The 55,993-nt window shown below is 63.4% G+C and carries 57 protein-coding genes and 1 tRNA gene (1 of these 58 cut by a window edge); 37 read left to right on the top strand and 21 right to left on the bottom strand.

Going from position 1 to position 55,993, the window contains the following annotated elements:
* From FDP28_RS18945 to FDP28_RS18895, 11 genes are all read left to right on the top strand, one after another.
* Positions 1-544 carry the 3' portion of a D-2-hydroxyacid dehydrogenase gene (locus FDP28_RS18945; RefSeq protein ID WP_144663155.1) on the top strand. It extends 470 nt beyond the left edge of the window, so only the last 544 of its 1,014 coding nucleotides appear in the window; its start codon lies beyond the left edge, outside the window; its stop codon occupies positions 542-544.
* 32 nt (positions 545-576) lie between these two features.
* On the top strand, positions 577-2,037 hold the full coding sequence (locus FDP28_RS18940; protein WP_144663154.1) for an APC family permease: 1,461 nt from the start codon (positions 577-579) through the stop codon (positions 2,035-2,037).
* 26 nt (positions 2,038-2,063) lie between these two features.
* Positions 2,064-3,074, top strand: a complete 1,011-nt coding sequence (gene iolG, locus FDP28_RS18935) for an inositol 2-dehydrogenase (RefSeq protein ID WP_144663153.1) — start codon at positions 2,064-2,066, stop codon at positions 3,072-3,074.
* A gap of 322 nt (positions 3,075-3,396) precedes the next feature.
* Positions 3,397-4,281 carry an ATP-binding cassette domain-containing protein gene (locus FDP28_RS18930; protein WP_186313717.1) on the top strand — a complete coding sequence of 295 codons (885 nt, stop codon included), beginning with the start codon at positions 3,397-3,399 and terminating at the stop codon, positions 4,279-4,281.
* Entirely contained in the window at positions 4,278-5,276 is a 999-nt protein-coding gene (locus tag FDP28_RS18925) for an ABC transporter permease (RefSeq protein WP_260842539.1), read from the top strand. The genes FDP28_RS18930 and FDP28_RS18925 overlap by 4 nt, the downstream gene beginning before the upstream one ends.
* Positions 5,277-5,336: 60 nt before the next feature.
* The gene (locus tag FDP28_RS18920) at positions 5,337-6,305 is read left to right on the top strand and encodes a sugar ABC transporter substrate-binding protein (protein ID WP_144663151.1); all 969 of its coding nucleotides are present in this window, start codon (positions 5,337-5,339) and stop codon (positions 6,303-6,305) included.
* Positions 6,306-6,432: 127 nt separating this feature from the next.
* Positions 6,433-9,369 carry an FAD-binding and (Fe-S)-binding domain-containing protein gene (locus FDP28_RS18915; RefSeq protein ID WP_186313716.1) on the top strand — a complete coding sequence of 979 codons (2,937 nt, stop codon included), beginning with the start codon at positions 6,433-6,435 and terminating at the stop codon, positions 9,367-9,369.
* A gap of 3 nt (positions 9,370-9,372) precedes the next feature.
* Complete coding sequence (locus FDP28_RS18910; protein ID WP_260842538.1) at positions 9,373-9,567, top strand: hypothetical protein; 195 nt, start codon at positions 9,373-9,375, stop codon at positions 9,565-9,567.
* 127 nt (positions 9,568-9,694) lie between these two features.
* A complete protein-coding gene (locus FDP28_RS18905) occupies positions 9,695-9,892 on the top strand; it encodes a hypothetical protein (protein WP_144663148.1) in 198 nt (65 codons plus the stop codon).
* A gap of 579 nt (positions 9,893-10,471) precedes the next feature.
* Complete coding sequence (locus tag FDP28_RS18900; RefSeq protein ID WP_144663147.1) at positions 10,472-11,137, top strand: TetR/AcrR family transcriptional regulator; 666 nt, start codon at positions 10,472-10,474, stop codon at positions 11,135-11,137.
* 86 nt (positions 11,138-11,223) lie between these two features.
* Positions 11,224-12,687 (top strand): APC family permease, encoded by a 1,464-nt coding sequence (locus tag FDP28_RS18895; protein ID WP_144663146.1) that lies wholly within the window; start codon positions 11,224-11,226, stop codon positions 12,685-12,687.
* Between the two features lie 48 nt (positions 12,688-12,735).
* Here FDP28_RS18895 and FDP28_RS18890 read toward each other — a convergent pair whose 3' ends face one another.
* From FDP28_RS18890 to FDP28_RS18880, 3 genes are all read right to left on the bottom strand, one after another.
* A complete protein-coding gene (locus tag FDP28_RS18890; RefSeq protein ID WP_144663145.1) occupies positions 12,736-14,070 on the bottom strand; it encodes a cation:dicarboxylate symporter family transporter in 1,335 nt (444 codons plus the stop codon).
* A 140-nt stretch (positions 14,071-14,210) separates the two neighbouring features.
* Positions 14,211-14,693, bottom strand: coding sequence for a hypothetical protein (locus tag FDP28_RS18885; RefSeq protein WP_144663144.1), 483 nt, complete (start codon positions 14,691-14,693; stop codon positions 14,211-14,213).
* Positions 14,694-14,724: 31 nt separating this feature from the next.
* A complete protein-coding gene (locus FDP28_RS18880) occupies positions 14,725-15,675 on the bottom strand; it encodes an HhH-GPD family protein (RefSeq protein WP_144663143.1) in 951 nt (316 codons plus the stop codon).
* A 125-nt stretch (positions 15,676-15,800) separates the two neighbouring features.
* Here FDP28_RS18880 and FDP28_RS18875 point away from each other — a divergent pair, with 125 nt between their 5' ends.
* Positions 15,801-16,502: a hypothetical protein gene (locus FDP28_RS18875; RefSeq protein ID WP_144663142.1), complete on the top strand. Its 702-nt coding sequence runs from the start codon at positions 15,801-15,803 to the stop codon at positions 16,500-16,502.
* Between the two features lie 53 nt (positions 16,503-16,555).
* Here FDP28_RS18875 and disA read toward each other — a convergent pair whose 3' ends face one another.
* From disA to FDP28_RS18850, 5 genes are all read right to left on the bottom strand, one after another.
* Entirely contained in the window at positions 16,556-17,632 is a 1,077-nt protein-coding gene (gene disA, locus FDP28_RS18870) for a DNA integrity scanning diadenylate cyclase DisA (protein WP_144663141.1), read from the bottom strand.
* 181 nt (positions 17,633-17,813) lie between these two features.
* Positions 17,814-18,437, bottom strand: a complete 624-nt coding sequence (locus FDP28_RS18865) for a Pr6Pr family membrane protein (protein ID WP_144663140.1) — start codon at positions 18,435-18,437, stop codon at positions 17,814-17,816.
* Positions 18,438-18,490: 53 nt separating this feature from the next.
* Positions 18,491-19,864: a DNA repair protein RadA gene (radA, locus tag FDP28_RS18860; RefSeq protein WP_144663139.1), complete on the bottom strand. Its 1,374-nt coding sequence runs from the start codon at positions 19,862-19,864 to the stop codon at positions 18,491-18,493.
* Positions 19,865-19,874: 10 nt separating this feature from the next.
* A complete protein-coding gene (locus FDP28_RS18855) occupies positions 19,875-20,600 on the bottom strand; it encodes a phosphatase PAP2 family protein (RefSeq protein ID WP_144663138.1) in 726 nt (241 codons plus the stop codon).
* 113 nt (positions 20,601-20,713) lie between these two features.
* On the bottom strand, positions 20,714-21,841 hold the full coding sequence (locus tag FDP28_RS18850) for an FUSC family protein (protein ID WP_144663137.1): 1,128 nt from the start codon (positions 21,839-21,841) through the stop codon (positions 20,714-20,716).
* Positions 21,842-22,090: 249 nt separating this feature from the next.
* Between FDP28_RS18850 and pstS the strand changes: the two genes are divergently transcribed.
* The 4 genes from pstS (at position 22,091) to pstB (ending at position 26,227) form a co-directional block, all read left to right on the top strand.
* The gene (gene pstS, locus FDP28_RS18845) at positions 22,091-23,212 is read left to right on the top strand and encodes a phosphate ABC transporter substrate-binding protein PstS (RefSeq protein WP_144663136.1); all 1,122 of its coding nucleotides are present in this window, start codon (positions 22,091-22,093) and stop codon (positions 23,210-23,212) included.
* A 128-nt stretch (positions 23,213-23,340) separates the two neighbouring features.
* Positions 23,341-24,273, top strand: a complete 933-nt coding sequence (gene pstC / locus FDP28_RS18840; protein WP_144663135.1) for a phosphate ABC transporter permease subunit PstC — start codon at positions 23,341-23,343, stop codon at positions 24,271-24,273.
* Positions 24,274-25,377, top strand: coding sequence for a phosphate ABC transporter permease PstA (gene pstA / locus FDP28_RS18835; protein WP_144663134.1), 1,104 nt, complete (start codon positions 24,274-24,276; stop codon positions 25,375-25,377).
* 70 nt (positions 25,378-25,447) lie between these two features.
* The gene (pstB, locus tag FDP28_RS18830; RefSeq protein ID WP_144663133.1) at positions 25,448-26,227 is read left to right on the top strand and encodes a phosphate ABC transporter ATP-binding protein PstB; all 780 of its coding nucleotides are present in this window, start codon (positions 25,448-25,450) and stop codon (positions 26,225-26,227) included.
* Between the two features lie 158 nt (positions 26,228-26,385).
* Here the strand turns inward: pstB and FDP28_RS18825 are convergent, their stop codons facing one another.
* Together FDP28_RS18825 and FDP28_RS18820 are read right to left on the bottom strand one after the other, a co-directional pair.
* Entirely contained in the window at positions 26,386-27,402 is a 1,017-nt protein-coding gene (locus FDP28_RS18825) for an inorganic phosphate transporter (RefSeq protein WP_144663132.1), read from the bottom strand.
* Position 27,403: 1 nt separating this feature from the next.
* Positions 27,404-28,021: a DUF47 domain-containing protein gene (locus FDP28_RS18820; RefSeq protein ID WP_144663131.1), complete on the bottom strand. Its 618-nt coding sequence runs from the start codon at positions 28,019-28,021 to the stop codon at positions 27,404-27,406.
* A 175-nt stretch (positions 28,022-28,196) separates the two neighbouring features.
* Between FDP28_RS18820 and FDP28_RS18815 the strand changes: the two genes are divergently transcribed.
* Positions 28,197-28,922, top strand: coding sequence for a hypothetical protein (locus FDP28_RS18815; protein WP_144663130.1), 726 nt, complete (start codon positions 28,197-28,199; stop codon positions 28,920-28,922).
* Positions 28,923-29,156: 234 nt separating this feature from the next.
* Here FDP28_RS18815 and FDP28_RS18810 read toward each other — a convergent pair whose 3' ends face one another.
* Entirely contained in the window at positions 29,157-29,816 is a 660-nt protein-coding gene (locus tag FDP28_RS18810) for a hypothetical protein (protein WP_144663129.1), read from the bottom strand.
* 228 nt (positions 29,817-30,044) lie between these two features.
* Between FDP28_RS18810 and FDP28_RS18805 the strand changes: the two genes are divergently transcribed.
* A tRNA-Lys gene (locus FDP28_RS18805) sits at positions 30,045-30,117 on the top strand.
* Positions 30,118-30,283: 166 nt separating this feature from the next.
* Complete coding sequence (gene arfA / locus FDP28_RS18800) at positions 30,284-31,819, top strand: arabinosylfuranosidase ArfA (protein WP_144663128.1); 1,536 nt, start codon at positions 30,284-30,286, stop codon at positions 31,817-31,819.
* On the opposite strand, the gene FDP28_RS18795 is transcribed toward arfA, so the two are convergent.
* Together FDP28_RS18795 and FDP28_RS18790 are read right to left on the bottom strand one after the other, a co-directional pair.
* Positions 31,816-32,187, bottom strand: coding sequence for a hypothetical protein (locus tag FDP28_RS18795; protein ID WP_144663127.1), 372 nt, complete (start codon positions 32,185-32,187; stop codon positions 31,816-31,818). The genes arfA and FDP28_RS18795 overlap by 4 nt on opposite strands.
* A 118-nt stretch (positions 32,188-32,305) precedes the next feature.
* On the bottom strand, positions 32,306-32,989 hold the full coding sequence (locus FDP28_RS18790) for a GAF and ANTAR domain-containing protein (protein ID WP_260842537.1): 684 nt from the start codon (positions 32,987-32,989) through the stop codon (positions 32,306-32,308).
* 338 nt (positions 32,990-33,327) lie between these two features.
* Between FDP28_RS18790 and FDP28_RS18785 the strand changes: the two genes are divergently transcribed.
* Entirely contained in the window at positions 33,328-34,332 is a 1,005-nt protein-coding gene (locus FDP28_RS18785) for a LacI family DNA-binding transcriptional regulator (RefSeq protein ID WP_144663125.1), read from the top strand.
* A gap of 20 nt (positions 34,333-34,352) precedes the next feature.
* Positions 34,353-35,453, top strand: coding sequence for a D-TA family PLP-dependent enzyme (locus FDP28_RS18780; RefSeq protein ID WP_144663124.1), 1,101 nt, complete (start codon positions 34,353-34,355; stop codon positions 35,451-35,453).
* Here the strand turns inward: FDP28_RS18780 and FDP28_RS18775 are convergent.
* Positions 35,450-35,971 (bottom strand): flavin reductase family protein, encoded by a 522-nt coding sequence (locus tag FDP28_RS18775; RefSeq protein ID WP_144663123.1) that lies wholly within the window; start codon positions 35,969-35,971, stop codon positions 35,450-35,452. The genes FDP28_RS18780 and FDP28_RS18775 overlap by 4 nt on opposite strands.
* 197 nt (positions 35,972-36,168) lie before the next feature.
* Here FDP28_RS18775 and FDP28_RS18770 point away from each other — a divergent pair, with 197 nt between their 5' ends.
* From FDP28_RS18770 to FDP28_RS18705, 14 genes are all read left to right on the top strand, one after another.
* Positions 36,169-36,471, top strand: coding sequence for an urease subunit gamma (locus FDP28_RS18770; RefSeq protein WP_144663122.1), 303 nt, complete (start codon positions 36,169-36,171; stop codon positions 36,469-36,471).
* 8 nt (positions 36,472-36,479) lie between these two features.
* Complete coding sequence (locus tag FDP28_RS18765; RefSeq protein WP_144663121.1) at positions 36,480-36,848, top strand: urease subunit beta; 369 nt, start codon at positions 36,480-36,482, stop codon at positions 36,846-36,848.
* On the top strand, positions 36,845-38,575 hold the full coding sequence (gene ureC, locus FDP28_RS18760; protein WP_144663120.1) for an urease subunit alpha: 1,731 nt from the start codon (positions 36,845-36,847) through the stop codon (positions 38,573-38,575). Before FDP28_RS18765 ends, ureC begins: the two co-directional genes overlap by 4 nt.
* An 8-nt stretch (positions 38,576-38,583) precedes the next feature.
* The gene (ureE, locus tag FDP28_RS18755) at positions 38,584-39,057 is read left to right on the top strand and encodes an urease accessory protein UreE (protein WP_144663119.1); all 474 of its coding nucleotides are present in this window, start codon (positions 38,584-38,586) and stop codon (positions 39,055-39,057) included.
* A 177-nt stretch (positions 39,058-39,234) separates the two neighbouring features.
* Positions 39,235-39,903: an urease accessory protein UreF gene (locus FDP28_RS18750; protein WP_144663118.1), complete on the top strand. Its 669-nt coding sequence runs from the start codon at positions 39,235-39,237 to the stop codon at positions 39,901-39,903.
* A 13-nt stretch (positions 39,904-39,916) separates the two neighbouring features.
* The gene (ureG, locus tag FDP28_RS18745; protein WP_144663117.1) at positions 39,917-40,534 is read left to right on the top strand and encodes an urease accessory protein UreG; all 618 of its coding nucleotides are present in this window, start codon (positions 39,917-39,919) and stop codon (positions 40,532-40,534) included.
* On the top strand, positions 40,531-41,550 hold the full coding sequence (locus FDP28_RS18740) for an urease accessory protein UreD (protein ID WP_144663116.1): 1,020 nt from the start codon (positions 40,531-40,533) through the stop codon (positions 41,548-41,550). The genes ureG and FDP28_RS18740 overlap by 4 nt, the downstream gene beginning before the upstream one ends.
* Complete coding sequence (locus tag FDP28_RS18735) at positions 41,550-42,596, top strand: HoxN/HupN/NixA family nickel/cobalt transporter (protein WP_144663115.1); 1,047 nt, start codon at positions 41,550-41,552, stop codon at positions 42,594-42,596. Before FDP28_RS18740 ends, FDP28_RS18735 begins: the two co-directional genes overlap by 1 nt.
* Before the next feature lie 104 nt (positions 42,597-42,700).
* Positions 42,701-43,207, top strand: a complete 507-nt coding sequence (locus FDP28_RS18730) for an RNA polymerase sigma factor (RefSeq protein WP_144663114.1) — start codon at positions 42,701-42,703, stop codon at positions 43,205-43,207.
* Positions 43,208-43,212: 5 nt separating this feature from the next.
* Positions 43,213-44,271, top strand: coding sequence for a hypothetical protein (locus FDP28_RS18725; RefSeq protein ID WP_144663113.1), 1,059 nt, complete (start codon positions 43,213-43,215; stop codon positions 44,269-44,271).
* A gap of 173 nt (positions 44,272-44,444) precedes the next feature.
* A complete protein-coding gene (locus tag FDP28_RS18720) occupies positions 44,445-45,068 on the top strand; it encodes a hypothetical protein (RefSeq protein WP_144663112.1) in 624 nt (207 codons plus the stop codon).
* Between the two features lie 27 nt (positions 45,069-45,095).
* Entirely contained in the window at positions 45,096-47,570 is a 2,475-nt protein-coding gene (locus FDP28_RS18715; RefSeq protein WP_144663111.1) for a S26 family signal peptidase, read from the top strand.
* 136 nt (positions 47,571-47,706) lie between these two features.
* Entirely contained in the window at positions 47,707-47,904 is a 198-nt protein-coding gene (locus FDP28_RS18710) for a hypothetical protein (protein ID WP_144663110.1), read from the top strand.
* Positions 47,901-48,131: a hypothetical protein gene (locus FDP28_RS18705; protein WP_144663109.1), complete on the top strand. Its 231-nt coding sequence runs from the start codon at positions 47,901-47,903 to the stop codon at positions 48,129-48,131. Before FDP28_RS18710 ends, FDP28_RS18705 begins: the two co-directional genes overlap by 4 nt.
* Before the next feature lie 73 nt (positions 48,132-48,204).
* Here FDP28_RS18705 and FDP28_RS18700 read toward each other — a convergent pair whose 3' ends face one another.
* From FDP28_RS18700 to FDP28_RS18680, 5 genes are all read right to left on the bottom strand, one after another.
* Positions 48,205-49,239, bottom strand: a complete 1,035-nt coding sequence (locus FDP28_RS18700) for a lactonase family protein (RefSeq protein ID WP_186313715.1) — start codon at positions 49,237-49,239, stop codon at positions 48,205-48,207.
* An 11-nt stretch (positions 49,240-49,250) separates the two neighbouring features.
* Positions 49,251-50,081 (bottom strand): aldo/keto reductase, encoded by an 831-nt coding sequence (locus FDP28_RS18695; RefSeq protein ID WP_144663108.1) that lies wholly within the window; start codon positions 50,079-50,081, stop codon positions 49,251-49,253.
* 81 nt (positions 50,082-50,162) lie between these two features.
* A complete protein-coding gene (locus tag FDP28_RS18690; RefSeq protein WP_144663107.1) occupies positions 50,163-51,200 on the bottom strand; it encodes an NAD-dependent epimerase/dehydratase family protein in 1,038 nt (345 codons plus the stop codon).
* The gene (locus FDP28_RS18685) at positions 51,197-52,168 is read right to left on the bottom strand and encodes an aldo/keto reductase (RefSeq protein ID WP_144663106.1); all 972 of its coding nucleotides are present in this window, start codon (positions 52,166-52,168) and stop codon (positions 51,197-51,199) included. The genes FDP28_RS18690 and FDP28_RS18685 overlap by 4 nt, the downstream gene beginning before the upstream one ends.
* 24 nt (positions 52,169-52,192) lie before the next feature.
* A complete protein-coding gene (locus FDP28_RS18680; protein WP_144663105.1) occupies positions 52,193-53,014 on the bottom strand; it encodes an aldo/keto reductase in 822 nt (273 codons plus the stop codon).
* A gap of 217 nt (positions 53,015-53,231) precedes the next feature.
* Between FDP28_RS18680 and FDP28_RS18675 the strand changes: the two genes are divergently transcribed.
* On the top strand, positions 53,232-54,110 hold the full coding sequence (locus tag FDP28_RS18675; RefSeq protein ID WP_144663104.1) for a helix-turn-helix transcriptional regulator: 879 nt from the start codon (positions 53,232-53,234) through the stop codon (positions 54,108-54,110).
* A 53-nt stretch (positions 54,111-54,163) separates the two neighbouring features.
* On the opposite strand, the gene FDP28_RS18670 is transcribed toward FDP28_RS18675, so the two are convergent.
* A complete protein-coding gene (locus FDP28_RS18670) occupies positions 54,164-54,373 on the bottom strand; it encodes a dodecin (protein ID WP_011773002.1) in 210 nt (69 codons plus the stop codon).
* Between the two features lie 107 nt (positions 54,374-54,480).
* Positions 54,481-55,287, bottom strand: coding sequence for an SDR family oxidoreductase (locus tag FDP28_RS18665; RefSeq protein ID WP_144663103.1), 807 nt, complete (start codon positions 55,285-55,287; stop codon positions 54,481-54,483).
* A gap of 160 nt (positions 55,288-55,447) precedes the next feature.
* On the opposite strand from FDP28_RS18665, the gene FDP28_RS18660 reads away from it, so the two are divergent.
* On the top strand, positions 55,448-55,879 hold the full coding sequence (locus FDP28_RS18660) for a universal stress protein (RefSeq protein WP_144663102.1): 432 nt from the start codon (positions 55,448-55,450) through the stop codon (positions 55,877-55,879).
* Positions 55,880-55,993: the final 114 nt, after the last annotated feature.

The raw sequence follows: 55,993 nt of genomic DNA, 5'->3' as shown, positions 1-55,993 counted from the left end.
CCGCGCAGCGGGCATGGATGTATCAGTGGTGGGCCGAACCGCACGTGAGGATGCTGAGTTGGGCGCCATTGCCTCCTTCGACGATCTGGACGCGCTCCTTGGAGAGGCCCAGGAAGTGGTGCTCACGGTTCCGCTCACCGAGGAGACCCGAGGGCTGTTCAACGCGGCCCGCTTCGACAAGATGCGTCCGGGCGCCCGCTTGGTCAACGTGGGCCGTGGGGCCGTGGTGGTGGAGCAGGACCTCCTCGATGCGATCGACGCGGGTCATTTGGGAGCTGCGGCTTTGGACGTCTTTGAGAACGAGCCCCTGGCTGCCGAAAACCCGCTGTGGAGCCGCAACAACATCCTGGTCTCACCCCATGCTTCCGGTGACCTGATCGGCTGGCGCGGGAAGGTTGTGGACTGCTTCGTGAAGAACCTCCAGCAGTGGAAATCGGGCCAGCCCCTCAACGATGTGGTGGACCTGAAAAAGCTGGGCGGAACCGCTCCAAATACGGTGTCCCAAGCTGGTACAGTGCTCCCACAATCCGCGTCGGTAGTGTGATTCAGCACTCTAAATTTCGTGACGAGGATTACATGTCTAGCTCAACAAAAGGGAAGCCGATAACGCCTACCCAGACCCAGGAACACAAGCTCAGCGGCAACATGGGGGTGGGTGAGCTCGTGATGAACGTGCTCGCCTTTTCCTCCCCGCTGACCACCGTTGCGGGCACCTTGCCCGTGATGCTCCTCTTCAGCGGCCACACCGCTCCCGGAATCTACCTCCTGGTGACGTTGATGCTGCTGATCTTCTCGGTAGGTTTCGTCAAGATGAGCCGTAGCGTTGAGGCGCCGGGCGGCTTCTACTCCTTCGTCACAGCGGGTCTTGGAAAGCCGGCTGGCCTCGGCGGGGCGCTCTTGGCCCTGGTTGGGTATATCTTCATCGGCTTCTTTGCGCCCTCCCTGTTCGCCCTCACGCTGCAGAGCTTCGTGGTGAATACCCTGGGCGGCCCGGACATCCCGTGGTACTGGTACGGCCTGGGCATCATTGCCATCACAACACTCCTGGCCTACAACCGGATCGATCTGTCCGCGAAGGTGCTTACGGTGGTCATGCTGCTGGAGTCCGCCGTGGTCATCATTTTCGACGTCGCGGCGTTCGCCTCCGGTGACGTGTCCCAGGGCGTCGGCTTCTCCATGCCGTGGATTACCGACGCCGGTTTGGGCCTCGCGCTGTTGTTTGCCGTCGGCAATTTCTTCGGCTTCGAAGCGACGGTCATCTACCGCGACGAGGTCAAGAATCCGGACCGGACCATTCCCCGCGCAACTTACTTGGCAGTAGTGGGAATCGGCTTGTTCTACGCAGTTGCTGCCTGGGCGTACACGGCCTTCCTGGGAGCGGACAACGTCCAGGAAGAAGCCAAGGCCAACACTGTGAACCTGTTCAACGACGGCGCCATTGCGTTGGTGGGCAAGATCTTTGCAGACATCGGGGTGGTCCTGCTTATCACCTCCATCCTGGCCTCCATGCTGTCCATCCAGAACATCGCTGCACGGTACAGCTTCTCTCTGGCTGCCGACGGTGCGCTTCCGAAGGCCCTGGGCCGGGTGCATCCCCGGCACAAGTCACCGTACGTTTCAGCCGTGGGCGTTGGTTTGCTCTGGGCCGTGGCCACCGTGGTGTTCACCTTGGCAGGGGTGGCTCCTGAAGCCCTTTACCCGATCGCGAGCGGCAGCGGCACGTTCTCTGTCCTGCTCCTGATGTTCATCACGAGCTTTGCCGTGCTGGTGTACTTTGTCCGCCGCCGCAGTTTCGCTCCGGAATCCGTATGGAAGACCATTGTGGCGCCGATAGTCAGTGTGATCTTCCTTGGCCTGATCACCTACCTGGCAATCGCGAATTACCCTGAGCTGATCGGCGGCTCCATGGTCATGACGGCTATTTTCATGACCTTCACTTTCGCCTTGTTCGTTGGCGGAATAATCTACGCCTATTTCCTGCGCTCGAAGCGTCCGGATGTTTATGCGCGCCTGGGCCGGCAAAAGATCGAGCAATAAACCACCTTAATATCTGGAGACCTGCAATGACGCAACAGATCAGGGTTGGCCTGTTCGGGACCGGCAGGATCGGTCAAGTGCACGCCATGAGCCTTGCAACGCTCGAAGAAGCAATGTTGGCCTGGGTGTGCGACCCCTTCATTGAGGGCGCCAAGAACACGGCCGCTGAATTCGGAGGCCGCGTAAGCGACGATCCGGAGGAAGTGTTTGCCTCCGGGGAAGTCGATGCCGTTATTGTCGCCTCGCCAACGGCCACCCACGTGGACTTGATCGAACAATCGATCGACGCCGGCATCCCGGTGCTGTGCGAGAAGCCCATCGACCTGGAGATTGGGCGGGTGGATGCCCTCCGGGCCAAGGCGGCTGCTGCGGATGTACCGATCGCCTTGGGTTTCAACAAACGCTTCGACAGGCACTTCGTGGAGCTCAGGCGGCGTGTGGGTGCTGGTGAAATCGGTGCCCTGGAGCAATTAATCATCACCAGTCGGGATCCAGGGGAGCCCCCGGCGGCCTACTTGCCCCAGTCCGGCGGAATCTTCCGGGATATGACCATCCATGACCTGGATATGGCACGCTACTTCATCCCGGACATCGTGGAGGTCTCGGCCCGGGGTGCCAATGTCTTCAGCGACGGCATCCGGCAGGCGGGCGACTTCGATTCCACCGTGGTTACCCTCAGGGGTTCCGAGGATGAACTCGTGACCATCTTCAATTCCAGGCATTCCGCGTATGGCTACGACCAGCGCATTGAGGCCTTTGGGTCCACCGGCTTGCTCCAGGTGGCCAACAAGAACGACAGCCTGGTGCGGCACTGGGGTACCCGGTCCGTCGAGGGCGTGGGCCCCTACCAGAACTTCTTCCTGGAGCGCTATGCGGAGGCGTACCGGCTTGAAGTCGCCGAGTTCCTCCGCGCCGTCCGCGGCCTTCCTTCCCGGAGTCCCGGCTTCGAGGACGGCCGTGCTGCCTTGATCCTGGCCGACGCGGCGGAGAAGTCCGCCCGGACAGGCTCTGCCATAGCCGTGGAGCTGTCAGCGTAGCCCCATGACTGCCCGGTTCGGGCACGGATTCTTTCGCAACAATCCGTGCCTGGGCTGGGCTTTGTCCTTTTAAAGACTCAACCGCCAAGAATTGTTTCCTGCAGCAACAATTCCGGCGGGTCCGTGTTCCAAAGTGGCACACATACCGGGATATCCAATCCGTCAAAGTTCAAGTAAGTGAAACAGTGTGGCGAAGGTCACGCAGTTATGGGGCTTTCTTGAATTACCCCGGAATCTGCAAAGTCGAACAGCGTTGTTTGATGGTCCATCGCCAAAGGTGTTTCACCGGTTCATTTGCATGGCCCTATCAAACGAGGATGAGATGACCGACGCACCACCGGCGACAACTCCACTGGTCGCCCTAAAGGACATACACAAGACATTCGGGGCGGTGTCCGCACTGCGCGGCGTCAGCATCGATGTCATGCCCGGCGAAACCTTCGCTCTTCTTGGAGACAACGCCGCCGGCAAATCAACACTCATGAAAGTGCTGACGGGTGTCTACCAGCCCGATCGTGGCTCGATCGAACTGGACGGGAAGGCCACCGCTTTCCCCACCCCGTCGGCGTCCCGGGACCAGGGCGTCGAGATGGTCTACCAGGACTTCGCCCTGGCCGACAATCTCGATGTCCGGACCAACATCTTCCTGGGCCGCGAGCCCCAGAAAAACATCCTGGGTCCGCTGTTGCGGATCATCGACAGGAAGAAGATGGAATCCGAGACCAAGCGCGTGCTGGAGCGCCTGGACATTCCCATCAACCCGCGGCTCAAGGTGAAGCGACTCTCCGGCGGCCAGCGGCAGGCTGTGGCGATTGGACGCGCCCTGGCCTTCGACGCCCGCCTGATCATCATGGACGAGCCCACCGCGAACCTTTCGGTGGCCAAGGTGGACAAGCTCATTGAAGTCACCCAGCGGCTCAAGGACCTGGGCATCGCGGTCATCATCATCACACACCGCCTCGACGAAGCCTTCGCAGTGGCGGACCGCTTCGCCGTCATGCGCCAGGGCCAGGTAGTGGGACGCTTCCGCGTGGGCGAGGTTTCCGAGGCCCAGGTGGCCCACCTGATCTCCCACGGCACACTGGACGACTACGTCGACACCGGGAGCGGCATTCCCGAGGACCGCCGCAAGATCGGAAGCACTTCATCCATGGAAACCGTTGATGCCTTCTCCGCACGCGGTACCACCAACGGGAGCGACTCATGACCATCACCATGGACAACCTCAAGACCAAGCTGGGCCCCGCCGACCTCAGGGAAGGCCTCACCGCCACCAAGGTCAAGCGGTTCATTGGGGACTACGGAATCATCATCCTTTTCGTGGTGATCCTCGTCTTCCTAGCCGCAGCGGCCCCGAACTTCCTCACGCTGAACAACATCGTGAACGTGGTCAGGCAGTCCTCCATCATCGGGCTGATCGCGCTGGGAATGACCTTCATCATGATCACGGCAGGAATCGACCTGTCCGTGGGGTCGGTGGTGGGCCTGGCCGGCATGACCTTCGCCCTGCTAGCCCCCGCCAGTGGTGGCGCCTTCTGGCTGCCGCTGATCGCCGGCCTGGGCGTCGGCCTCCTGGTCGGCTTCCTCAGTGCAGCGATGGTGGTTTGGGGAGCCATCCTTCCCTTCCTGGCAACGTTGGCCACCATGGCCATAGCCCGCACGGCGGCGCTCGTGATCACCGACGGCCAGGTCGTCTCGGGTCTCAGCGGACCGGCTGAGTGGCTCGGATCCGGCTTCCTGGGCCCCATCCCGGTTCCCGTGATCATCTTCCTGGTGGCTGCCATCATCTGCGAGTTCGTGCTGAGCCGCACCAAGTTCGGTTCCCACGTCTACGCCGTGGGCGGCAATGAGGAATCGGCCAAGAAGGTCGGCATCTCAACAGGCCGGGTGCTCTTCATGGTCTACCTCATCGGCGGCGTCACTGCCGCACTCGGTGGCCTGGTCCTCACTGCCCGTCTCGACGGCGCCGCACCGGTGGCAGGTACCGGTTACGAGCTCCAGGTGATTGCCGCCGTCGTAATTGGCGGAACGAGTCTCTTCGGCGGCGTCGGCACCATCCGCGGAACCGTCATCGGCGTGCTCCTCCTGGGCGTGGTGATGAACGGCATGAACCTGATGGGCGTTTCCTCCTACTTCCAGCAAGGCGTCCAGGGCGTGATCCTGGTGCTCGCCGTCCTGCTGAACCGCTGGAAGTCCGACTGACCCGGCAAAGCACTACAACAATCTCCCAACGCACAGACAAAACCACTGAAAGGAACAACCATGGGTATGCGACGTAAGATCGCCGCGGCGGTCGCCATGATGGCAGCGGGGGCACTCACCCTTACCGGCTGCGCGGGAAGCAGCAACGCGACCAGCAGCGGCGGGGCGGCCAAGACCTACAACATCGGCGTTGTGGTCCTTGACCTGCAGGACCCGGACCTGGCCCACATGACCGACGCCATGAAGAAGACGGCCGATGAAAAGGGCGTCAAGCTCAACATCACCGACTCCAAGAAGGACGTTGGCAGCGAACTGAACCAGGTTGAGGACCTCCTCACCCGCCAAGTGGATGCCGTGATCATGCAGCCCCTGGATGGCGATGCCAGCCAGAACGCGGCCAAGCGGGTCATTGCGGCCAATATCCCCCTGTTCATCCTGTCCACAGAGTTCGCTGAGGGCTCGGATGTTGGCTACAAGAGCTACATCGGCGTGGATGACACGGTGGCCGGCCAGATGCAGGCCGAATACCTCAACAAACTGATGCCCAACGGCGGAAACCTCGTGTTCGCAGCCGGCATCTACGGCGCCTCGTGGACCGATCGCCGTAAGAACGGCTTCGACAAGACCATCAACAAGAACTTCAAGATCGTGGCCGAATTCCAGGCCAAGGGCAGCCGCGATGACGCCAAGCGCAACATGGAGGACACCCTGCAGCGCTTCCCGTCCGGCCAGATCGACGCGGTCGTTGCCAACAACGATGAGATGGCCATCGGTGCCGCCTCCGCCATTGCCGACGCCGGCCGCACTGCCGAGTTCAAGGCCGTGGTAGGCGTCGACGGCACCGAGCCGGCGCTGCAGGACATCAAGGGTGGCACCATGTCCGCCACCGTCCGCCAGGACTCAGCGGGCCAGGGCGTCAAAGCTGTTGAAGTGGTCACCGACTTCCTGAACGGCGGAAACGTGGACAACCGCTACACCCTGCCGTTCACGCTCATCACCAAGGACAACCTGTCCGAGTTCCTGAAGTAGCCTCTTCCAGACCCAAAAACGGGCACAGCGGATCCCTCCGCTGTGCCCGTTCTGTTTTGGCACATTCCAGCAGGGGGCGGGCCTGCCTAAACTTCCAGCGGACCACTACGAATTGGAGACGGCCAACATGCCCCATGGTGACGACAGAGACACGAAAGTAGAGCAGTTGCTTGCCGCCCTGCGCGGACAAGGCATCGAGGTGGATGACTCCCCGCGACGGCTCTCCGAGTACTCCTACGATGCTTCCAACTACCGTGTCCGGCCCGCCGCCGTCGCCTTCCCCGCGAACGTCAAGGACGTCAGGAAGGTGTTGAGCGCCTGTTCCACGCTAGGCGTCCCGGTTACCGCGCGTGGCGGCGGGACGTCCATGGCAGGCAACGCAATCGGCCAGTCCTTGGTTATCGACCTTTCGCGCCGCTTGACCTCCGTGGGAGAGCTCGACGGCGGCGCGGCGGCGGTCTGGGCGGACGCCGGCGTCGTCCTCGGCGAACTGCGCTCCTACGTCGAGAAGGCGAGCGGCGGGGAGCTGACCTTCGCCCCGGACCCTTCGTCCATGACCCGGGCCACCATTGGCGGCTCCATCGGCAACGACGCCTGCGGAAACCACTCGGTGGCCTACGGACGAATGACCCAGCACGTGCAGGAAATACAACTGGTGACGGCGGACGGAGCCCACCTGCATGCGGGACGCGACTTCCTCCGGGCCGTGGACGCGGGTGACCAGCACTCAGTTGCCCGGGCCGCGGAACTGTTGGCGGCCCTGAAGGAGTTGGCCCAAGCCAACCTGGCCCCGCTCCGGGTTGAGCTGGGAAACATTCCCCGGCAGGTCTCCGGCTACCACCTGGGACACCTCCTGCCCGAGAACGGCCTGGATGTGGCGGCCGCCCTGGCAGGAAGCGAAGGCACGTGCGCGCTGGTGGTCCGGGCCAAGGTGGGATTGGTGCCGAAGCCCCGGACCACGGCACTCCTGTGCCTCGGCTACGCGAACACCATCGATTCGGCCCGTGATGTGATGACCATCCTTGCGGCCAAGCCAAGCGCCATCGAAGGCCTGGATGCCTCGATTGTGGACATCATGCGCCACCGCCGGGGTGCCGCCAGCGTGGACTCCCTTCCGCAGGGCAAGGCGTTCCTGATGGTCGAGTTCCCGGCGGACACCATGGAACAAGCCGCCGCTGACTGCGACCGGCTGCTGGAGAAACTCAAAGCTGACGACCGCGTGGTGGACCACGCGATCGTCACCGAGCCGGGAGAGCGGGCCAAGCTGTGGCGGGTCCGCGAAGACGGCGCCGGGCTTTCCTCACGCAGGATCGACGGTGTCCAGACCTGGCCCGGCTGGGAGGATTCCGCCGTCGCTCCCGAGCGCTTGGCGGACTACCTCGCGGAACTGCTGCCCCTCGTGGAGAAGTACGGCTACACCGCCTTCATGTACGGGCATTTTGGTGCGGGCTGCGTGCACATGCGCCTGGATTATGACCTCCGAAGCGATGCTGGCCGGGAGTCCTTTGAGAACTTCACCCGCGAAGCAGCGGCCCTCGTTGTGGCTCACGGCGGCTCCCTTTCCGGGGAACACGGGGACGGCCGGGCACGCAGCGAACTGCTGGACGTGATGTATTCGCCCGCCATGGTGGGCATCTTCAGGGCGTTCAAACACCTCTGGGATCCTGCCGGAATCCTGAATCCGGGAATCATCGTGGATCCCGAGCGCTTCGCTGCCTCCCTGGCCCTTGAGGACGTGCCCCTGCCGGGCCCCGCCCACGGCGAGGCGGCCGCGGTGCCGGGTACCGCCGTCGTGCCTTCTTCCGGAAACCGGAGCCTGCTCCCGGTGGCGAGCCCGTTCGTTGGGAATACCCACGCGTGCATCGGTGTGGGCCGCTGCCGGGCGACCACCGGTGGTTTCATGTGTCCCAGCTACCGCGCCACGAAGGACGAGAAGGACTCGACGCGGGGCAGGGCGAGGATCCTGCAGGAACTTACCCGGACCAAAGGCACGAGCCACGGCGGCTGGTCCAGCCCCGAGGTGCGGGAAGCCCTGGATCTGTGCCTATCCTGCAAGGCCTGCTCGGCTGACTGCCCCACGGGGGTGGATATCGCGGAGGCCAAGTCGGAATTGGTGGATGAGCACTACCGCGGCAAGATCCGGCCCTTCACCCATTATTCGATCGGTTGGCTGCCGCGGTGGCTGCCGCTGTTGACGCGCATCGCACCCCTCGCCAACGCGGGGACCGGCTTCCGTCCGCTCCGTTGGGTGGGCGAAAAGCTGGGCGTCAGCGCACGACGACGGCTCCCGGATTTCGCGCTGGCGGCTCGCATACGGCGGCGGGTCCGGGAAGCCCAATTCGCGGACAACGCGGATATTCTCCTGTTCATTGACAGCTTCACCCGCGCGTTCCGGCCCGAGGTGGTCCCCGCCGCAGCCCGGGTGCTGCGCGACTCTGGTCGTTCTGTAGGGTGCACGCCGGACGCCTGCTGCGGACTGACGTGGATTTCCACCGGTCAGCGCGACGGTGCCCGACGGCGGCTGGCCAGGCTGATCAGCAGGCTCGACGACGGCACGGACCGGGACATTGTGGTGTTGGAGCCCAGTTGCGCGGCGGCCATCCGCGACGAAGGTCCAAAAATGGTGGGCGGTGCAGCTGCCGCGCGCGTCGCCGCCCGGGTCCGCTCGTTTTCCGTGGCGATCGACGAAGCGATCAAGCGTGGCTGGAAGCCGTCAGCGGTTCCGCCCGAAACCGCTGTCCTGCAAACGCACTGCCACGAACACGCCGTGTTTGGTTCGGGTGCCCAGAAACGGGTCCTGGAGGCGTGGGGAGTGCCGAACGTCGTGGAATCGTCGTCGTGCTGTGGAGTGGCTGGAAACTTTGGCTTTGAGGCGGAGCACTTCGACATGTCCATGAAGGTAGCCGAGCATTCCATTGTGCCGGCGCTGGACAGGTGTGACGGGCTCGTGCTCACCGACGGGTTCAGCTGTGCCATGCAGGTTTCGCAGATTGACCCCGATCGCTCCAGCAAACACCTGGCGATTGCCTTGGACTCGCTGAATGCCCGATGGACGGAGGACTAAGTGGTGTACGTCGGCATTTTCTTCATCCTCGTGGCGGCCGGATTGCGCTTGGCGGGCGGGCATTTCGCTGGATCGTCCCGTGAAGCCCGGGCCGCGGCCAGCTTTCGGGGCGTCCATGCGGTTCCCGTGGGAGCCGCGGCCTTCCTGGTTGCTGCGAGCGGTGTTTTCATCGTCGCTGCGGGCATCAGCATTGGCTGATTTCGGCCGATGCAGACCGCGTCCGGAGGGTGTCCCAACCGTGTCCCAAACTGACACGGTTAGGCCGCGGCGCCGGGACGGATGCTGGAAGTAGCCCAATAACCCACCTATTTGAGAGTTGATCTCGATGATGAACAAGAAGCTCGCACACGGACGGCATGTCGAGTGGCTTCGGGCATCGGCACACTTCAACGAAACCGATCTCGGCGAACGGACCGACCTTCAACTGAAGCGCTCGGGGAAACTCGTTCACCGTCTCCTTCAGGACATGGCAGAAGGCCGCGATACCAGCGATGCCTCGCCCTGGCCAACGCCTGGCTCCTGACACCCATAGTCTGCGGTCCGTAGCGCTTGTTCCCTGGCACTGTGTTCAGGCGCTGCGGCCGCTTCCTTCGTTCCAAGAGGCAGAGTTGGACAGTCGTGAATCGGGAGGGATGGCAACCGCGTCCCCGGTAGGGCCAGCACCGGGGGACCCGCCCTCAACCCTCATCATTCCGGTCGACTTCGGCGGTTCCGCGGGGCCGGACCTGGCGACGGCGTGCCTGCTTCTGGACATGCCGCCGCGGACGTTGATCAGGCGCCTGTGCCGGACCAAGCACACGGTCAGGTCATTCGCGGCGCCTGCAGCCTCTGCCTTGATCGAGGTGCCGTGGGGGAGTCACTGGCATCAGATGGGCTACGCAGGGAGGCGCGTTAAGACCGTGCCCCAGGGTTCCCTCATACTCTCTGCCCTTGGCGTCACTCTCACAAGCTGCGACGGCTACACGGACGACCTCGTAGTAGGCCGGGTAGGGGAGCGTTTTGCCGATTGCCTCATTGGGCGAGGCGATTCGGTGTGGCTCCGGTGTTCTAAAGCTAACGACTGTTAGTTAGACTCATTCTATTACCGCCCTTTGAGGATGAAATGAGTCCATCTCCGCGTGAGCAGGCGAACGCTGCTGTCCTGGAATTCCTGTCGAGACGCGACTGGTCCGCCCAGACGCACGCCCGGAAGAGGATCCTCCTGGCTTTCCTTCGGTTGGCTGCCACCAACGGTTACAACTCGGTGAGCATGCGTACGCTCGGCCGCGAGTTGGGACTAAAGGCGCCGAGCCTCTACTCCAGTTTTCCCCAGGGCAAGGACCAGATTGTGGCCGAGTCGCTCCTTTGGTTTACCCATGGATTCGCCCGCGAGCTTCTGGAAGCCGTTCAGCATATTCCCTGCGCGGGTGACTCGTGGGCGGCCCTTGTCCGCTTCCATGTGATCCAGCAGGTGAGCAGGCCCGAGGCGGAGCTCTGGAACCTGCTGGTTGCCTCGGACAGGGTGGCTGGTTTCCTGGGGGAAGGCCTGCGTCATGAGTTGTCCCTGTGGCAGCGCCTGCACGAGCAGATGTATGCGGCCGCAGCGGAGGAGATGGGGCTGGCGGTATCCCACCAAACCATCCAGGCCATTTTTACGCTGCTCGACGGCGCTCCCCATTGGTCCGGCTGGGACGGCGCGGCTGCCCAGTTGGAAAGCCTGGCGGACCATGGGGTGGCCCTGTCCCGTTCCTTGCTCGAAGTCAGTACCGGAAGCCGCGTCGGTACGTAGTCGGCACTGTCCCAACATGGCACAACGCCCCTCCTTAACCCGTCGCTACTGTGATATGGAACTCAATATTCAGTGATGAGGATTACATGAATAACACCACCCTTGACGCACCAAAGGTGTCGCGTCACACCCAGGAGAACCGGCTCAGCGGCAATATGGGAGTGGGCGAGCTTGTGATGAACGTGCTCGCCTTCTCTTCGCCCTTGGCCACGGTAGCGGGCACCCTTCCGGTCCTGCTGATGTTCAGCGGGCAGACAGCGCCGGCCATCTACCTGCTGGTCACGCTCATGCTCCTGATCTTCTCCGTCGGTTTCGTGAAGATGAGCCGCAGCGTCCAAGGCCCTGGTGGCTTCTACTCCTTTGTCACCGCAGGGCTCGGCAAACCCGCAGGCCTGGGAGGTGCCTTCCTTGCGCTGTTCGGCTACATTTTCATCGGCTTCTTCGCGCCGTCCTTCTTTGGCGTGACGCTCCAGGGCTTCGTGGTCAACACCCTGGGCGGGCCTGACATCCCCTGGTATTGGTACGCGCTGGCCATTACCGCTGTCACTACGCTGCTGGCCTACAACCGAATTGATCTATCGGCCAAGCTGCTGACCCTTGTCATGCTGCTGGAAGTGGCGGTGATCGTTGTGTTCGATGTGGTGTCCTTCTCCACAAACGGACTGGAAGCAGTGCAGGGCGCAGGACTTGCCCTCCCGTCGATCACCGACGCAACCCTGGGACTGGCACTCCTTTTCGCAGTGGGCAACTTCTTCGGATTCGAGGCAACCGTGATCTACCGGGACGAGGTCAAGAACCCGGACAAGACCATCTCCCGGGCCACCTATCTTGCCGTCGTGGGCATCGGCATCTTCTACGCAGTGGCAGCGTGGGCCTTCATCGCATTCTTTGGTGCGGACAAAATCCAGGCCGAGGCTTCGAGCAACACGGTGAACCTCTTCAATGACGCGCTCGTGGGCCTCGTGGGACGAATTTTCGCGGACGTCGCCGTCATCCTGCTCATCACGTCCGTCCTGGCCTGCATGCTGTCCATCCAGAACATCGCTGCCAGGTACAGTTTTGCCCTTGCCTCGGATCACGCTCTTCCCAGGTTCCTGGGCAGGGTCCACCCGAAGCACAAGTCGCCGTACGTCTCGGCGTTGGCTGTGGGCATCATTTGGGCTGCGGCGACCGTACTCTTTGCGGTCCTGGGCGTTGCACCGGAGGCGCTGTATCCCATCGCCAGCGGAAGTGGCACCTTTGCCGTGCTGCTCCTGATGTTCATCACGAGCTTCGCCGTCCTGGTCTACTTCATCCGCCGCCGTGGCTTCGCGCCGGAATCGGTGTGGAAGACCATCGTCGCACCCATCATCAGTGTTTTGTTCCTTGGAGCCATCACGTACCTGGCCATCGCCAACTACCCGGAACTGATCGGCGGTTCGGCGGTCCTGACCCTGATCTTCATGACCTTCACGTTCGCGCTCTTCTTCGGCGGCATCGTCTATGCCTTCTTCCTGCGGACCAAGCGCCCCGACATCTACGCCCGCCTGGGCCGCCAGCGGATCGACTGAGCCGGAACGGGCGGCCATGGGGCACAGGGCCGCCCGTTCCCACATTCATCAGGAGACGGCAACTGCTGCGGGGACGGGCGAGGCCGCAACTTTGCCCTCGAAGGCTGCAAGCATCGCCTCCCGGTCGAACTGGCCTTCCCATTTCGCCACCACAAACGTGGCTACACAGTTGCCGAGCAGGTTCACCACGACGCGCATGGAGTCCATGAGCCGGTCCGCTCCGAGGAGCAGTGCAACCCCGGCGACGGGGAAGATGCCCAGCGCTCCTGCCGTGGCGGACAGGGCAAGGAAGGCGGAGCCTGGCACGCCGGCCATGCCTTTGGACGTCAGCATCAGCACTCCGAGTGCGGCCAATTGCTGCCCGAGGTCCAGGTTGTGGCCGAAGGCCTGGGCGAGGAAAAGCAGGGAGATGGAGAGGTAGAGCGCCGCGCCGTCGAGGTTGAAGGAGTATCCGGTGGGAACCACCAGGCCTGTGGTCGCCCTGGAGCAGCCGGCGTTGGTCAGTTTGGTCATGATCCGTGGCAGTACGGATTCGGTGGAGGCCGTGCCCAGGGCCAACAGGAACTCTTCGCGTGAGTACTTGATGAACTGCCACAGAGGGACGCGCGGGTAGACCCAGGCGACGACGAACAGCAGTCCGATGAAGACCAGGGCGGAGCCGTAGCATGCGGCGATCAGGAGTGCGTAGGTGCTGAGCGAGCTGAGACCGTACTGGCCGATGATGAAGGCCATGGCACCGAAGGCACCCACCGGGGCAACCCGCATCACCCAGGCCATGATCTTGAAGAAGAGCTCGAGGGTCGTCTCCATGACGTCGATGACCGGCTTGCACTTTTCCCGGCCCACCACCACGATTGCAGCCCCGAAGAAGACGGCGAAACACAGGACCTGAAGCAAGGAGTTGGATGCGAATGCGCCCACCACGCTGGCAGGGATGATGCCCAGCAGGAACTGTCCCGCATCCTTGGGTGGGGCGGTGGTGGTCTTGGCATTCACTGCATCCGCGGACAACGTGGCGGGATCGATGTTCAGGCCAGCGCCCGGCTGCACGATGTTGGCCACCACCAGTCCGAAAGCCAGGGCGAAGAGCGTGGCGGCGGTGAAGTAGATCAAGGCTTTCACGCCCACCCGGCCCACAGCTTTGACGTCTCCCACTGCGGAGATCCCTGTGACGATGACCAGGAAGATCAGTGGGGCGATGATCATCTTGATGAGCTGGATGAAGCCGTCGCCCAAGGGGCGAAGCGCGGAACCAAGGTCGGGCCAGAGGTAGCCGATGCTGATCCCCAGCACCACGGCCACCAGGATCTGGAAGAACAGGGATTTGTACAAGGGCTTCTTGGCCGCCTGGCTCACGGCGGAGGCGGGTGCAGGGATCTTCAAAGTGGCGCCTATCTGTGCGATGGCCGTGCAGGGTCACGGTCCGGGATCACCTAAGACGCTATGGAAGGGTTGTTTCCGGGATGCTAATTCCAAGGGCTTGCTGTGTTTAATATCGGAATCAAGTTTCCACGATGCGAAATTTAGGGGTTTGGGCGTAAGCCATCCGCAGCCAGCACCACACCGGCGGAAATGAATTTGCCGCACTGTTCGCCGTACGGGTACGCGCCGCGGGGTGTAAAGCTCACCGTCCGCACGGGCAGTGCCACACCGGCCTTGGACGTGCCGGTGACCGTCACTTCCATCGGAGACTCCGAGAGGGTGGGCAATTCCACGAAGCCCTGCAGGGTCCCGTCCGGAGACGAGGTTGCCGAGCACACGCCATCCGGTGTGCACGTCTCATCCGACGTCACGGCACCCGGGTTCAGCATGAGGTCCTTCTCGGTGCAGGCTCCGTCCTGGCACGCCTTCAACCGCAGCGAGCCCACTTGGTCCGCGTAGTCGGCGGTGACGGTCAACGAGACGGCCGCTACGTGGCCGATCGCGGGACAAGCAACCGGCACGTCTGCGCAAGCGGATAGCAGCGCCGTCCCGGCAAGGGTCAAAGCCAGCCCGATTCTCCCCATGACTCAGGGTAGGACGGCAACCCCGTCGCCGCTACGCCGGAAGCCGCAACCCGTCGTCGTGCATTTCGGCCAGTCCGTCGGCGAGCAGGCCGTCCAAGGCCCGCTCGAGCTGCTCCGGTGCGGAGTTGAGCCGGTGCAGGGCGGCCAAGGGAATGCCGATACCCGACGCCTCGAAGCCGAGGTCGGCGGGCGCGCGCTCGAACATGTCGCGTGGGACGGGGTGTGCGGCCTCGCGCAGGACAGCCATCACGGCACCGCGGACCTGGCGATCGGTGCCGTGCCAGGACTGGCCCTTGGGGGTGTACGACGGCGGCGGCTCACCGGCCGCGAGCCAGGCGCAGCTGTCGCGGACAGGACACTCCGCGCACTTGGGACTACGGGCCGTGCAGACCATGGCTCCCAATTCCATGACCGAGGCGTTCCATCGCACGGAAAGGGCGTGGTCCTCCGGCAGCAGGGCGTCCGCAAGCCGCATTTCGACAGCAGTGAGCGCCGGAGCCGGCAGGGCATTCCCGGAGACAAGCCGTGCATGGACGCGCCGGATGTTGGTGTCCACCACGGTTTCCCGGCGACCGTAGGCAAAAGCTGCGACGGCGGCCGCGGTGTAGCTGCCGACACCCGGCAATCCAAGAAGCTCGGGAAAGGTGTCGGGAACCTTGCCGTCGTGCTCTTCGCAAATGGCGACGGCGGCCGCGTGCAGCCGGAGGGCGCGGCGCGGATACCCCAACCGTCCCCAGTGACGTACGGCCGCGCCGGACGCTTCCGCTGCCAGGTGGGCGGGCGTCGGCCACCGCTCCATCCAGTCGAGCCACACCGGGAGTACCCTCACCACGGGGGTCTGTTGGAGCATGATTTCGCTGACCAGGATGCCCCACGCGGTGCAGTCCGGCCGGCGCCAGGGCAGGTCCCGGGCAGCCCCGGCGAACCAGCGGTCCAGGGCGTCGTGCAGCCGGGCAAGCTCATCGGAATCGGGGAGTGTCATACTGCCATCAACTGTAGTGGAACCAAGGTACAGGCCGGCTCATGGCCGACGTCACACAGGCCCGGATTGCTGCCTCGCGGCGTGGAGGTTAGGTGCTCCGTCGGCCACGAGCCTAGCCTAGATGCATGGCCACCAACGGTAAGCAGCACCCGAGCGCGCGCTCCGCCGCGCCGGCAAAGAGCGCTGCCCGGGGCTCCTCCAGCACCCCGGCAAACAGGCGGCGGCCCAGCCCTGCCGTGTACCGCCGTCGTCGTCAGGTCGTTTTCGGAGGGCTGTTGCTGGTGATCGCCCTGGTCGTGGTGGGTGTGCTGGCACTGACTGGCCTGTTCGCAGGTTCTCCTGAGCCCCAGGCTGTCAACACAACGGCGCCAACATCAGCGCCCACGCAGGGGAGCGCGCCGTCCGTGGCGGCGTCGCCGTCGGCCTCGCCCACCCCGGTGTGCGACTTCAACCTCATGACCGTCGCAGCGAAAACGGACAAACCAGCCTACGGTCCCGACGAAAAGCCGCTGCTGACCATGACCATCACCAACGGCAATGCGGCCCCTTGCGAGGTCAACGTAGGCACATCCCAGATGGAATACGTGGTCATGAGTGGCTCGGACCGCATTTTCTCGTCCAAGGACTGCCAGACCGGCGGAGTGGACCTGGTCAAGACCATCCAGCCCGGCAAGAGTGAAACCGCCAACTTTCCGTGGCAACGCAACAGGTCGCTTGAAGGCTGCGGCGTGATCAACGCCAAACCGGGCGGGGGCGGCGCCTACTACACGTTCGAGGCGCGGCTGGGGAACAAGGCCAGCCCCAAGGCTGTCTTCCAGCTGAACTGACCGCCCGGCCGTGGCCGGTTTGGGCAGCAACGCCCCGACGGCGGCAGCCGGCTTTAGAGGAACCGGTCCAGCAGGCTGGCCTCGGCCATGCGGCTCAGGCCTTCGCGGACCGTGCGGGCGCGCTGATCGCCGATGCCGTCCACTGTCATGAGGTCGTCAATGGTGGCCGCCATCAGGTTCTGCAGCCCGCCGAAGTAGTCCACCAAACGGTCGGCAACGGCCTTGGGCACGGACTTCAGGCCGGACAACAGGCGGTAGCCCCGCGGCTGGACCACTGCGTCCAACTGCTCGACGCCGCCGGCAAAACCGATGATATGGGCGATGCGGCTAAGGTCGATCAGTTCCGTGGGGCCCAGGTTCAGCAGTGCCTGGACGGCTTCCTCGATGTCCTCAGGGGTGGCGTTGGGGTCGGAGTAATCGCGGATGATCACTTCACTGCCCGGACCGCGCCCCACGGTGAGTTCTTCCACCTGGAGAGACAGGAGGCGGCCGTCTTCGCCGAGTTCAAGAACGTATTGGGCAATTTCCTCGGAGATCCGGCGGACCATTTCCTGGCGTTGCAGCGTGACGGCCACGTCCCGCACCGTCACCAAAGCCTCGATCTCCAAGGCAGAAAGGGAACTGGTGACCTGATCCAGCCTGGCGCTGTACCGCTCCAGCGTTGCCAAGGCCTGGTTGGCGCGGGCGAGGACCTTCTCCGAGCCCTCCAACACGTGCCTCAGCCCGTTCACGTACAGCGCGATGATCTGCATTGACTGGCTGACGGAGATGACCGGGACCCCGGTCTGGATGGCGACTCGTTCGGCCGTGCGGTGCCGGGTGCCCGATTCCTGGGTTTCGATGCTGGAATCCGGCACCAGTTGGACGGCTGCCTTGATGATGTTGCTGGCATCCTTGTCGCAAATGATCGCCCCGTCCATTTTGGCCAGCTCACGGAGGCGGGTGGGCGAGAAGTCGATGCCGATGTCGAAGCCGCCCGAGCAGATGGAATCTATGGTGCGGTCGTATCCCAACACAATCAGTGCGCCGGTGCGCCCACGGAGGATGCGTTCCAGGCCATCGCGCAACGGAGTTCCGGGTGCGACTCTGGCAAGAGTCGCCTTAAGCGATTCTTCCGGGCTCCGGGCCATAGGTTTTCCCTTCGAAGGTGCAAGCCATGGCTCGCAAACATGCTGAAACCGGCGTCTGCGGGCGCATCCAAAAATGGCCTTGTGACGCCAAGCTCAATGATAGGGCTTCATTGCACCGTTAACCGCACCAGCAAGCCCCAAAGTGGGTCATTCGTTATGTTCGCCGGGTGCTTCAAAGTGGCTAGTAATCAACCTGCCGCTTGAGCCTGTTCCCGAGCCAGAGCATCGCCAGGCTCACCACCAGGAAGCCGACGGAGATTGCCAGGGCGAAGACCACCACTCCGCCCCAGCCGCCGGCGCGTGCCGGATCAATGAACCAATAGGGGTACCAGTTCACGAAGGCGCCCCGGACCAGGCTGTAGACCAGGTAGGCGATGGGGTAGATCAGCCAGTACCAGATGTGCCGGAGCTCAAGCGTGGCCCGCGGGGGTTGGAACAACCAGTCCGCCACCATCACGACGGGCATCAGGTAGTGCACCACGAAGTTCACCCAAGGGACCATGGATCCCAGGTCCTCGCCGGCAAGCAGGGCACCGAAGACCAACCCCACCACTGCCATGGCGATGGTGGCCGTACCGCGCGTGACATCGTCCGCCTCACTGGGGCGTTTGCGGATCAGCACCCTGTAGCCGCTGATGAGCAGCACGATGGCGGCAAAGATATTGGACAGGTTGGTGAAGTAGCTGAAGAAGTTTCCGACGTCGTAGCCGAGCCCGATGTGGACCGCCAGCTGAGTCGCCACCGCCACCAACGTCAAAAGCCCAAAGAAAAAGCGTCCCCCGATAAGCACATTCCGTTTGGTCATGGGCCAATCTTCGCCGAAGCAGAGCCAGGATGCCGACGGACACCCCGAAAGAGTTAAGTGATGAGGAGCTCCAACGCCTCCGCCAGATGCCCCACCTCGCGGACGGAGAAGCCATCCGGGATGATTCCTGCTCCGGCGGGGCTTGCCGGAACGATCGCGTGGGTGAAGCCGAGCCGGTGGGCTTCCTGGATGCGCTGATTGATGCCGGGAACCGGACGAACCTCTCCCGCCAGCCCCACTTCACCAAAGGCAATCAGGCGCTGGGGGAGTGCCTTCCGGGACTTCGCGGAAGCAACGGCCAGCGCGACAGCCAGGTCCGTGGCAGGCTCCGTAAGCTTCACCCCGCCTACGGTCGCCACGTACGAGTCATCCTTGTGCAGCATGCAGCCCGCGCGTTGCTGCAGGACCGCCAGAAGCATGGCAACGCGGGAGCTCTCCAGCCCACTGGTGGCCCGTCGGGGCTGGGAATTGGGGCTCTCCGCCAAAAGCGACTGAACTTCAGCCAACAGAGGCCGGCGGCCTTCCATGGTTACCGTGATGCACGTTCCCGAAACCGGCTCCCTGGTGCGTGAAACGAACAACCCACTGGGATCAGCGAGTCCTTCAATGCCTGCCTCGTTGAGGTCGAAACAGCCAACATCGTCCGTGGCGCCGTAACGGTTCTTGACCGCCCTCAGCAAACGGAGCCGCGAATGGCGCTCGCCTTCGAACTGGCACACGACATCCACCAGGTGCTCCAGCAGGCGCGGTCCCGCAATGGTGCCTTCCTTGGTCACGTGGCCGACCAACAGCGTGGTCATATTGCGCCTCTTGGCTGCGGCAATGATGGAGGCGGCTACCTCGCGCACCTGCGAAACACCGCCCGCACTGCCCTCAACATCCGCGCTGCTGAGCGTCTGCACCGAGTCCACGATCAGGAGCTTCGGCTCAAGCTTCTCCACCTGGCCCAAGGCCTGGCCCAGGTCGGTTTCCGCCGACAGGTAAAGGGTGTGGGCGACGGCGTCGATCCGTTCGGCGCGCAGCTTCACCTGCGCCGCGGACTCTTCTCCGGTGATGTACAGGACGTCCTGCCCGGTTCGGGCGAACTTGGCCGCGACGTCGAGAAGCAGCGTGGATTTTCCGACGCCGGGTTCCCCCGCAAGCAGGATGACGGCACCCGGAACGAGCCCTCCTCCGAGGACGCGGTCCAGCTCGTCCACTCCCGTGGGCAGGAAGGCCGCGGTGGTCCCATCGACCTCGGCGATACGCCGGGCGGGCTCCAGAACGGTGGCGGCCGCCGTCGTACGCGCAACAGTGGCGCCGTACTCCTCAACGGTTCCCCACGCCTGGCATTCGCCGCATCGGCCCACCCACTTGATGGCCGTCCAGCCACATTCGGAACACTTGTAGGCGGGTGTCTTGGATGCGCGGGAAGTCTTTGAAGCCATGCGTTCCAGATTAGTCGGGGGGACTGACAGGATTAGCCCGGCCGTACCGCACCGCGTCAATGAATACGGCCAGGCCACAAACGCCCAGCGCCACGCCCATCGATGCCACGACGTCAGTGAGCCAGTGGTAACCAAGGTAGAGCCGGCTGTAGGCGACCAGCAGCGTGACCAAAGCAGCGCCGGCGTAGGCGAGGACCGCCGTCGTACGGGTCCCGGAACGCGAGACCAGCAGATACGCAAGGACCCAAACGAAAACTGCGGCGCCCAGCGTATGGCCGGACGGGAATGACAGGGCATCGTCCGGCCCAAGGAGGAAGTCCGACGACGGCGGCCGTGACCTGGAGACCTCCAGTTTGATGACGGTGGCCAGGACGACGGTGAGCACCATGGCACCCATCAGGATGGCCGGACGCCACAGCTCCCTCTTCCACACGGCCCACACCACGGCCACCAGTCCACCGGCCACCGACATCACAGTCGGCGACGTAACCGCAGAGACGCCGGCCAGGAAGCCTGTAGCCACCGGGCTGCGGGAGTCGACGACGAACGTGTGCACGGCGCCGTCCAGGGTTGCCAGGCCACTCGCGGACAGAACGGCCGCGAACATCAACCAGAAGACCGCGTCCCCGGCCACGAAGAGCGCACCCGCCCAGAGGAACAGAACCCGCTGGGGCAGCCGGAGGGCGGGGGCAGGCCTGGGACGCACTGACAGGCGTGGTGAAGATGCGGAAAGCATCGGCCCATTCTGCCAAACGGTCCTGAGGCTAGTCTGGGAGCCTCGCGAGTTGGCATTTAATGACAATGCCGGGCCGTGGGATTGTCATTAAATGCCAACTCGGCGGGCGAAAACTACAACGCCGGAAGCACTGCCCGGGCCTCCTCCGGCTCCATCCCGCTGGCTTCCAACAGGTCAACCATGAGCGGCCGGAAAAGCATCACCACGGTTTCACCCTCAAGCCTTTGGACATCGAGCATTTTGGGATGCAGCCGGGCGGCGATGTCGGAAAGGTCGTTCCGGGCACGCCTGAGGTGGACCCTGCGGGTGCCTTCGCTTTGCTCGGAGAGGCCAATGGTCATCTCATCAATGGCGGCGGCAGTCTCCTGCAGCACCTCCGAGATACTGTCGATTGCCTCATCGGATAACGCAGCGTGGTTGATGGCGCTGGTGAGGCGGCGGGCGAACACACGGCTGTTTCGGAGTGCCAGATCAATGTATTCGAGGGAGTGTTCCAGGCTGGCGAGTTCTTCGCGGTGCCTGCGGTGCGCGGGGGCCAGCGTGGCGACCTCGCCGGATGCCCGCAGGGTCTGCCGCATGCGGTCAACCAAAGGCTGGCAGTTGCGGCCGCGGATCAACGCGTGCCAGGCAGCTGTCGAGTCGCTTTCGATCATCGCCGTGGCGCACTCCCGCAGTACCTCGGCGAGTTCGTGCAGGATCTTCTGGACGTCCTTTCGTGGCTCCCTGCGCGGATCCTTCGGCACCAGGATGGTCACCAGCAGCGCACAGATGCCACCCACCACGGCGTCCAGGCTACGCGTGAACGGCCCGCCGGCCGGCGCCGGAAGCAGCACCACCAGCAACGACTGCAGACCCAGCTGAGTCGTGAAGATGGTCCCGCTGTCGAGGAACCTGGCCAGCAGGATGGAAAAAAGAAGGACGACGGCGGCCTGCCAGATTCCAGCGCCCAGCCAGTGGAGCAGGAGGTCGCCAACCACGATGCCCAGTGTGCAGCCGAGGCCCACCTCTATAACCCGGCGCAGACGGGGATCGCGCGAGAAGCCCAATGCGATCAGGGAAGACGTCGCCGCGAACAAGGGTCCTTGGTGGCCCAGGACGTATTCGGCGAAAGCGTAGGCGCCCACGGCGCACACGGTCATTTGGATGGCCGGAGTCAAGGAGTTCCGGCTCCGAACCAGACCGGTCCGCACTCTGGCCCGCAGAAACTTCTTGCTTGCGTTCAGTCCCTTAGCGGCAGCCATGCCTTTCAGTCTATTTGCCCGGCCACCTTCCGCCGAGGAACGACGAGCGTAACGGTGGAACCACTCAAGGTGGCACGCGCCACATAACCCAATGGTCCGCCGTCGTTCACCTTCCGTTCACCTGCCACCGCCGATCCCGTTACCTGCGCTCCTTACCTTCAGTAAAGGAACAAAACGGTCCACAGCTCGCGCACGCCGAAATCTCCGTTCGGAACGCATCTGAGAAATCCCTGGAAGGGGCACATCCAAGTGAAGGCAACTCGCTTCGGCCGCAACGCGGCACTCGCGGTCATCGCAGCAGGCGCACTCGCGCTCACCGCTTGCGGTTCTGACAACGCAACCGGCACCACTGGCGGAACCCAGTCCGCAGGAGCCGGCACCAAGGTGACGGGCACCCTGACCGGCATCGGCGCCTCCTCCACCGGCGCAGCCATGGACGCCTGGAAGGCCGGTTTCGCCTCCGCGAACCAGGGCGCCACGGTCCAGTACTCCCCGGACGGCTCCGGCGCAGGCCGCAAGGCCATCATCGACGGTTCGGCACAGTTCGCCGGCTCCGACGCCTACCTGAAGGACGACGAGCTCGCAGCTTCCAAGGCCAAGTGCGGCCCCGAGGGTGCCATCAACATCCCGGTGTACATCTCCCCGATCGCCGTCGCCTTCAACATCCCCGACGTCAAGGAACTGAAGCTCGACGCCGCTACGGTTGCCAAGATCTTCCGCGGCCAGATCACCAACTGGAACGACCCCGCAATCGCAGCACTGAACTCCGGCGTCACCCTGCCGGACCTCAAGGTCACCCCGGTCAACCGCTCCGACGACTCCGGCACCACCTCGAACTTCACCGATTACCTCGCATCCGCCGCTCCCGAGGTCTGGACCGACAAGGCTGCAGGCGTTTGGCCCGCCTCCCTGAAGGGCGAGAACGCCAAGGGCACCTCCGGCGTCGTCAAGACCGTCACCGACACCCCCGGTGCCGTGACCTACGCCGATGACTCCGCAGTCTCCGGCAAGCTGGGCACGGCTTCCATCAAGGTCGGCGACGAGTTCGTGAAGATCTCCGCCGACGCTGCTGCCAAGGCTGTTGAAGCCGGCAAGCCCGTTGACGGCCGCGCCAGCAACGACGTCGCCATCAAGCTGGACCGCAAGACCACCGCATCCGGTGCCTATCCGGTAGTGCTCGTCTCGTACCACGTTGTCTGCACCACCTACGAGACCAAGGCTGTTGCCGACCTGGTCAAGGCCTTCGAGACCTACGTCGTTTCTGACGAGGGTCAGAAGACCGCTGCCGACGCCGCTAAGTCCGCACCGCTCTCCAAGACGCTGCAGGACAAGGCCAAGGCCGCCATCGAAACCATCAAGGCCAAGTCCTAAGGCTTGCGCCCAGAGCACGGCTGAACACTGAAGTTCCCTGTCCCGCTCCCCGGTGGCCAACGCCGCCGCGGCGGGGCAGGGAACTTGGCCGTGCAAGACCAGTTCACTCCAGACTGAAGGATCGTGAAGTGACCACCAACTCCCTGACAACCTCCCGAGGCGCAGGACGCGCCGGGGACAAGGTTTTCTCCGGGGCCGCCATGGCCGCAGGGTGCCTTATTCTCGCAGTCCTCTTCGGGGTCGCGTTGTTCCTCGTGGTGCAGGCCATCCCGGCGCTCACCGCCCCGCCCGCGGACATCCAGGGCGGACACGGCTTCTTCGCCTACATCGCCCCGATCGTGGTGGGCACGCTGATCGCCGCTGTGATTGCACTGATCATCGCCACGCCCGTGGCCATCGGGGTGGCCCTGTTCATCTCGCACTACGCCCCGCGCCGGCTCGCTGCCGGGCTCGGTTACGTGGTGGACCTCCTGGCCGCCATCCCCTCCGTTGTCTACGGTGCCTGGGGTGCGGCCTTCCTGGCCAAGGAAATCTCCCCCGCCTATGACTGGCTGGCCAACAACCTCGGATGGATCCCGATCTTCCAAGGACCGGCCTCGGCTACCGGAAAGACCATCCTCACGGCAGGCATCGTCCTCTCGGTCATGGTCCTTCCCATCATCACCTCCCTGTCCCGCGAAATCTTCCTGCAGACCCCCAAGCTGCACGAAGAAGCCGCGTTGGCCTTGGGAGCCACCCGCTGGGAAATGATCAAGATGGCTGTGCTGCCCTTCGGCCGTCCCGGCATCATCAGCGCCGTCATGCTTGGCCTGGGCCGTGCGCTCGGAGAGACCATGGCCGTTGCCCTGGTGCTGTCCTCCGGCGTCCTCACCGCCAGCCTGATCCAGTCCGGCAACCAGACCATCGCCGCCGAGATCGCCTTGAACTTCCCCGAAGCCAGCGGCCTGAAGGTCAACACTTTGATCGCTGCCGGCCTGGTGCTGTTCGTCATCACCCTTGGCGTGAACATGATTGCCCGCTGGATCATCACCAAGCACAAAGAATTCTCGGGAGCCAACTAAATGACCGCCACAGCAGTCCGCAAGCGCTCCGCGCTCACCAAGGGCCAACTTCCGAAGTTCGCGCCCTACATTGTCCTGGCTGTCGCACTCATTGTCGGCGCGGCCATCCTCGCATTGATCGGCTTCAACGCCTTCGGCTGGGGTATTGTCTCGGCCATCCTTTTCGCCGTCGGCCTGGTCTCCTGGAGCGGCGTTGTCGAAGGTTCCCGCAAGGCCAAGGACAAGCTGGCTACCTGCCTGGTTGTGGGTGCCTTCCTGATCGCTTTGCTGCCGTTGATCTCGGTGATCGTCACGGTCCTCATCAACGGCATCCCCGGACTCATCACCCCCGGCTTCCTCGGCACCTCCATGAACGGCGTTACCGGCGCTTTCGACAACAAGGCAGCCGAAGAGGGCGGGAAGGTCCTCGGCGGTATCTACCATGCGCTGATCGGCACCATCCAGATCACGCTGCTTGCAACGGTCATCTCGGTGCCCGTCGGCCTGCTCACCTCGATCTACCTGGTGGAATACGGCAACGACCGTCCGCTGGCCCGCGCCATCACCTTCTTCGTCGATGTCATGACCGGCATCCCCTCGATCGTGGCCGGCCTTTTCGCGGCAGCGTTCTTCTTCGCAGTCGTGGGCCCCGGCACCAAGACCGGTGCGGTAGCCGCCGTCGCGCTTTCGGTCCTGATGATCCCGGTGGTGGTCCGCTCCAGCGAGGAAATGCTGAAGATCGTCCCGAACGAGCTCCGCGAGGCCTCCTACGCGCTGGGCGTACGCAAGTGGCGCACCATCACCAAGGTGGTCATTCCGACGGCGATCTCCGGTATCGCTTCCGGCGTCACCTTGGCGATCGCGCGCGTGATCGGTGAGACCGCGCCCATCCTGGTGACCGCCGGCTTCGCCACCACCATCAACAACAACGTGTTCAGCGGCTGGATGGCTTCGCTGCCCACGTTCATCTACACGCAGATCCTCAACCCGACGTCGCCGTCCAACCCTGGTCCGTCCGACCAGCGTGCCTGGGGCGCTGCGCTGGTGCTGATCATCCTGGTGATGCTCCTGAACCTCGGAGCACGCCTTATCGCCCGCATCTTCGCTCCCAAGACGGGCCGTTAGCCGCCAGCCGGGCACTCCCGCCACTCCCGGCACGAAAACTTCCAGAACCCCCAAGGAACAAAGGAACACCATGTCCAAGCGCATCGACGTCAAAGACCTGAACGTCTACTACGGCAATTTCCTGGCCGTCGAGGACGTCAACATCAACATCCAGGCCAAGTCCGTGACGGCCTTCATTGGCCCGTCCGGCTGCGGCAAATCCACCTTCCTCCGCACCCTCAACCGCATGCACGAGGTCCTCCCGGGTGCCCGCGTCGAAGGCGAAGTACTGCTCGACGGCGACAACCTGTACGGTCCCGGCGTGGACCCCGTAACCGTTCGCACGCAGGTGGGCATGGTCTTCCAGCGCCCCAACCCGTTCCCCACCATGTCCATCCGCGACAACGTGCTGGCCGGTGTAAAGCTGAACAACAAGAAGATCTCCAAGGGCGCAGCCGATGCCCTGGTGGAGAAGTCCTTGGTGGGCGCCAACCTGTGGAACGAAGTGAAGGACCGCCTGGACAAGCCGGGCTCCGGCCTCTCCGGTGGCCAGCAGCAGCGACTCTGCATCGCCCGTGCCATCGCCGTTGAACCCCAGGTGATCCTCATGGACGAGCCCTGCTCCGCACTGGACCCCATCTCCACCCTTGCTGTTGAAGACCTCATCAACGAGCTCAAGGACCAGTACACCGTTGTGATCGTGACCCACAACATGCAGCAGGCTGCCCGTGTGTCCGACAAGACCGCCTTCTTCAACATCGCGGGGACGGGCAAGCCGGGCAAGCTCATTGAATTCGCTGACACCGCCTCAATCTTCAACAACCCGTCCCAGAAGGCCACGGAAGACTACGTCTCCGGCCGCTTCGGATAAGGGTTCTGCGGGTTCCGGCTTCTATGGGGGAGTCGGCACATAACGACGGCGGCCGTCGCCTTGGGGGTACGGCCGCCGTCGTTCTTTGTTGCCCAACTGGGGGACAGATGAGGGTCCACTGAACGCTCAGTGGACCCTCATCTGTCCCTTGGTTGGGTCTAGAGGCGGGTGAGGGGGGAGAACGCGAGTTCCAGGATGAACGCCGCGGCCGCAGTGATCAGCGGGGTGGCTACCCAGAACATCAGGATCCTCCGAACGAGGCGCCGGTTCACGGTGTGGAACCGCTGGTTGATGCCCCCGCCCAGTACGGACGCTGTGAGCGTGTGCGTAGTGGAGAGCGGCAGCTGGAAACCAATGGCACCCACAAACAGCATGACGGACGTCAGGGTCTGGGCCACGAATCCCCGTAACGGATCCACCCGGATCAGTTTGTGCCCCAGGGTGTGGGAGATTCTCCAGCCACCCAGCAATGTTCCCGCCGTGAGCATGACGGCCGTGAGCAGCAGAATCCATAGGGGTAGCTCGTGACCGCCTGACAACCCGGCGGCCACAACGGCCAGGAAAATGACCGCTGCTGTGCGCTGGCCGTCCTGCAGGCCATGACCGAACGCGACAGCCGCACTGGACACGGCCTGGGCCCGCCGGAAGCGCCTGTTCACCACATTCGGCTGGGTGTAGCGGGCGGCCCACGTCACTGGCCACACCAGCAAATACGCCGCGCCGAAAGCTATCAACGGGGAAAGCACCAGCGGCAGCACCACCTGGGTGAGAACGATGCCGTCCACGCCACCGAGGGAGTTTCCACCCACCAGGATGCTGGCGCCGCCCGCACCTATGAGCCCACCCACCAACGAGTTCGTGGAGGACAAGGGAATGCCCCGCCACCACGCATAAACTCCCCACAGTATGGAAGCCGCCAGGGCTGAGGCGAGCATGGTGAGGCCTCCGGTGCCCTGGGGTAGCGTGATCCAGGATTGCGTGAAGGCCAGGACGAACGTCCCGCTGAGCATGGCGCCCACAAAGTTGAAGACAGCAGCCAGGAGCACGGCGACCGATGGCGTGAGGGCTCGGGTCCGCGTTGAAAGCGCGACGGCGTTGGAGACATCCCGGAAGCCGTTCAGGAATGCAAAACCCGAGGCCAAAGCAACTACCAGGACCAGGACGGCGATGGTCACGTCATGATTCCTTGACGATGATGCTGCCTACCTGCGTGGCGACCTTCCGCATGTCCTTGGTTACTTCAACCAACTGGTTGGCGATGTCCCGGTGCCGTGCGTACTGTGTCGACTTCATGTCCTTGAGCATCTCCGCTACCCAGATGCGGTGGGTGCGCTCGGCACGCTTCGCCAGGCGGAGTATCTCGATCCAGTAGTCCTCCAGCTCGTCGAGGTCTTCGAGTTTCCGCATGGCGTCCACCGTCAGCTCGGCCTGGCGGCTGATGATCTCCAGCTGGTCGGCCGCACGTTTGGGGAGCCGGTCCAGCTTGTAGATCGCCACGAGGTCCCCGGCGGCATCCAGCTTCTCCATGGCCTCGTTGAGGTGCCGGGAAAGGGTGTACATGTCCTCGCGGGGGAGGGGGTTCACGAAACTGGTGCGCATATGCGTCAGGAGGGCGAAGTGCAGGTCCAGCGACTTGGACTCGTGCTCGTGGAGCTCTTCTGCGAGCCGTTCGTGCTCGCTGGCAGGGGCGCCAAGAATTTCGGAGAGCGTCCCGGTGGCGGCCACGATGACGCCGGCCATCTGTGCCAGCAGTACGAGCCCGGCAGGTTCCTGGGGGAAAAGGCGCAGCTTCATATCGCTTCCGGGCTGGGGACGGGTGGGCGCGGGCCGCTTGACTTGACGCGATCCGTTTCGCTCCCAACTTTACCGGTCAGCAGGAGTGCTGCGGGAACTACTCCCCATCGCAAGCCGCCGCACATCCATGCAACACTTGGGACGTCTGCTAATTAATCCAATCAATGGGGGAACTATGCGTCTCAATAACCTTATGAAGATCAGCGGCCTGGCCGCTGCGGGGCTTCTTGCCCTGAGTGCCTGCGCTCCCGCCGCGACGGGCCCGACGGCGGGCGGTTCCGAATCGCCGTCGTCCTCCTCGTCCTCGTCCTCCTCGCCGTCTGCCTCGTCCGCAGCATCATCGGCTGCCTCCGAGGGCACCTCCTCGGGTTCCTACAAAGTAGCGTCCTGGGCGCTCCCTATCTCGGACGCGGGGGAGAAGCTGGGCAGCATGAAGGGTGACAGCTTCTCCGTCGACGTCTTCCAGGTGGCTACGGACGTCGCTTCCAAGGACAGCATGTTCGTGGACAAGGAAACCAAGGAGAACCTGCTGAAGAAGGGCGCTCCGATCGTCTACGTGAACTACGTGGTCACCAACACGTCATCGGCCGACATCCCCCTGAGTCACTCGCTGGTGACGCCCAACGCCAAGTACACGGACTGGAAGTACCTTGGCGGCATGCCGTCCGACTCCAGCAGTGACGGGTTCAAGAAATATGGCCTCACCAGCTCAGGCATCAAGCTGAAGGAGAAGGACCCGTTCGTGCTGAAGCCGGGTGAGTCGTTCAACATTGCCGAGAACTTCGCCTACACCGCGGGCAAGGAAGCCGAGATCAAGGCGACCATGACGCCCCAGAACGCAGCAGGCGACCTTGACCACGACAAGAAGGAAACCGCAGAAACCACGGTGACGCTGAAGTAGTTTCTGCCGCGTTTTGCCCGGGCTGCCTCAGGGCTGGTCCGGGCAAACTGCTTTCAGGCATAAAAATGGTGCCGAACCGGATACGCCTCTCGGCGGTAGGCCGCTCGAAGCGGCTATAAGTTGAAGCCCGGGGGTTTCGCGGTTCGACACCAGTTTCAGTTTTCCCCGTCTGGCTGGCTAAGTCAACATTGACAGTCCGGGCCGGACGTGGGTACGTTTCGCCCCTCGGGCGCGTTAGTCCAGCTCGCCCAGCCGCCATGCGTTAGCCGCGTGCTCGAGGTCTTCGGCGGTCTTCACCAGCTGGTGGGAGTTTCGGGTGAGCTTGCTGGCGTGGCCCTCGTTGGTGTGCTCGGCGCCGTCGGCAATCGTTGCCTGGCCGAGCGCCACCACGCGGCAGAATGCGGCCGAGCGTTCCAACGCGACGTCGAACTCGCCGTCGAAAGCACCAGACAAAATAGCGTCCGCCATGGTCTTCATTTCTTCGGCTCCAGGCGGCTCGGCCGCCCCTGCCACCACGTTGGAAACCTGTGCCGTGTCCCGGCCGGCCCTGAAGTACACGGAGATGCGCTCCGGGTTCTGGATGGTGGCAGCGCGAAGGGCGTACAGCCGCCAGAGCGCGCCGGGCAAGCTGCGTGCGGGGCTCTCGGCCCACATCTCGGCGATCGCATCCAGGCCCTGCTCGTCGGCTAGCTTCACCAATCTGCGCGTGACTTTGGGGTCGTCACTGTCCCGGCCGCGCTTCACCAGGGCCTGGGCCGCGAGGTGTGCGGCCTCGGAGACTCTCGCAGGGTCCGCGCCGCCGGCAAACGGTTCGAAATCGATGGGCGCAAAGGGCTTTGGTTTGTGGTGCCTGTTTGCTCCGCCGTACGCACGTGATCCTGGCTGTTCGCTCATGAGTTCACCGTACTCCTGTGCTCTGGTGGGGTCGAGTAACGCTTGTTTCGGGCGCAGCCGTCGCTTCCCGACCCACTTTGCCGCCGCCGGTGGGCCGACACGCCGCCGTCAGCGGCGCGTCGCCGTCGTACTTCCGCCCAAAGAAGGTCACGACGGCGCACCCCACCCCGGGTTCCTTACCTGCCTTGACCTTGGGGTACAGTATTTATGGCTGTTTCAACAGCTGGAGGGCCTTTAGCTCAGTTGGTAGAGCATCGGACTTTTAATCCGTGGGTCGTGGGTTCGATCCCCACAGGGCCCACCCTTCTGCAGGCCGGAGACGTTGAGTCTCCGGCCTGTTTTTGTTTCCGCGACCTATGCGTGCGAAGAAATCTCTTGACTCCCGTCCCATCCACCGACAGCATGGTTTCTATAACGTTGTAAATTGACTCGCACGCCCCGCACACCAGCAGACAAGGACCCTCGCTTTGGGAGCCCAGAACAACACCGCCAAGATCACCATCGACCCCGCGTTCGTCATCGGCCCCGTGAGGAGGAAGACCTTCGGGGCTTTCGTCGAGCACCTGGGCCGCTGTGTCTACACCGGCATTTTCGAGCCGGAGCATCCCAAGGCTGATGAGGACGGATTCCGTACGGACGTCCTGGAGCTGACCAAGGAACTCGGCGTCTCAACTGTCCGCTATCCCGGCGGCAACTTCGTTTCCGGCTACCGCTGGGAGGACGGGGTGGGCCCGAAGGAAAGCCGTCCCACGCGTCTTGACCTCGCCTGGCACTCGAGCGACCCCAACCTGGTGGGCGTGGATGAGTTCGCCAAGTGGTCCGTGAAGGCCGGGGTGGAGCCCATGATGGCCGTGAACCTCGGGACCCGTGGAACCCAGGAAGCACTGGACCTGCTGGAGTACTCCAACATCAAGGGCGGCACGGCGTTGTCCGAGCAGCGCAAGGCCAACGGCGCGGTGGAACCCCACAACATCACCATGTGGTGCCTCGGCAACGAGATGGACGGTTTCTGGCAGATCGGGCACAAGACCGCTACGGAATACGCCCGTGTGGCGGCAGAAACCGCGCGGGCGATGCGCATGGTCAACCCGGACCTGGAGCTGGTTGCCTGCGGCAGTTCCGGCCCCAACATCCCCACGTTCGGTGAATGGGAGCGCGTGGTCCTCAACGAAACCTATGAGCTGGTGGACCTGATCTCGGCGCACCAGTACTTCGAGGACTTCGGCGACCTGCAGGAACACCTGTCCGCAGGCCACAGGATGGAAGCGTTCATCAAGGACATTGTTTCCCACATCGATCATGTGAAGTCCGCTACCAAGTCCGGGAAGCAGGTCAACATCTCCTTTGATGAGTGGAATGTCTGGCACATGACACGCGACGAGTCCAAGGCGCCCACGGGTGACGACTGGCCGGTTGCGCCGGTTCTCCTGGAGGACCGTTACACGGTGGCGGACGCAGTGGTGGTGGGCGATCTCTTGATCACGCTGCTGCGCCACACCGATCGCGTTCATTCAGCGAGCCTTGCCCAGCTGGTCAACGTCATCGCGCCCATCATGACCGAGCCCGGCGGCCGCGCGTGGAAGCAGACAACCTTCCACCCGTTCGCCCTCACGTCCCAGCATGCCTCGGGCGCAGTACTCAATCTCGCCGTCGAGTCACCGCAGCTGGACAGCGAAAAGACCACCGGCTTCGGCGCCCTGTCTGCCGTGGCGACCTACGACGCCGATGCCAACCAGGCCGTCGTCTTCGCCGTGAACCGTTCGGCGACGGACGCGCTGACCCTGGAGGCCGCCGTCGGAAGCTTAAGCGCAGGCAAGGTCATAGAGGCGGTGACCTACGCGAACAAGGACCCGTACTGGCAGGCGACAGCCGACGATTCGACGTCGGTCCTGCCGTCCGAGAACGTCAGCGTGAAGCTCGACGGCGGCAACCTCACCGCGGAGCTTCCGGCCGTGAGCTGGACCATGATCAGGCTGTCCCTGGATTCGGGCAACGAAAGCTAAGCGATCTGCTGCGTGCCGTCGTGGAAGGTCGGGTAGGCGGAAATGGGAGTGACGGTGGCGGGGGCCGGCTTTGGTGACCGCGATGCAGCTTCCGGAGCCGGGCCGTCAACGGTCACGATCTCCATGGATTCCATGTCCAGCAGGCGCCGGGTCCCTGTCTGGTCGTTGAGCCAGAACAGATCGGTGCCCGCCACGGTCTTGACCACCGTGCCCTGGTGGTAGAGGCGGCCGTTGTGCCACGCCTCGATGTAATCGCCCTGTTTCAGGGGGTGCGGTTCTTCCTGGCTACCAGGTACTGCGCCGAATGCTTGGGCCAGGGTGGCCTGTGTCTTCAGCGCCTGGAACAGGTCCCTGTTTGCAATACCCATGGTTGCCTCCTCAGCTGGCTCGGCCATTTATTTGGATCCAGCTTTGCGCAACTATGTTGCGGGCGCGTTGCAGGGGTATGAGCGACGTGTGACGGCTTAAGGAGTCTGTGTGGGGGCCTTAGTCTTCAAAGGATGCAGGAAGATGCCGGTCTCCCGCGATATGGGCGACGACGGCCTCCGCCACCGCGCGCAGCTTGATGTTGCGATGGCTGGAAGCATCCGCCAGGATCTGGAAGGCAGCATCGCGGCCACACCTGTTTTGCGCCATGATGATGCCTACGGCGGTGTCGATGGTGGTGCGGGAATCCAGTGCCGCCGCCAAGTTCGCGCGTGCGTCCTGCAGCTGCGACATCTTCAGGGCCAGCTGCAGTGCCTTCGCTCCCGTGGTGGTCACCCGCTGGGCTGCGCGAACGTCCTCCTCGCCGAAGCTGTGTGGATGCGCCGAGTACAGATTTACGACGGCGGCAGAGGTGCTGTTCAAGTCCAGGGGCAGTGCCAGGATGGCACCAATATCCGTGTCCTCCACGGCTTGCATGTAGTCCGGCCAGCGGTTTTCATGCCGTATATCGGGGACGTGCGTCATGGTCCGTGTCCGGAGGGCGCTGAGGCAGGGGCCGTCGCCCAGGTCATTTTGAATCTTGTCCAGGCGGCGGGCCAGCGGGTCACTGTCCGCTACGGCAACCGGTTTTTTCTGTCGCATGACCGTCATTCCGCAAGACACCGCGTTGGCCGATGTTGTGAGTTCGTCCGCGGTCAATTCCACGAGGTCGCCGAGAAAGCCGGGAATGTCCGCGTTTTCCACCAGCAGATCCTGGATGCGCTCCAAAAAATTGGTCAGGTCTGTCCGGGGTCCTGCGGATGTGGGGCTTTCAGAAAGATGATTTTGCATTTTTACAGAAGATTGCACTTCTTCATTCCGGGCCATTATGGCCTCAATTCAGCAAGGCCGGACCTCACGCATTTCCGGCTGGGCGGCTGGGCACTCGTGTTCGCGCCCAACCCGGATAAATCAGTTGCGGACCGTCACCATCCGGTAACTCATACTTCGACACTACGCTTAAGGCGTGCAACAAGATACAGCCGTCAGTGCGCATCCTTAATTGCACCGATGTATTTCACCAGCACTGAAGGAGTGCCCGCATGGCCGTCACCATGAACGACGTCGCGAAAGCCGCAGGGGTTTCGTTGAAGACAGTTTCCAATGTCATCAACAATTACGAATTCATCCGTCCGACCACACGGCAACGCGTTCTGGCCGCCATCGAAGAGCTCGGCTACGAAACCAACCTGACGGCCCGAAGCCTCCGCTCCGGGAAGACCAACATGCTGGGCCTCGTGCTGGCCGACCTTTCCATCCCGTATTACGCGGAGTTGGCATCCGACATCATGAAGGCTGCGTGGCGCCGCGGCTATCGCGTCCTGGTGGAGCAGTCAGGCAACGAAGCGGCCCACGAGAAGGCAGCAATCCAAGGCCAATTCCGCAGCCTCACGGACGGCCTCCTTTTCATTCCCCTGGCCCTCGGTGCTGAGGAGATCATCCAGGGGGCCGGCACCAAGCCGTTGGTCCTCCTGGGAGAGTATGTGCAGGACCCGCGCCTGGACATGGTCCTCATCCAGAACCAGGAAGCCGCCGCCGCCATCACCACGCACCTGCTGGCCGGTGGCCGCCGTCGTATAGCTGTCCTGGGGGCGGCCGACGGCGACACAACAGGCAGCGCCGGCCTGCGGCTCAGCGGGTACAAGGCTGCGCTCGCGGACGCCGGCGTTGAGTACGACCCCACTTTGCTGGTGCGGTGTGAGTGGCGACGAGATGGGGGAGCAGGGGCCATCGCCAGGCTGTTGGACAGTGGCGCGGAGTTTGACGCCGTGTTCGGCCTCAATGACGCCTTGGCCCTGGGGGCTCTTCACGAGCTCCTGGTCCGTGGAAAGAAGGTGCCGCAGGAGATCGCCGTGGCGGGTTTCGACGACATTGAGGAGGCGCGGTTCGCGTCACCGTCGCTGACTACCGTGGCGCCGGGGCGTGCGGAAATTGCCGAGCGCGCCGTCGCACTCCTGATCGAGCGGATCGAAAGCGACCGGGAAACGGCCGACGTCCGCCAGCTGGAGGCCGCTTTCGAACTGCGGGTCCGGCATTCAGCGCCGTGAGGGCGGCTAGTCTTTGAGGAATGAACGTGATCCCAGCCGCCCTCCGTACACCCGCCGTCATGATCGACGTCGATATCCTTGACCGCAACATCCAGCGGATGGCTGACAGCATGCAGGGCCGTGGGCTGAATCTGCGCCCGCACGTCAAGACGCACAAGACCTTGGAGATTGCGCGCAAGCAACTGGCCGCAGGGGCTGTCGGGATCACGGTTGCCACTATTGGCGAGGCTGAGGTCTTTGCGGCCGACGGCGTGAAGGACATCTTCATCGCGTACCCGCTGTGGGTCGAAGCTGAAAACGCGGAGCGACTCCGGGCCCTGGCCGCGGGTTCCCGCCTGGCTGTCGGCGTGGATTCAGCGGAAGGCGCGACGGCGATGGGTCACCGCCTGGGTACGGACGCCGGTTCCGTGGAGGTACTGATCGAGGTGGACAGCGGCCATCACCGCAGCGGTGTCCTTCCTGACGAGGCAGTGGAGGTGGCCCGTGCTGCGGCCGCCGCAGGCCTCACCGTCGCAGGCGTTTTCACCTTCCCCGGCCACAGCTACAAGCCCGGAATGCCAACAGGGGCGGCCGGCAATGAAAACCAAGCACTGGGGCAGGCGGCTGCGGCGCTGGCCTCGGCTGGCTTCGAGGTGCGGACAGTCAGCGGTGGGTCCACTCCCACGGCCTTGCTTGACGGTCCGACGGCCGCAACGGAGCTGCGCCCCGGCGTCTACGTCTTTGGCGATGCCCAGCAGCTGGAGCTTGAACGGTGCACCTGGGACGACATTGCCCTGACGGTGGCCGCTACGGTGGTCAGCCGCCACGAAGCACGCGGCGGCAACGTCCGGCGCGTGGTGGTGGATGCCGGCAGCAAGGTCCTGGGCAGCGATCGTCCCGACTGGGCCACGGGTTACGCCCGGCTCCCCGAGTTTCCCGAGGCCAGGGTGACCGCACTGTCCGAGCACCACGCCACGGTAGTCTGGCCGGATTCGGCCGAGCTTCCGGCCTTGGGCACGCGGCTCCGGGTGATCCCCAACCACGTCTGCCTCACCATGAACCTGGTGGACGAGGTCTCCGCGGTGCGTGACGGTGCTGTGGTGGACACGTGGACCGTGGCCGCGAGGGGCAGGAACAGCTAACCCAGCGCCGGAACGCTCTCAAGCAGTGTGTGGAACGCCCGGTTGTGGTAGACCAGCGGGGCTGAACCGCCGTCATTGGCCCGGATGTCCAGAACCGTCGCCGCGAGCAGCACCGAACCTCCCAGTGGCGCGCGGTGGATGATGTCGCAGCGCAGCGCCCACTGGGCCTCCCGGAGAAGGGGTTCGCCGGTGGGCAGCCGTTGCCAATCCATGTCTTCGGTGAAGCGGGGTGCCGCGGGGTCCGCAAAGGTACGGGCCAATTCCAGCTGGTCGGCCCCAACAAGGTGCACCACGATCGAGTCTGCCGCTGCAACGACTGACGCCGAACGGCCACCGGTCACGGAGAAGGCAAGCGTTGGCGGATCCACGGCCACCGAGGCCACCGAGGAAGCAGTGAGTCCCACCGGTCCCTCCGGTCCTGAGGCAGTGACGATCGCGACTCCCGCCGGGTGTGCGCGGAACGCGGCCCGGAAGAGCTCGCCGACAGCCGGGGACGGCAGGGGATTGTGGTGGGTCATCGCTATACCTTTGATGGAAAATGCTCGAATATGGCACCGCTGGGCGCACAGTAATCGATGCTAGAACCTCAACATTAGTTGAGGTCAATTCGGGCCACTCCGACCCCCGGCTGAGACAGTTCGGAAACGTGGCTGAAACTTCCGCTCCTTACGCTGGTCACATCAGGCCCAGCTCTGCCCAGCCCTAAGGAGATGTCGTGCACCTATTGCCCCGTGAGCAGGAGAAACTCATGATCGTGGTGGCCGCAGACCTCGCACGGCGCCGACAAGGCCGCGGGCTCAAGTTGAACTACCCCGAAGCCGTGGCCATCATCAGCTACGAGCTCATCGAAGGTGCCCGCGACGGCCGGTCCGTGGCGGAACTCATGAGCTACGGAACCACCCTGCTTAGCCGCGACGACGTGATGGAAGGCGTTCCCGAGATGATCCACGACGTCCAGATCGAGGCCACCTTCCCTGACGGCACCAAGCTCGTCACCGTCCACAATCCCATCCGTTAGGAGCCCCCATGATCCCCGGTGAATACAGGCTCCGGCCAGGTTCCATCTCCTGCAACAGCGGACGTGAGGCGATCGCCGTCGAGGTCGTGAACCGCGGCGACCGTCCCGTGCAGATCGGCTCGCACTATCACTTTGCCGAAGCAAACCGTGCCCTCGAGTTCGACCGCGAAGCCGCATACGGCCGCCGCCTGGACATCCCGGCGGGAACGGCCGCGCGCTTCGAACCCGGGGACAGGAAAACGGTCCAACTGATTGAGCTTGCCGGGTCCCGCGAAGTCTTCGGCCTCAGCAATGCGGTCAACGGAAAGCTCGACGGCGGTACCGGGGTTGCCGGGGAACCCCGCCCGGGCGTCGCAGCGGAAAGGGACCACCAGTGAGCTTCGAGATATCACGCAAGCAGTACTCCGAACTCTACGGACCGACCACCGGTGACGCCATCCGTTTGGCTGACACGGAACTCTTCCTTGAGATCGAGAAGGACTACACGGTCCACGGCGAGGAAGTGGTCTTCGGTGGCGGCAAAGTCATCCGCGACGGCATGGGCCAGAACGGACAGTTGACCCGTTCGCACGAGATCCCGGATACCGTCATCACCAACGTCGTGGTCCTGGACTACACCGGAATCTACAAGGCCGACATCGCCCTGAAAGACGGGCACATCTTCAAGATCGGCAAGGCCGGAAATCCGCAGATCACCGATGGCGTGGACATCGTCATCGGTGCGAGCACCGAAATCATCGCCGGCGAACGGAAAATCCTCACTGCCGGGGGCATCGACACCCACATCCACTTCATCTCCCCCGAACAGGTGCCGGCAGCATTGTGCAACGGCATCACCACCATGGTGGGCGGCGGCACCGGCCCGGCCGAAGGCACCAAAGCCACCACCATCACGCCCGGCGCGTGGCACATCTCCAGGATGCTGCTCGCGGCCGAGGGACTGCCCGTGAACATCGGCCTGTTCGGAAAGGGCCACGCGTCCGCCGTCGAGCCCCTCGCTGAGCAAATCCGCGCAGGTGCGGTAGGGCTGAAAGTCCATGAGGACTGGGGTTCCACCACGTCCTCGATAGACATGTCCCTGCGCGTGGCGGACGAATACGACGTCCAGGTGGCCATCCACACCGACACCCTCAACGAGTGCGGCTTCGTGGAGGACACCATCCGGGCCATCGACGGCCGCGTCATCCACACCTTCCACACCGAAGGCGCCGGCGGCGGCCATGCCCCGGACATCATCAAGATCGCCGGCCTGCCGAACGTCCTCCCTGCCTCCACCAACCCCACGCTGCCCTACACGAAGAACACCATTGAAGAGCACCTGGACATGCTCATGGTGTGCCACCACCTCAACCCGGACATCCCGGAAGACGTGGCATTCGCCGATTCCCGCATCCGGGCCGAAACCATCGCCGCCGAAGACGTCCTTCACGACCTCGGCATCTTCGCCATCACGTCCTCGGACTCCCAGGCCATGGGCCGTGTGGGCGAAGTCGTGACCCGGACCTGGCAGGTAGCCGACGCCATGAAACGCCAACGTGGCGTGTTGCAGGACCCCTCGGGCGCGGAGCATGGCTCGCCGGACTCGGACAACTTCCGGCTCAAGCGGTACGTGGCCAAGTACACCATCAACCCTGCCATCGCCCAAGGTATGGCCGATGTGATCGGCTCCGTGGAAGAAGGCAAATTCGCGGACCTCGTGTTGTGGGATCCAGCGTTTTTCGGCGTGAAACCCGAACTCGTCATCAAGGGTGGACAGATCGCCTACGCCCTGATGGGGGACTCCAACGCTTCCATCCCCACGCCGCAACCGCGCACCATGCGGCCCATGTTCGCCACCTATGGGAAGGCGCTCCAGCAGACGTCCATCACCTTCCTTTCCCAGGCAGCCATCGACGCCGGCGTGCCCGAAGAGCTCGGCCTCGAACGCGTCATCAAACCCGTGGCCGGCATCCGCGACCTCACCAAAGCGGACCTCAAATTCAACGGCGAAACGCCGGACATCGCCGTCGACCCCGAAACCTACAAGGTGACGGTCGACGGCGAAGAGGTCACCTCCCAGCCGTCCGACGTGTTGCCCATGGCGCAGCGCTACTTCCTGTTTTAGGAGCCCGCATGATCATCGAAAAAATCCTGGGTAACCTGCACGAGCAAACCCAGGCCTTCACCGGTCACCACAAGGAAAAGGTGGTGCTCCCCAGTGCGTTGCTTGTCAAACGCATCCAGCGCGTCACCACCGACCACGGCAAGGAACTAGGCATCCGCCTCCCCAGCGGCTCAGGGGACCTCCGCGACGGTGACATCCTGGCGCTGGACGACCACAACGTCATCGTCATCTCAGTGCTGCCCACCGACGTCCTGGTGATCGCGCCGCGGAGCATCCACGAAATGGGTGTCGTGGCGCATTCGCTCGGCAACCGTCACCTGCAGGCGCAATTCTTCGGCTCCGATTCCGAGTACGGGGCCCAAGTCATGGTGTGCCAGTACGATCACACGGTCGAGGACTACCTGAAGAGCGTCGGCGTCCCCTACGACAGGCAAGAACGGGTCATGCCGGTGCCGTTCCGCCATGCTGAGCATTCGCACTAATACCGCGGTCATGTCGCCGCTTGTGGGTGTCCGTGGCTGGGACGCCGGTCTGGTCTTGCCTTCGGCGGGTGATGGGGGCCGTGCCCGCTTCGCGATGCCCGCCACGCCGCGGCCCCCATCACCCGCCTCCGACTCGTTAGGTCGCGGCAGCGCTGCGCCCCACCCTCGGGGCGGGTCATGACCTCCTATCAGCTTGCTCTTCAACAGTTGACTGACTCGGCTTTGCCTACGGGGGCGTTTGCTCATTCTTTGGGGTTTGAGGGCTATATCGAGCGTGGGCTTGTTGGGGATGAGGGGTCGTTTGGGGTTTGGCTTTCCGCTTTTGTAGGGCAGCAATTGACGTATTCCGATGGGTTGGCTCTGCGCTTTCTTTATGAAGGGGTGGATGTTGGGTTGTTGGATTCTGTTCTTTCGGGGCAGCTGTTGGCTCGGGAGGTGCGGGAGGCTTCCGTGAAGATGGGTGGGCGGCTGCTTGAGATCGGTGGGGAAGTGTTCCCGTCGACGGAGTTGGATGGCTACAGGAAGTTGGTTCGTGAGGGGGTGGCTTCCGGGCATCAACCCTTGGCTTTTGGAGTCATCGCGCGGTCATTGGGGGTCCCCTTCGAGGAGGCCCTTGGTGCCTACCTGTTTGCCACGGTTACGTCGCTGACGCAGAACGCCGTGCGCGCCATACCGTTGGGGCAGAACGCCGGGCAGCGGGTACTTCGCCACGCGCACGACGCCGTTGCTGCCGCCACCCGGGATATAGCACAGCTGTGCTGGGACGACTTCGGGGCTGTCAGCCCCGGACTGGAAATTTCACAAATGCGGCACGAACGGCAACGTGCCCGCATGTTCATGAGCTAATGCAGGAGGACACATGACTGAACCCATCAAGATCGGCATCGGCGGCCCTGTCGGAGCAGGAAAGACCCAGCTCGTGGAGCGGATCACCCGGCACATGAGCCGCGACATCTCAATGGCCGCCATCACCAACGACATCTACACCATTGAGGACGCCAAAATCCTGGCCGCCAACGGCATCCTGCCGGAAGACCGGATCATCGGCGTCGAAACCGGCGGCTGCCCACACACGGCCATCCGCGAAGACACGTCCATGAACACGGCCGCCATCGAAGAACTGAAAACCCGCCACCCCGCGCTGCAGGTCATCTTCGTCGAATCAGGCGGCGACAACCTCTCGGCAACCTTCAGCCCCGAGCTTGTGGACTTCTCGATCTACATCATCGACGTCGCGCAAGGCGAGAAGATCCCCCGCAAGGCCGGGCAAGGCATGATCAAGTCCGACCTCTTCATCATCAACAAGACCGACCTGGCGCCCCACGTCGGCGCGGACCTGTCCATCATGGAACGGGACTCCAAGGAGTTCCGCGGTGATAAGCCGTTCTGCTTCACCAACCTCAAGACGGACGAGGGGTTGGAAGACGTCCTCAACTGGATCCGGCGGGATGTCCTGATGCTCGACTTGGCACAATGACCTCCCTCATCTCAGTGCCCGTGCCTGGTCCGGCGGCTTCGCCGGATTTTGGGCCGTGCCCGTCCCCAGCTGCTCCCAACTCTCGCAAGCTCGAGTCGGGGCCCTCGCAGCAGTGGGCCCCCCGCGGAGCCCGCCACGCCGCGGCCCAAAAATCCGGCTCAGCCGCCTCGGTGGCCCAGTCGCCCCGAGGTGAACTCCGGTTGCGCATCGCCCAAAGATCCGGGAGGTCTGTGGCTTCGCGGCAGTTTCATGAGGGGGCGTTGCGGGTTTTGAGGCCGCACTATCTCGATGAGTCCGGGCAGGTTTGTTATGTCATGGTCAATCCGGGTGGAGCGTATCTTGGGGCCGATTTGTTCCTTATTGAGGTGGAGGTCGAAGACGGGGCTGACCTGCTCCTCACTACACAGTCGGCAACCAAGGTGTATCGGACGCCCGGGTCCTTCGCTGAGCAGCGGATGAGTGTGCGACTGGGGGAGGGCTCGCGGTTGGAGCTGTTGCCCGACCAGTTGATTGCCTACCGGGAGGCGAGCTACCGGCAGAATTCGGACATCAGTCTCCACCCGACGTCGTGCTTTGTGATGGCCGAAGTCATCACGCCCGGTTGGTCGCCCGACGGTGCGGTGTTCCGCTATGAGGAAGTGCGGCTCAGGAACGAGATCCGGGTCGAGGCCGAAAATGGCGCGCAACTGCTGGCGCTGGACAACCTCCTGATCCGGCCTCCGCTCAACGATGTCAGCGGGCTGGGGTTCATGGAGGGCTTCAGCCATCTGGGGTCGCTGGTGGTGGTGGATCCACGGGTGGACCAAGGGCTGGCTGACCGGTTGCATGAGCTGACCCTCGGATTTGACGCGTACACCGGAGTTTCTTTGACGGCGACTATTGCCGGAACCACAGGGCTTGTGCTGCGATCGTTGTCGAACAGCACCGAAGAACTCAACACACTGCTGGGTGCCTGCACCTCCTTCCTGCGCGAACGCTGGTACGGGCAGGCGCCCCTGAACTTGAGGAAATACTGATGACTGCGCTGACCGGGTTCGCAACCCTGTACCGCGAGCGGGACGCCCTGTCCCTTCGGACGCGCATGCTGTTCACCTTCGGTGCCGTCGCCGCGTTGCATCTTGCCGGCGTCGTGCTTTTGCTTGCCGGAAGCGCCGGGGGCGCCCAACCGCTGGCGCTCGGCTTGGTGGTCACCGCTTACGTTGCGGGCATCAAGCACAGCTACGACTGGGACCACATCGCGGCCATCGACAACTCGACGCGCAAGTTCGTAGCCCAGCGGAAGGACCCGGTGAGTGTTGGGTTCGCGTTCAGCCTGGGGCACAGTTCGGTGGTGGTCCTGGCCGGTCTGCTGGTGGTTGCGGGTGCCACGCTGATCGGGCAGTTCATGGAGGACGGCACCACCGGCAATCTGGTGCTGGGCCTGATCGGCAGTGGGGTGTCCGGGCTGTTCCTGCTGGCGATGGGCCTGTTCAACGGCTCGGCGTTCATCCGTGCAACGCAGGTTTACCGGAAGGTGCAGGCCGGCGGTGAGTTGCGCCCCGAGGACCTGGAGGCCAAAGGCTTTGTGGCCCGGCTGTTGGCAAAACCCCTGTCCAAAGTGGAGCGGCCCAGGAACATCTACGTGATCGGTTTCCTGTTCGGCCTGGGTTTCGATACCGCCACCACCATCGGGCTGCTGGTCATCACGACGACGGCGTCTCTCGCCGGAGTTTCTCCGCTCGCCCTGATGGCCCTTCCGCTGGCGTTCACGGCGGCCATGACACTGTGCGACTCCATCAACGGGGTTGCGATGATGAAAATGTACAAGTCCGCCATCCATGACCCCCGGCGGAAACTCGGCTTCAACGCCGTCATCACCGGCATCTCGGCAGTCTCGGCGCTGTTCATTTCACTGATCACGCTGGGCGGCTTCCTCAACACTGCCTTCGGACTGGATGATCCTCTGACAACCTGGCTCGGCGGGATCGACCTGGGCGATGCCGGCCTGATCCTCGTGGCGTTGTTCGTGATCGTGTGGGCTGTCTCTGCCTGGCGCGGCCGGGCGATGCGGCGCTCCGCGTAGCCAACGGCACACAAATATTTTCCGATCCCTGTAACCGGCGGGCCCGAGCCGGAAACTAGACAAGTATCCTGCAGGTCCGGGCTCTATATTTCAGGGGGAAAATCGTGCTTTCCGAGCGCGAATTGGCGTTCATCGCCATTCATAAAGACAGCTATCCGTCCGTCTTCAAGTTTGTTCGCCGACGCGTGGAATCGGCGGATATAGCCGAGGAGATCGCCGCGGACGTTTTCCGCGTCGTCTGGCAGAAGTGGACCGACGAGTCCACCCCGGAACTTCCCTACCTTCTGACAGTCGCCCGCAACCTGGTGGGGAATGCGTACCGGAGCCGCGACAGGCGACTCGCCCTGCAGGAAAAGCTCCGGACGACGGCGGTCCAGCGCTTTGGGGATGACTCCGAGAACGTCGTGGTACAGGACGCTTTGATGCGGATGCGCGAACAGGACCGCGAAATCCTGCAACTCGCCTATTGGGACGGTTTGAGCACGGCCGAGATTTCCGGAGTCCTGCAGTGCAGCGAATCAGCGGCGAAAGTCCGCTTGCACCGCGCACGTACGGCTTTCCGCAAACAGATGCCGGCGGCCGAATTTACTACACAGAAGTTGGGGGCCTGAAGATCATGGATCCTATCAAGAACCAGATTTCAGCAATTGACCCGTGGGATATGAATGACGCTCCTGAGCCGAAGGGCGAGGAAGCGCTCCACAAGATTCTGTCAGGGACCACGGTATTCAGCGACGCGGATATTCCATCCAATGTGACTTCCCTTGATAAACGCAGGGCGCGGAAGTTCCAGGTTGCGGGCGGCTTGCTGCTCGGCGCTGCGGCCGTGACCGCGGGCGTCCTGGTGGCCGCCAATTTTGGGCCGGTCAGCGCTACACCGGCCCCTGCGGCGACGTTCACTTCAGCCGAAGCCACTGCCACGCCTTCTGTGTCTGCTTCGCCGTCCCCAACGGCCACGCCAACGCCCACTCCGACGGCTACGCCTACAGCGGCGGCAACAGCGCCCCAACCCGCCTCCACTCCAATCGCCACGGCCCCGGTGGTGGCGCCAACGCCCGTTTCGACAACGACGCTGCCCCATGCTGCCCAGGTCCAGAGCTACACGTTCCCCGACGGGCACCTCTCCTTCAGCTACCCGGTCGGATGGAGCGTCAAGACGGAGCAGGGCCCCTACCTGTCAGAGGAAACGAAATCGGGTTCGCAAGGAGCCACTGTCATGGACAGCGCCGGGACTCCCGTTGCCTACGTCTACAGCGGTTTCTATGGCGACGGTACCGCAGGTTTGGTGGACCGGACAGTCCTTGACCGGGCCGTGGTCTCCGGAGTGAGGGACGTGTCCGGAAGCCAGGTGGAATTCGGTTTCTCGTCGATCCAACCCCAGTACATCCCCTACGAGGGGCCGCCCTACGAGGGAATGCCCTCACCCCAATCGGGACCTGTCGAAGGTCCTCCGACGTACATCATGGATGTCCGGCTCACTTCGGAGCTCAAGGCCGGAATCAGCTCTTCGGGCACCAACCAGATCACAATGCCCAACGGGGTCATGAGTGCCTACGTGCTCTTTGACCCGGCGAAGCAGCCTACTTTCGCGAGTCCCGGCGGCGCGAGGGCATGGATGGGAACAGCGCAGTACCAGCAATTGAAGTCTCTGCTGTTGAGCCTTCGGTATCAGTAGGCGCAGTTAATGACAACAGATATTACAACTTTGTCAATTACATGACTTACTTGTAGATAGATCTCCTTCATTGCGCTAGCCTGAACTCGTCGTTGCGCAGCAAATGGGGTGCCTGGTTTCGATGCTTCCCTTGCGTGCGGCCTCGTAATGGTCTCAAGCAAAGGAACCCCTCAATGAAATCTCCTTCCTCTCGTACCAGGGCCATAGCAGCCTTCACCGCTGGCCCCGTCGCAGTACTGATTGCCGGAGCGATGGTGTGGCAGGGCTCGCAGGCCGCCTTCACTGCCACCACCCGCAACTCCGGAAGCTCATGGAGCACCGGCAGCGTCACGCTGACAGATGACGACCTCGGGGCCGCAGCTTTCACAGTGGAGAACATCGTCCCGGGACAGACGGGCCAAAAGTGCATCGTGGTGACGTCGAATTCCAATGTTCCGGGCGAAGTGCGTGCCTATACCCAGAATCTGATTTCGGACAGGGGTCTGGAAAACCGCATCTTCTTCGACCTGGAGCAGGGTACGGGAGGGTCGTTCAACGACTGCACCGGCTTCACTCCCACGGCCAACACGGTTCCGGAGCTGCCCATTTCCACCCTGGCAGCGAACAGCCGCGACTATGCCACCGGTGGTTCTTCCTGGGATACCGCGGGTACTCCAGGTGAGACGCAGAGCTACCGGGGCACGTGGCGTTTCGACACCACGGGTTTGACCCAGGATCAGGTGAACGCGCTGCAGGGTGCACGCGTGGGCATCGACATCGTGTGGGAACTGCAGTCGGACACCGCCCCCACCCCGTAGCCGAGCGACTGGACACACAGCTGAACCGTGAGCTTGGACCATAAGGACAGCGCCGCACAGGCCCTGTTCTCCGCTGAAGGATGGGTGCCTTTTGTCGTAGGCATCGTTGCCCGGGTCTACCTGGGCATTTCCCTGAGCTTGGCGGTCATCGCACTGTTCCCCGCGCTCCTGGGGTGGGGTGGAAGCGTGGTTCAAAGCGGTTCAATGGAGCCGCACATCAGCCCTGGCGATGTGGTCCTCTCATCGACGCTCCCGGACACTTCGCCTGTGCCCTTGGGTGGTGTGGTGGAGTTCCTGAGTCCGGCCGAGGCCGAGCCGGACGGGGTCGAAAAGACGCGGCTCCACCGCATCGTCGGCGCCAACGACGACGGCAGCTACATCACCGCCGGCGACGCCAACGCGGACGTCGACAGCACGCCCATGAAGCGGGAGCAGATCACCGGCCAGGCCCGGCTGTTGGTGCCGATGGTTGGTCTTCCAGGATTGTGGTTGACGCATGGGACACTGCCGCAGCTCGCCGTGTGGTCGGCCGGCACGCTCCTGGCGGTGGTCTGTGCGATCTACCTGGGCGGCTCGTCCTCAGATGGCACGGCGGGCACGGCGCGGGCCCGGCGGGACGGACAACAAGCCCGACGGCGGTCTTCGGCCAACATCCCGGCAGGGCTCGCCTTGCCGGCCCTGTGGACGAACCCGCGCGTCAAAGCCGTGGCAGCCTTCCTGCTCGCGGCGCTGATTGCGATCCTGGTTATCCTCGGTGCCACCGCTGGAACCACAGCTGCCGCCTTCACGTCGGCCACCTCCAGTACGGGGAACAAATGGGCGGCATCAGCTGACTGGAATCCACCCACGGTGTCCCTGGCGGATCCGGGTACTTCCGTCAGGGACACCGTTGCTCTCCAGGCCACAGCGCAGGACGCCGAATCCGGCATCAGAAGTATCGACGTCGAATACCTCCGCGACGGGGCGTCCGCCTGGACGAATATCTGCTCCGCTTCCAGCGCCGCCGTCACGTGCCAGTGGAACACCAAAGCAGTGGCCGACGGCGGTTACAGCCTGCGTGCGCGTGCTACGGATAACTCCGGACTCGCCTCAGTGACCGCTCTCCGCAGCACGACGGTCGCCAACAACCTGCTGGTGGTTCTGGCCAGCCCCGCCGAAGCCATCCGGGGCAACGTGCCACTCTCCACCACTCTGCTCGGCGCTGGAAACTCCATTTACACGGTACGGGTGGAGTACTCGCTGGCCGGAGCGAACAAGTGGAGTATTGCTTGCCCCAGCATCCTGGCCCCTTACAACTGCACCTGGAATACCGCACTTGTGGCCAATGAAAGCTACGACCTCAGGGCTGTGGCTGTATCCGGCCTGACAACCACCTACTCGGCAGTCGTTACGGACATCACCGTCGATAACCTTGCCCCAACCGTCGCCCTTGCAGACCCCGGAACGCCGCTCAGCGGTGTCCGGACACTTGCGGCAACCAGTACGGATGCCCACTCGGGCGTTGCCCAAGTCAGCCTTCAGTACGCGCGCACCGGGACCAGTGCATGGAGTACCGCGTGCACGGTCATTGACAGCCCCTATTCCTGCCGCTTCGACACTACAACGGTGACCGACGGCGGTTACTCCTTCCGGGCGGTCAGCTTGGACGCCGCAGGAAACAGCAGCACCTCGGCTGCTGTCACCAGGACCGTGGACAATACGGTCGCCTCGGTGTCCTTGGAAGATCCCGGGGCCTACCTGACGGGAACCGTGCCGCTGACTGCCGCCGCGAATTCAACGGCAGGGGTGGCGTCCGTAAAAATCCAGGCGGCACCTGCCGGGACAACCACCTGGAGCACCCTCTGCAATGTGACCGCCACTCCCTACTCCTGTAACTGGAACACCGCCGGAAGCACGGATGGGCCGTATGACCTCAGGGCCGTGCTGACAGACCGCAGCGGGAAGGACACGATCTCATCGACCGTGGCATCGAGAAGGGTGGACAACAGCCCGCTCCGCGCGGCGGACATCCGCGCCACCAACGGCGGCCTCACCCAGGGAAGGCTGGAGGCCGGAGATTCCATAAGCTTCGTATACAGCCAGCAGGTCAATCTGGCTACGGTTACCCCAGGCTGGGCTGGGGCGTCCCTCCCGGTGACGGTTCGACTCCGGGACGGCAACGTCCTGGGGTTGGGAAACTCACAGGACGTCCTGGATGTCCAGAGGACCGGCAGCAGCGTGAATCTGGGGTCGGTCAACCTGAAGCAGAACTTCGTCAAGAGCCGGAAGACCGTGGTTTTCAACGCGACCATGACGGCCAGCGCGGAGACTGTATCGGGTGTTCCGCGGACCGTGGTCACCGTGGTCCTGGGCACCGCGGCCAGTGGCGGTTCCGGTGTTCGAACCGCAGGGGCTGCGGCTGCGATGATCTGGACGCCCACCGCCGCCGTCACCTCCCTCGCGGGAACTGCTTGCTCGCTGGCTCCGCTCACTGAGCCAGGCGCTGCGGACCGGGACTTCTAAACAGGGCTGTGCTCTTGCATGTCGCTGAGCGCAAATGTTGTGCATCTGCCCATAACGAAGCGTCGGCGGCTTACATAGGGTTAGAGAGATCTACTTCACACAGTGCCCCGATCTACCCCAAGGATGAGTTTCAACGATGAAGAGCATCGCCCTCCTGCGCGAACGAGCCACCCGCGTCATGCCCACTGGGTCCCACTGCCCGGCGTCGGGTTTGTGGAGCCCGGACTGCGAACCGGATACCGTCCAGGTTTTCGCCGAGGGCCACGTGCTGCCGGCCTACAACGGTGTCCCGACTCTCTGGAGGCGGCGGACATCCGCCGAAGTGTCGGCATGACCAGCTCCATCCTGAACCGGCCGGCCGACTACCGCCACGTGCCTGCTTCGGAGTGGGCAGAACTCAACGCCGGCGAGCCCGTATGGATTTACGACGTCGCGTGGGGCGCCGGCAAGGGGCGCGTGGACGATGTCTCCAAGCACCAGGAACTGCTCTGGGTGGTCCTCGAACCGACCGGCCGCAAACTCATCTGCGGCACAGACGACGTCGAGGTCTGGGCGGCCTGAAAAACTCGCCGAGATGGCAAATAATGACAATGTCTGAGCGGATCATTGTCATTAAATGCCATCTCGGCGTTATTTAACTGGCTGGGAGCAGCATGCTGGGCGCGCCTGTTTCCACGCGGCCCACGGGTCCGTCGGGGAGCCCGGTCTCCGGGTCCAGGCGGAAGCTCACGACGTCGTCCGAGCCTTCGTTGGCGACGTACAGCCAGCCCTCGCGGACCAGGTGGTGGCGCGGCCACTCGCCGCCGCAGGGCACCTCGCCAACGGGTTCGAGACCGGAGCCGTCGGGGGAAACTTCCAGCACGCAGATACGGTTGGTCCCACGCACGCCCACGTAGGCGAAGCGGCCGTCCGGGGACAGCGCGATCTCAGCGCCGGCGTCGCCATCTTTTGCACCGGCGGCGCTGGCCGGGACCACCGAGGTCAGCTCATAGGTGCCGTCAGGTTCCATCCGCACGGCTGCGACCTCCACCGAGTACTCCGTGTCCACAAAGACAGTCCCGCTGTGGTGCCGTGCCATATGCCGTGGCCCCGAACCCATCGGCAGGACCAACTGGTGGTCGACCTTCAAACCCTCACCGGGCACGTACTGCCACACCCGAACCAGGTCATTGCCCAAGTCCGTGGTCATCACCCGGCCGTCGGGAAGCATCAGGCTCGAATGCGCCCGGCTGGGCCTCGCGCCGTCGGGGGTTGTCCCGGCGTAAGGGTCGACGGCGGCTGCCGCACTGGCGCGCGAGGTGATGGTGCCGTCGTCGTCCAGTTCAAAAAGGATGACCTGGCCGTCACCCCAGCAGGTCGCCACGACGAAGCGGCCCTGTGGATCGGCAGCGACATGGCAGGTCGCTTCCCCGGTAGGCCATGGATCGCCAAAGGCTTCGAGCCTGGCGTCGCCTGTCCGGCGGTAGGCCTGTACATGGCCCGCTTCTTCTGCCACGGCGTAGAGCACGGGGAGCGTCGGGTGCAGCGCGAGGAACGACGGCGAGTCTGCGGCAACGGCCAGTCCCAGTGAGGCGAGGTTTCCTTCGGAATCTGCGGAGATGGCGGCGATTCCCTCGCCCTTCGCGTTCCGGTCGGCGGTGTAGGAGCCGGTCCAGATAAGAGTTTCCATGTCAGTCCTCCCTAGTGTCCCTGAACATCCGAGTCGACGCCTGCGTCAGGGCCGGCGTCGAGGGTTTGCAGTTTGCTGAGGTCGTCCTGGTCCAGCTCGAAGTCGAAGACGTCCAGGTTTTCTTTCATGCGCCGGGGATTCGCAGTCTTGGGGATGGCGACGAGGCCATGCTGGACATGCCAGCGGAGCACCACTTGGCCCGGAGTTTTTCCATACTTATCCCCGATTGAGGCCAGCACCGGGGCGTTCAGCAAGTCGCTGCTGGCCCCCAATGGACTGTAGGACTCGGTGACAATGCCATGCCGCTCGTTGTAAGCGCGAGCAGCGGGACGGGGGATCGAAGGGCTGACCTGAATTTGGTTGACAGCGGGAACAACATCGGTTTCGCGGAACAACTGATCAAGGTGAGCCGGTTTGAAGTTGGACACTCCAATGGAACGCACCTTGCCCGATGCCTGGAGCTCCTCAAAGGTTTTCCACGTGGAGATGAACTCACCTCGGCGGGGCAGGGGCCAGTGGATGAGGAGCAGGTCAACGTATTCCAGGCCCAGGCGCTGCAAGGAACCGTCCAAGCCTTCCACCGCCCTGCCGGCACCTTGGAATTCGCCGTCGAGCTTGGTGGTGATGAAGAGCTCCTTCCTGTCCACGCCGCTCTTTCGGATCCCTTCGCCCACCCCCTTTTCGTTTCCGTACTTCACGGCAGTATCGATGTGGCGGTAGCCCTGCGAGAGGGCCTCAACGACGGCGTCGGCAACCTGGACGTCGTTTAATGGCCAGGTGCCAAGGCCCAATTGGGGGATCTTGTGGCCGTCATTCAGTTCAATGAGCGGGGCTTGGGCCATGGGCGTGCTCTCCTTCTGGCTGCGACGAAAAAAGAAAGGTTCCTTGCTTTTCTACGCTGATCGCGCTGTGCTTGGCAACAGCTATCGGCGGGACCAGTCATAGAGCCGGTCGCTGAGCTTCATGTACTCCTCACCAACTACCTGCAGTTCGGGATGCCGGTCATGCCACTCAACAATCTCTCTGGCGCCGTCCGCGAATGGAATAGTTGCCCGGTAGTCGGGGACGAGGGCCTTGATCTTGGAGTTGTCGAAGACCACAGAGTGGGAGCGATCGCCCAGCAGATTGGGCCCGAGCTCCGGACTGTGCCTGGCTATTGTGTCTGAGGAAACGTGGAACAGTTCCGGCTCCCCAACCCCTGCCGCCCGGGCAAACAACCGGTAAATCTGGTTCCACGGCAGGAACTCGTCCGAGGTAATCGTGTAGCTCTCGCCGATGGCTTGCGGCCTGCCCAGCAGTCCCACGAAAGCCTTGGCAAAGTCGCGGCTATGGGTCAGCGTCCACAGAGAGGTCCCATCGCCGTGGACCATGACCGGCTTGCCTGCCCGCATCCGGTGAATGTCGGTCCAACCGCCCACCATGGCGATCTTGGTCCGGTCGTACGTGTGGGAGGGGCGTACCACGGTCAGTGGGAAATCCAGTTCACGGTACGCCTCGAACAGCAGTTCCTCACAGGCGATCTTGTCCTGGGAGTACTTCCAGAACGGGTTCTTCAACGGCGTGGATTCGCGGATAGGCAACGTTGTGGGCGGCTTTTGGTACGCCGACGCGGAACTGATGAAGACGTACTGTCCTGTCCGCCCGCGGAACAATTCCAACCCGGCCCGCGCCTGATCCGGAGTGAACGAGATGAAGTCCGCGACGGCGTCGTACTCCCGTCCCTGAAGTACCCCACGCACTGCCTCAGCGTCCCGAATGTCTGCGTGCAGGACTTCGGCTCCGTCAGGTACCGGCCGGCCGGCTGACTGTCCTCTGTTGAGGATGGTCAGCCGGTGGCCCAGCGCGACGACGCGTTCAGCCGCCGCCGCGCTGATGACCCCGGTCCCGCCGATGAACAGGATGTTCCGCGGCGAGACGGTGTCCGCATCCGCCCCAAGGCTGTTGGGGAGGAGGGCGGTCACCAGGCGTAGTCCTCGGGCGCGGGACGGTGGCCCGGGAAAATGTCGTCCAGCCGCTTGAGCGCGTCCTCGTTCAGGGAAACGTCCAAGGCGCGTATGGCTGCGTCCAGCTGTTCCTGGGTGCGCGGGCCCACGATCGGCGCGGTCACTGCGGGCTGGTGAAGCAGCCACGCCAACGCGACGTCGCCCGGCTTCTGACCGAGCTCGTCCACGAAATCCTCGTACTGGCGGATCTGGTCCTCGTGCTTCTTGAGGGTCTCCAGTGCGCGGCCTTCCGTTCGGCGGACGCCCTGCTCTTCCTTCTTGAGTACGCCGCCCAACAGGCCACCCTGCAACGGAGACCACGGGATCAAGCCAAGGCCGTACTGCTGCGCGGCCGGGATGACTTCAAGCTCCAGTTCACGCTTGAAGAGGTTGTAAATGGATTGCTCGCTGACCAGGCCGGTGTAGTTCCGCCGCCGGGCCGCTTCCTGCGCCTGGGCGATGTGCCAACCCGCAAAGTTGCTGCTGCCCGAGTAAAGAATCTTGCCCTGCTGGACGGCCACCTCGATGGCCTGCCAGATCTCGTCCCACGGAGTATCCCGGTCAATGTGGTGGAACTGGTAGATGTCGATGTAGTCCGTCTGCAACCGCTTGAGGCTCGCGTCCAGTGCCCGCCGGATGTTCAGCGCGGACAATTTGGACTCATTCGGCCGGTCCGTCATGGTGCCGTACAGCTTGGTGGCGAGCACGGTCCGTTCACGGCGCTCGCCGCCCTTGGCGAACCAGCGGCCGATGATTTCCTCCGTCCAGCCGCGGTGCTCCACCCCGCCGTAGACATTGGCGGTGTCGAAGAAGTTGATGCCCGAGTCCAGCGCCGAATCCATGATGGAGTGCGCGGTTGCCTCGTCGGTTTGGGGGCCGAAGTTCATGGTTCCAAGGCAGAGGCGTGAAACCTTCAGGCCGGAACGGCCCAGATGGGTGTACTGCATTTCTGTTGGTCCTTTTGTGTGGTCTTAGAGCTGGGTGAAAGCGGCGACGGCGGGATCGGAACCGATGCGCGCACCCGCCTCCAGGGCGGTGATGGCCGCGAGTTCGGATTCGGTGAGGGTGAGGTCGGCGGCGCCGAAGTTCTCCCGCATCCGGGTTGAGTCGGCGGACTTGGGGATCACGATGGTTCCTTGTGCCAGGTGCCAAGCGAGGATCACCTGTGCAGGAGTAGTGCCATGTGCCGCTGCGATGAGGGCCACCTGCTCCGCGTTCAGGTCCTTGCCCTGCCCCAGCGGACTGTACGCCTCAACGGCAATGCTGAGGTCGCGGCACTTGTTGGCCAACTCGCCCTGCTGGAAGGTTGGGTGCAGCTCGATCTGGTTTACGGCGGGGACTACCTCGGCTTCGCGCAGCAACGTATCCACATGCTCGGCGAGGAAGTTGGAGATGCCGATCGCCCGGATCTGCTTGTCCTGGTAGAGCTTCTCCATCTCCTTCCAGGCCTGCGTGTAGAGCCCCTGGGAAGGGACCGGCCAGTGGATGAGGTAAAGGTCGATCACTTCCAGATCCAGGGCATCGCGGCTTCGCTGGAAAGCGTCATAGGCCTCGCCCTGCTCGCCGTTGCGAAGCTTGGTGGTGATGAAGAGTTCTTCCCGGGGAATTCCCGAGGCTTTGATCGCGGCACCAACTCCGGCCTCGTTCCGGTAGGCGGCCGCGGTGTCTATGTGGCGGTACCCCGTTTCCAAGGCATCTTCCACCACCTTCTGCGTTTCGTCGGCGGGCACTTGGAAGACACCAAATCCCAGCTGGGGGATGGTGACGCCGTTGTTCAGTGTCAGCTCTGGCATGACGGTCTCCTTCGACGGGATGGTTATGGCCTTGGCGCTCCGAGGTCGCGTCTGTCCCGTGGGTCGGGCATCAGAAAGCGTTTTCGGAGGCTCTGCTCTGAGCCTATGCAGTTTTGGGGGCAGAGTCAGCACTACAGCCTGATCCTGTTTTTCCTAGGTCTGGTAGTCCTACCCACAACAGTGGCCTTTCACACGCCCTGGGCGGCAGAATGGACGGATGGGTCAGAGCGCCGAGTTCGGCAAATTCCTTAAAGTCATGCGTGCCCGCCTCCAGCCCGAGGACGCCGGAGCGCAGGAATCCAGCGGTTCACGAAGGGTCCCGGGGCTACGCCGTGAAGAGGTCGCACGCCTCTCGGGCGTGAGCACGGACTATTACACCCGCCTGGAACAGGGCCGCAATATCCACCCCTCCAAGGCAGTCCTGGACTCGGTGGCGAGGGCACTTCGCCTGGACCCCGGGGAGCAGGCGCACATGATGGACCTGCTGGAGCACTGCGCCAGTTCCGCGGGCAACCCCGGTCCCGTGCAGAAGGTCCGGCCTGGGTTGAGGCAGTTGCTGGACGCGGTGGGGGATGTTCCCGCCATGGTCCTCGGCCGACGTGCTGATGTCCTGGCCGGAAACCGCATGGCGCACCTGCTGTTCACGGACTTCTCCTTGTTACCGGCGGCTGAACGCAACCTCACGCGCTGGCTGATCCTGGACCCCGCTGCCGGTGCTTTGTTCCGTGACTGGAAGACCGTTGCTGCAGAGGCCGTGGGCGCTCTGCGCATGGATGTCGGCCGGCACCCCAACGATCCCGAAACGAACCAGTTGGTAGGCGAGCTCGCAGTCCACAGCGAACAATTCCGCCAATGGTGGGCGGGGCACAGGGTTGCCACGCGCGCCGCAGGCACTGTCAGGCTGCACCACCCGGTGGTGGGAGGCCTGGAACTGAACTTCGAAACGCTCAGTCTCCCGGACGATCCCGACCAGCACCTTCGGGTCTATTCGGCGAAGGCCGGTTCGCCGTCGTCGGACGCTTTGATGCTGCTCAGCTTGGGCGCGGTGGAAGCAGTGGCTCCCCAACCTGAGCCGGCCCGCCGGGATGACAGTTAGTGCCAATGTTCCAGGTGAACATTGGCATTAACTGCCAACTCGCGTAGGGAGAGTCAGCGCTCCAGCCGGAAGCCGAGCTTGATGGTGACCTGCCAGTCGGCGACTGCGCCGTCCTCGAGGTGTCCGCGGATTTCCTTGACCTCGAACCAGTCGAGGTTCCGCAGTGTTTGGGACGCTGTCGCAATGCCGTTCTTGATGGCGTCGTCAACGCCCTCGGTGGAAGTTCCTACAATCTCGGAAACGCTATAGGTGTGGCCAGCCATGGTGCTCCTCATCAACGTGTTACGAATATTGGGAAATCCAGGCCTGCGGGGCAGGCCGTTCATGCAGACTAGCCCACGGAACTCCGTGCGGCCAGAGGTGGTGCGGCTTAGCTTTCACGCCAGTCGTGGCTGGTGATGTGGGAGCCAGCCTGGGGTCCCATCTGCAGCATTCCGCCGTCAACGGGCCATGAAGCTCCGTTGACGTAACTGGAAGCCGGGGATGCCAGGAAAGCGATGACGGCGGCTATTTCGCGGGCATCTCCAGGGCGACCCAATGGCACGCCCGGACGGTCTTTGGTGGTGGGGTCCTCGTCCTCCTGGCCGGTCATCGGGGTGGCGATCTCGCCGGGAGCCACATTGTTTGCGGTGATGCCGTGTTCGGCGAGTTCCAGGGCCATCGTCTTGATGAGTCCGCCGAGGCCGTGTTTGGAGGCGTCGTAGGCCGAGGCGCCAACCCGCGGCTGGAATTCGTGGACGCTGGTGACGGCGATGATGCGCCCGCCGCGGCCCGCTTTGACCATGCGCTTGGCAGCGGTTTGCATGGCGACGAAGGCGCCGTTGAGGTTGGTGTTCAGCGTGGACATCCACGTCTCGTAGTCGAGATCCAGGAACTTGGTGCCGTCGCCCGCTCCGGAGTTGTTCACGAAGACGTCCACGCCGCCGAGCTCTTCGGCGAGCTTGTCCACCGCGGCTGCGGTTCCGGGAGCGTCAGTGGTATCCAGCTGCTGGACAACTGCCTTCCGGCCCAAGGAACGGACCTCCTCCGCCGTCTTTTCGGCGCCCTGCTGGTCCGAGTACCAGGTGATCCCTACATCCATGCCTGCCTGGGCCAACGCCACCGCCGTGGCACGCCCGATCCCTGAATCCGAGCCTGTGACGATGGCGGTCTGCGGGGCAAATGGTGCGTCGCTCATGGTCCTGCCTTTCAGTGACGTGATGGTTCCGATGATGTATCCCTACCCTCACGTCGCCGCGGCAAACACTCCCGGCGCAAGAGGGTCATCCCGGTGAATGGCTGTGGAGTGTAGATTTCTCTGCAGCAGCACCCAGCGAATCCGAGAACCAGGAGTACTCATGTCAGAAGTTATTGTGGTCGGCGTTGACAACAGTGAAACTGCCAAGCGGGCAGCCGTAGCGGCAGCGAAACTCGCCACCGCCCTCGGCGCTGAACTGCACGTCATCAGCGGCTTCTCCGATGACCGCATCGAGGAATTCGGCAGCGGCAGCGACCGCATCACTGTGTCCTCGGCCGACTCCGCCGAATACGTGGCCCGCAAAGTCTCCGAAGACCTCGACGTTCCAGCGGATAAGGTCAAGTACTTCGCTGCGCGCGGCAACCCGGCCAACGCCCTGATCAACTACGCCGAGACGAACAACGCTTCCCTGATCGTGGTCGGCAACAAGCGCATGAAGGGCCTGGGCCGTGTACTGGGCAGCATCGCCAACAGCGTTGCACACGGCGCCCCGTGCGACGTGTACATCGTGAACACCGAAGTAGACGCGTAGAACCCAACTGGGGGACAGCACATGTCGCAGTGCGTGCTGTCATGTCTCAGGACCTTGTAGACAGTTCATGTCTCAGGACTTCGTAGACAGTTGGTGTCTCATGAGTGTGTAGAC

The sequence above is a fragment of the Paenarthrobacter nicotinovorans genome (assembly GCF_007670255.1).
In the GTDB taxonomy this organism is placed as follows: Bacteria; Actinomycetota; Actinomycetes; order Actinomycetales; family Micrococcaceae; genus Arthrobacter; species Arthrobacter nicotinovorans_B.
The sequence above is the reverse complement of the archived record's forward strand: the minus strand, read 5'-3'. Positions and strand labels throughout refer to the sequence as shown.

Excerpts from the sequence above, each read along its gene's own strand:
- FDP28_RS18940 (WP_144663154.1), top strand. The coding sequence starts at position 577 with ATGTCTAGCTCAACAAAAGGGAAGCCGATAACGCCTACCCAGACCCAG.
- iolG (WP_144663153.1), top strand. The coding sequence starts at position 2,064 with ATGACGCAACAGATCAGGGTTGGCCTGTTCGGGACCGGCAGGATCGGT.
- FDP28_RS18930 (WP_186313717.1), top strand. The coding sequence starts at position 3,397 with ATGACCGACGCACCACCGGCGACAACTCCACTGGTCGCCCTAAAGGAC.
- FDP28_RS18925 (WP_260842539.1), top strand. The coding sequence starts at position 4,278 with ATGACCATCACCATGGACAACCTCAAGACCAAGCTGGGCCCCGCCGAC.
- FDP28_RS18920 (WP_144663151.1), top strand. The coding sequence starts at position 5,337 with ATGGGTATGCGACGTAAGATCGCCGCGGCGGTCGCCATGATGGCAGCG.
- FDP28_RS18915 (WP_186313716.1), top strand. The coding sequence starts at position 6,433 with ATGCCCCATGGTGACGACAGAGACACGAAAGTAGAGCAGTTGCTTGCC.
- FDP28_RS18905 (WP_144663148.1), top strand. The coding sequence starts at position 9,695 with ATGATGAACAAGAAGCTCGCACACGGACGGCATGTCGAGTGGCTTCGG.
- FDP28_RS18900 (WP_144663147.1), top strand. The coding sequence starts at position 10,472 with ATGAGTCCATCTCCGCGTGAGCAGGCGAACGCTGCTGTCCTGGAATTC.
- FDP28_RS18895 (WP_144663146.1), top strand. The coding sequence starts at position 11,224 with ATGAATAACACCACCCTTGACGCACCAAAGGTGTCGCGTCACACCCAG.
- FDP28_RS18885 (WP_144663144.1), bottom strand. The coding sequence starts at position 14,693 with ATGGGGAGAATCGGGCTGGCTTTGACCCTTGCCGGGACGGCGCTGCTA.
- FDP28_RS18880 (WP_144663143.1), bottom strand. The coding sequence starts at position 15,675 with ATGACACTCCCCGATTCCGATGAGCTTGCCCGGCTGCACGACGCCCTG.
- FDP28_RS18875 (WP_144663142.1), top strand. The coding sequence starts at position 15,801 with ATGGCCACCAACGGTAAGCAGCACCCGAGCGCGCGCTCCGCCGCGCCG.
- disA (WP_144663141.1), bottom strand. The coding sequence starts at position 17,632 with ATGGCCCGGAGCCCGGAAGAATCGCTTAAGGCGACTCTTGCCAGAGTC.
- FDP28_RS18865 (WP_144663140.1), bottom strand. The coding sequence starts at position 18,437 with ATGACCAAACGGAATGTGCTTATCGGGGGACGCTTTTTCTTTGGGCTT.
- radA (WP_144663139.1), bottom strand. The coding sequence starts at position 19,864 with ATGGCTTCAAAGACTTCCCGCGCATCCAAGACACCCGCCTACAAGTGT.
- FDP28_RS18855 (WP_144663138.1), bottom strand. The coding sequence starts at position 20,600 with ATGCTTTCCGCATCTTCACCACGCCTGTCAGTGCGTCCCAGGCCTGCC.
- FDP28_RS18850 (WP_144663137.1), bottom strand. The coding sequence starts at position 21,841 with ATGGCTGCCGCTAAGGGACTGAACGCAAGCAAGAAGTTTCTGCGGGCC.
- pstA (WP_144663134.1), top strand. The coding sequence starts at position 24,274 with ATGACCGCCACAGCAGTCCGCAAGCGCTCCGCGCTCACCAAGGGCCAA.
- pstB (WP_144663133.1), top strand. The coding sequence starts at position 25,448 with ATGTCCAAGCGCATCGACGTCAAAGACCTGAACGTCTACTACGGCAAT.
- FDP28_RS18820 (WP_144663131.1), bottom strand. The coding sequence starts at position 28,021 with ATGAAGCTGCGCCTTTTCCCCCAGGAACCTGCCGGGCTCGTACTGCTG.
- FDP28_RS18815 (WP_144663130.1), top strand. The coding sequence starts at position 28,197 with ATGCGTCTCAATAACCTTATGAAGATCAGCGGCCTGGCCGCTGCGGGG.
- FDP28_RS18810 (WP_144663129.1), bottom strand. The coding sequence starts at position 29,816 with ATGAGCGAACAGCCAGGATCACGTGCGTACGGCGGAGCAAACAGGCAC.
- FDP28_RS18795 (WP_144663127.1), bottom strand. The coding sequence starts at position 32,187 with ATGGGTATTGCAAACAGGGACCTGTTCCAGGCGCTGAAGACACAGGCC.
- FDP28_RS18785 (WP_144663125.1), top strand. The coding sequence starts at position 33,328 with ATGGCCGTCACCATGAACGACGTCGCGAAAGCCGCAGGGGTTTCGTTG.
- FDP28_RS18780 (WP_144663124.1), top strand. The coding sequence starts at position 34,353 with ATGAACGTGATCCCAGCCGCCCTCCGTACACCCGCCGTCATGATCGAC.
- FDP28_RS18775 (WP_144663123.1), bottom strand. The coding sequence starts at position 35,971 with ATGACCCACCACAATCCCCTGCCGTCCCCGGCTGTCGGCGAGCTCTTC.
- FDP28_RS18765 (WP_144663121.1), top strand. The coding sequence starts at position 36,480 with ATGATCCCCGGTGAATACAGGCTCCGGCCAGGTTCCATCTCCTGCAAC.
- ureE (WP_144663119.1), top strand. The coding sequence starts at position 38,584 with ATGATCATCGAAAAAATCCTGGGTAACCTGCACGAGCAAACCCAGGCC.
- FDP28_RS18750 (WP_144663118.1), top strand. The coding sequence starts at position 39,235 with ATGACCTCCTATCAGCTTGCTCTTCAACAGTTGACTGACTCGGCTTTG.
- ureG (WP_144663117.1), top strand. The coding sequence starts at position 39,917 with ATGACTGAACCCATCAAGATCGGCATCGGCGGCCCTGTCGGAGCAGGA.
- FDP28_RS18740 (WP_144663116.1), top strand. The coding sequence starts at position 40,531 with ATGACCTCCCTCATCTCAGTGCCCGTGCCTGGTCCGGCGGCTTCGCCG.
- FDP28_RS18735 (WP_144663115.1), top strand. The coding sequence starts at position 41,550 with ATGACTGCGCTGACCGGGTTCGCAACCCTGTACCGCGAGCGGGACGCC.
- FDP28_RS18725 (WP_144663113.1), top strand. The coding sequence starts at position 43,213 with ATGGATCCTATCAAGAACCAGATTTCAGCAATTGACCCGTGGGATATG.
- FDP28_RS18720 (WP_144663112.1), top strand. The coding sequence starts at position 44,445 with ATGAAATCTCCTTCCTCTCGTACCAGGGCCATAGCAGCCTTCACCGCT.
- FDP28_RS18710 (WP_144663110.1), top strand. The coding sequence starts at position 47,707 with ATGAAGAGCATCGCCCTCCTGCGCGAACGAGCCACCCGCGTCATGCCC.
- FDP28_RS18705 (WP_144663109.1), top strand. The coding sequence starts at position 47,901 with ATGACCAGCTCCATCCTGAACCGGCCGGCCGACTACCGCCACGTGCCT.
- FDP28_RS18700 (WP_186313715.1), bottom strand. The coding sequence starts at position 49,239 with ATGGAAACTCTTATCTGGACCGGCTCCTACACCGCCGACCGGAACGCG.
- FDP28_RS18695 (WP_144663108.1), bottom strand. The coding sequence starts at position 50,081 with ATGGCCCAAGCCCCGCTCATTGAACTGAATGACGGCCACAAGATCCCC.
- FDP28_RS18685 (WP_144663106.1), bottom strand. The coding sequence starts at position 52,168 with ATGCAGTACACCCATCTGGGCCGTTCCGGCCTGAAGGTTTCACGCCTC.
- FDP28_RS18680 (WP_144663105.1), bottom strand. The coding sequence starts at position 53,014 with ATGCCAGAGCTGACACTGAACAACGGCGTCACCATCCCCCAGCTGGGA.
- FDP28_RS18675 (WP_144663104.1), top strand. The coding sequence starts at position 53,232 with ATGGGTCAGAGCGCCGAGTTCGGCAAATTCCTTAAAGTCATGCGTGCC.
- FDP28_RS18670 (WP_011773002.1), bottom strand. The coding sequence starts at position 54,373 with ATGGCTGGCCACACCTATAGCGTTTCCGAGATTGTAGGAACTTCCACC.
- FDP28_RS18665 (WP_144663103.1), bottom strand. The coding sequence starts at position 55,287 with ATGAGCGACGCACCATTTGCCCCGCAGACCGCCATCGTCACAGGCTCG.
- FDP28_RS18660 (WP_144663102.1), top strand. The coding sequence starts at position 55,448 with ATGTCAGAAGTTATTGTGGTCGGCGTTGACAACAGTGAAACTGCCAAG.